Source organism: Nonomuraea sp. NPDC001636 (genome assembly GCF_040298265.1).
Taxonomy (GTDB): domain Bacteria; phylum Actinomycetota; class Actinomycetes; order Streptosporangiales; family Streptosporangiaceae; genus Nonomuraea.
The window spans coordinates 282,978-333,139 of sequence record NZ_JBEOZT010000005.1 but is presented as its reverse complement, the minus strand read 5'-3'; the positions used below and the strand labels follow the sequence as shown (position 1 = coordinate 333,139).

At 71.0% G+C, this 50,162-nt stretch carries 40 protein-coding genes, 1 tRNA gene and 1 pseudogene (1 of these 42 only partly in view); 26 read left to right on the top strand and 16 right to left on the bottom strand.

Annotated elements, in window-relative coordinates:
* A pseudogene (locus ABT158_RS13670) lies at positions 1-504 on the bottom strand (hypothetical protein); the annotation flags it as partial.
* Positions 505-616: 112 nt separating this feature from the next.
* Positions 617-2,248, bottom strand: a complete 1,632-nt coding sequence (locus tag ABT158_RS13665) for a dolichyl-phosphate-mannose--protein mannosyltransferase (RefSeq protein WP_352353056.1) — start codon at positions 2,246-2,248, stop codon at positions 617-619.
* A 79-nt stretch (positions 2,249-2,327) separates the two neighbouring features.
* Here ABT158_RS13665 and rsmI point away from each other — a divergent pair, with 79 nt between their 5' ends.
* Together rsmI and ABT158_RS13655 are read left to right on the top strand one after the other, a co-directional pair.
* Complete coding sequence (gene rsmI, locus ABT158_RS13660) at positions 2,328-3,170, top strand: 16S rRNA (cytidine(1402)-2'-O)-methyltransferase (RefSeq protein WP_352353055.1); 843 nt, start codon at positions 2,328-2,330, stop codon at positions 3,168-3,170.
* A 5-nt stretch (positions 3,171-3,175) separates the two neighbouring features.
* Positions 3,176-4,753 carry a dolichyl-phosphate-mannose--protein mannosyltransferase gene (locus ABT158_RS13655; RefSeq protein WP_352353054.1) on the top strand — a complete coding sequence of 526 codons (1,578 nt, stop codon included), beginning with the start codon at positions 3,176-3,178 and terminating at the stop codon, positions 4,751-4,753.
* Here ABT158_RS13655 and ABT158_RS13650 read toward each other — a convergent pair.
* On the bottom strand, positions 4,689-6,176 hold the full coding sequence (locus tag ABT158_RS13650; protein WP_352353053.1) for a hypothetical protein: 1,488 nt from the start codon (positions 6,174-6,176) through the stop codon (positions 4,689-4,691). The two genes, ABT158_RS13655 and ABT158_RS13650, sit on opposite strands and share 65 nt — an antisense overlap.
* Positions 6,177-6,336: 160 nt before the next feature.
* Between ABT158_RS13650 and ABT158_RS13645 the strand changes: the two genes are divergently transcribed.
* Both ABT158_RS13645 and metG read left to right on the top strand, forming a co-directional pair.
* The gene (locus ABT158_RS13645) at positions 6,337-7,557 is read left to right on the top strand and encodes a glycosyltransferase (RefSeq protein WP_352353052.1); all 1,221 of its coding nucleotides are present in this window, start codon (positions 6,337-6,339) and stop codon (positions 7,555-7,557) included.
* Positions 7,558-7,677: 120 nt separating this feature from the next.
* Positions 7,678-9,459, top strand: a complete 1,782-nt coding sequence (metG, locus tag ABT158_RS13640; protein ID WP_352353051.1) for a methionine--tRNA ligase — start codon at positions 7,678-7,680, stop codon at positions 9,457-9,459.
* On the opposite strand, the gene ABT158_RS13635 is transcribed toward metG, so the two are convergent.
* Both ABT158_RS13635 and ABT158_RS13630 read right to left on the bottom strand, forming a co-directional pair.
* Entirely contained in the window at positions 9,404-10,633 is a 1,230-nt protein-coding gene (locus ABT158_RS13635; RefSeq protein WP_352353050.1) for an FAD-dependent monooxygenase, read from the bottom strand. The two genes, metG and ABT158_RS13635, sit on opposite strands and share 56 nt — an antisense overlap.
* 85 nt (positions 10,634-10,718) lie before the next feature.
* A complete protein-coding gene (locus tag ABT158_RS13630) occupies positions 10,719-13,928 on the bottom strand; it encodes an AfsR/SARP family transcriptional regulator (RefSeq protein WP_352353049.1) in 3,210 nt (1,069 codons plus the stop codon).
* An 18-nt stretch (positions 13,929-13,946) separates the two neighbouring features.
* Between ABT158_RS13630 and ABT158_RS13625 the strand changes: the two genes are divergently transcribed.
* Positions 13,947-14,801, top strand: coding sequence for a TatD family hydrolase (locus ABT158_RS13625; protein WP_352353048.1), 855 nt, complete (start codon positions 13,947-13,949; stop codon positions 14,799-14,801).
* 177 nt (positions 14,802-14,978) lie between these two features.
* Positions 14,979-15,815 carry a resuscitation-promoting factor gene (locus tag ABT158_RS13620; protein WP_352353047.1) on the top strand — a complete coding sequence of 279 codons (837 nt, stop codon included), beginning with the start codon at positions 14,979-14,981 and terminating at the stop codon, positions 15,813-15,815.
* Between the two features lie 40 nt (positions 15,816-15,855).
* Here the strand turns inward: ABT158_RS13620 and ABT158_RS13615 are convergent, their stop codons facing one another.
* The gene (locus tag ABT158_RS13615; protein ID WP_352353046.1) at positions 15,856-17,082 is read right to left on the bottom strand and encodes an FG-GAP-like repeat-containing protein; all 1,227 of its coding nucleotides are present in this window, start codon (positions 17,080-17,082) and stop codon (positions 15,856-15,858) included.
* Positions 17,079-19,406: a serine/threonine-protein kinase gene (locus ABT158_RS13610; protein ID WP_502911526.1), complete on the bottom strand. Its 2,328-nt coding sequence runs from the start codon at positions 19,404-19,406 to the stop codon at positions 17,079-17,081. The genes ABT158_RS13615 and ABT158_RS13610 overlap by 4 nt, the downstream gene beginning before the upstream one ends.
* A gap of 47 nt (positions 19,407-19,453) precedes the next feature.
* Here ABT158_RS13610 and rsmA point away from each other — a divergent pair, with 47 nt between their 5' ends.
* Positions 19,454-20,314: a 16S rRNA (adenine(1518)-N(6)/adenine(1519)-N(6))-dimethyltransferase RsmA gene (gene rsmA, locus ABT158_RS13605; RefSeq protein ID WP_352353045.1), complete on the top strand. Its 861-nt coding sequence runs from the start codon at positions 19,454-19,456 to the stop codon at positions 20,312-20,314.
* A gap of 385 nt (positions 20,315-20,699) precedes the next feature.
* Entirely contained in the window at positions 20,700-21,332 is a 633-nt protein-coding gene (locus ABT158_RS13600) for an NlpC/P60 family protein (RefSeq protein WP_352353044.1), read from the top strand.
* A gap of 662 nt (positions 21,333-21,994) precedes the next feature.
* Here the strand turns inward: ABT158_RS13600 and ABT158_RS13595 are convergent.
* The 4 genes from ABT158_RS13595 to ABT158_RS13580 form a co-directional block, all read right to left on the bottom strand.
* A complete protein-coding gene (locus ABT158_RS13595; RefSeq protein ID WP_352353043.1) occupies positions 21,995-22,222 on the bottom strand; it encodes an arginase family protein in 228 nt (75 codons plus the stop codon).
* Entirely contained in the window at positions 22,197-22,817 is a 621-nt protein-coding gene (locus tag ABT158_RS13590) for an arginase family protein (protein ID WP_352353042.1), read from the bottom strand. The genes ABT158_RS13595 and ABT158_RS13590 overlap by 26 nt, the downstream gene beginning before the upstream one ends.
* A gap of 272 nt (positions 22,818-23,089) precedes the next feature.
* The gene (locus ABT158_RS13585) at positions 23,090-24,283 is read right to left on the bottom strand and encodes a hypothetical protein (RefSeq protein ID WP_352353041.1); all 1,194 of its coding nucleotides are present in this window, start codon (positions 24,281-24,283) and stop codon (positions 23,090-23,092) included.
* A complete protein-coding gene (locus ABT158_RS13580) occupies positions 24,280-24,792 on the bottom strand; it encodes an RNA polymerase sigma factor (RefSeq protein WP_352353040.1) in 513 nt (170 codons plus the stop codon). Before ABT158_RS13580 ends, ABT158_RS13585 begins: the two co-directional genes overlap by 4 nt.
* A gap of 374 nt (positions 24,793-25,166) precedes the next feature.
* Here ABT158_RS13580 and ABT158_RS13575 point away from each other — a divergent pair, with 374 nt between their 5' ends.
* Both ABT158_RS13575 and ABT158_RS13570 read left to right on the top strand, forming a co-directional pair.
* Positions 25,167-26,069 (top strand): 4-(cytidine 5'-diphospho)-2-C-methyl-D-erythritol kinase, encoded by a 903-nt coding sequence (locus ABT158_RS13575; RefSeq protein WP_352321954.1) that lies wholly within the window; start codon positions 25,167-25,169, stop codon positions 26,067-26,069.
* A gap of 738 nt (positions 26,070-26,807) precedes the next feature.
* Complete coding sequence (locus ABT158_RS13570; RefSeq protein ID WP_352353039.1) at positions 26,808-28,625, top strand: ABC-F family ATP-binding cassette domain-containing protein; 1,818 nt, start codon at positions 26,808-26,810, stop codon at positions 28,623-28,625.
* A 579-nt stretch (positions 28,626-29,204) separates the two neighbouring features.
* On the opposite strand, the gene ABT158_RS13565 is transcribed toward ABT158_RS13570, so the two are convergent.
* Positions 29,205-29,708: a MarR family winged helix-turn-helix transcriptional regulator gene (locus tag ABT158_RS13565; protein ID WP_352353038.1), complete on the bottom strand. Its 504-nt coding sequence runs from the start codon at positions 29,706-29,708 to the stop codon at positions 29,205-29,207.
* Between the two features lie 56 nt (positions 29,709-29,764).
* On the opposite strand from ABT158_RS13565, the gene ABT158_RS13560 reads away from it, so the two are divergent.
* The 4 genes from ABT158_RS13560 (at position 29,765) to ABT158_RS13545 (ending at position 33,679) form a co-directional block, all read left to right on the top strand.
* Positions 29,765-30,535 carry a trans-aconitate 2-methyltransferase gene (locus ABT158_RS13560; protein WP_352353037.1) on the top strand — a complete coding sequence of 257 codons (771 nt, stop codon included), beginning with the start codon at positions 29,765-29,767 and terminating at the stop codon, positions 30,533-30,535.
* Between the two features lie 93 nt (positions 30,536-30,628).
* Complete coding sequence (locus ABT158_RS13555; protein ID WP_352353036.1) at positions 30,629-30,979, top strand: VOC family protein; 351 nt, start codon at positions 30,629-30,631, stop codon at positions 30,977-30,979.
* A 52-nt stretch (positions 30,980-31,031) separates the two neighbouring features.
* Positions 31,032-32,507: a CYTH and CHAD domain-containing protein gene (locus ABT158_RS13550; RefSeq protein ID WP_352353035.1), complete on the top strand. Its 1,476-nt coding sequence runs from the start codon at positions 31,032-31,034 to the stop codon at positions 32,505-32,507.
* Complete coding sequence (locus ABT158_RS13545) at positions 32,504-33,679, top strand: cytochrome P450 (RefSeq protein WP_352353034.1); 1,176 nt, start codon at positions 32,504-32,506, stop codon at positions 33,677-33,679. Before ABT158_RS13550 ends, ABT158_RS13545 begins: the two co-directional genes overlap by 4 nt.
* 4 nt (positions 33,680-33,683) lie before the next feature.
* Here ABT158_RS13545 and ABT158_RS13540 read toward each other — a convergent pair whose 3' ends face one another.
* The 4 genes from ABT158_RS13540 to ABT158_RS13525 are packed head-to-tail and all read right to left on the bottom strand — an operon-like array spanning position 33,684 to position 38,522.
* Positions 33,684-34,529: an NUDIX hydrolase gene (locus tag ABT158_RS13540; RefSeq protein WP_352353033.1), complete on the bottom strand. Its 846-nt coding sequence runs from the start codon at positions 34,527-34,529 to the stop codon at positions 33,684-33,686.
* Complete coding sequence (locus ABT158_RS13535; protein WP_352353032.1) at positions 34,519-36,579, bottom strand: RNA degradosome polyphosphate kinase; 2,061 nt, start codon at positions 36,577-36,579, stop codon at positions 34,519-34,521. The genes ABT158_RS13540 and ABT158_RS13535 overlap by 11 nt, the downstream gene beginning before the upstream one ends.
* A gap of 55 nt (positions 36,580-36,634) precedes the next feature.
* On the bottom strand, positions 36,635-37,540 hold the full coding sequence (locus ABT158_RS13530; RefSeq protein WP_502911530.1) for a TetR/AcrR family transcriptional regulator: 906 nt from the start codon (positions 37,538-37,540) through the stop codon (positions 36,635-36,637).
* 43 nt (positions 37,541-37,583) lie between these two features.
* A complete protein-coding gene (locus tag ABT158_RS13525) occupies positions 37,584-38,522 on the bottom strand; it encodes an acyl-CoA desaturase (RefSeq protein ID WP_352353031.1) in 939 nt (312 codons plus the stop codon).
* Between the two features lie 303 nt (positions 38,523-38,825).
* Between ABT158_RS13525 and ABT158_RS13520 the strand changes: the two genes are divergently transcribed.
* The 12 genes from ABT158_RS13520 to ABT158_RS13465 all read left to right on the top strand — a co-directional run.
* Positions 38,826-38,897 (top strand) — tRNA-Gln (locus ABT158_RS13520).
* A gap of 135 nt (positions 38,898-39,032) precedes the next feature.
* The gene (gene glmU, locus ABT158_RS13515; RefSeq protein ID WP_352353030.1) at positions 39,033-40,484 is read left to right on the top strand and encodes a bifunctional UDP-N-acetylglucosamine diphosphorylase/glucosamine-1-phosphate N-acetyltransferase GlmU; all 1,452 of its coding nucleotides are present in this window, start codon (positions 39,033-39,035) and stop codon (positions 40,482-40,484) included.
* The gene (locus ABT158_RS13510) at positions 40,481-41,458 is read left to right on the top strand and encodes a ribose-phosphate diphosphokinase (RefSeq protein WP_352321976.1); all 978 of its coding nucleotides are present in this window, start codon (positions 40,481-40,483) and stop codon (positions 41,456-41,458) included. The genes glmU and ABT158_RS13510 overlap by 4 nt, the downstream gene beginning before the upstream one ends.
* A gap of 97 nt (positions 41,459-41,555) precedes the next feature.
* Positions 41,556-42,185 (top strand): 50S ribosomal protein L25/general stress protein Ctc, encoded by a 630-nt coding sequence (locus ABT158_RS13505; RefSeq protein ID WP_352353029.1) that lies wholly within the window; start codon positions 41,556-41,558, stop codon positions 42,183-42,185.
* 63 nt (positions 42,186-42,248) lie between these two features.
* Positions 42,249-42,833 (top strand): aminoacyl-tRNA hydrolase, encoded by a 585-nt coding sequence (gene pth, locus ABT158_RS13500; RefSeq protein WP_352353028.1) that lies wholly within the window; start codon positions 42,249-42,251, stop codon positions 42,831-42,833.
* Positions 42,834-43,065: 232 nt separating this feature from the next.
* A complete protein-coding gene (locus ABT158_RS13495; RefSeq protein ID WP_352353144.1) occupies positions 43,066-44,442 on the top strand; it encodes a sugar transferase in 1,377 nt (458 codons plus the stop codon).
* On the top strand, positions 44,442-45,206 hold the full coding sequence (locus ABT158_RS13490; RefSeq protein ID WP_352321982.1) for a 3'(2'),5'-bisphosphate nucleotidase CysQ: 765 nt from the start codon (positions 44,442-44,444) through the stop codon (positions 45,204-45,206). Before ABT158_RS13495 ends, ABT158_RS13490 begins: the two co-directional genes overlap by 1 nt.
* Before the next feature lie 18 nt (positions 45,207-45,224).
* Entirely contained in the window at positions 45,225-46,139 is a 915-nt protein-coding gene (cysD, locus tag ABT158_RS13485; protein ID WP_352321984.1) for a sulfate adenylyltransferase subunit CysD, read from the top strand.
* The gene (gene cysN / locus ABT158_RS13480; RefSeq protein ID WP_352353027.1) at positions 46,139-47,401 is read left to right on the top strand and encodes a sulfate adenylyltransferase subunit CysN; all 1,263 of its coding nucleotides are present in this window, start codon (positions 46,139-46,141) and stop codon (positions 47,399-47,401) included. The genes cysD and cysN overlap by 1 nt, the downstream gene beginning before the upstream one ends.
* A gap of 139 nt (positions 47,402-47,540) precedes the next feature.
* The gene (locus ABT158_RS13475; protein ID WP_352353026.1) at positions 47,541-48,440 is read left to right on the top strand and encodes a sulfotransferase; all 900 of its coding nucleotides are present in this window, start codon (positions 47,541-47,543) and stop codon (positions 48,438-48,440) included.
* On the top strand, positions 48,437-49,321 hold the full coding sequence (locus ABT158_RS13470; protein WP_352353025.1) for a glycosyltransferase family 2 protein: 885 nt from the start codon (positions 48,437-48,439) through the stop codon (positions 49,319-49,321). The genes ABT158_RS13475 and ABT158_RS13470 overlap by 4 nt, the downstream gene beginning before the upstream one ends.
* Positions 49,318-50,162 carry the 5' portion of a WecB/TagA/CpsF family glycosyltransferase gene (locus ABT158_RS13465; RefSeq protein WP_352353024.1) on the top strand. Its footprint extends 148 nt past the window's final position, so 845 of the gene's 993 nt are visible here — the first part of the coding sequence; it begins with the start codon at positions 49,318-49,320; its stop codon lies off the right edge, out of view. The genes ABT158_RS13470 and ABT158_RS13465 overlap by 4 nt, the downstream gene beginning before the upstream one ends.

The following is a 50,162-nucleotide window of genomic DNA, read 5'->3' as shown; positions in this document are numbered from 1 at the left end:
GCGGGGGGGCCCCTCCCCCGCCCCCCCGCCCCGCCCCCCCCCCCCCTGACCCCGCGCCGCGGAGCAGGCCACGTGCGCGCCCAGCTCCTCCGGGCCCATGATCATGCTCCACTGCAGCTCGGGCACGTCGGGCGGGAGCACGCCCGTGGCCTCCAGGGCCTTCTGGTAGGCGCTGGTGCCGGCGTCCTCGCCCTCCTGGGCGTAGGTGCGCAGGATCTGCGCGGTGGTGGGGGACACGCACAGGGCGGCGTAACGTTCCATGCCGCCGAGTTGCAGCAGCCGGGCGAGCGAGCGGGACAGGCGTTCGTGGTCGCCTCCGGGCCGGAGCGGGCCCACCTTGATCGGAAGCGTGTACCAGAGGAACTCGCAGACGTCGAGCTGGGTCACCGTCTCCAGCGGTTCCCCACCCGTCAACCATTCGACGGCGGTCCTGGCCTCCTCGGCCAGGTCCGGCTGAGATCGCTCCAACTCGGCGAGAAGGGCGGTGACATCCGGTGCACTCATGCCTCGAAGTTTGCCGTATCGCACCCAGCTATGACGATGACCGAATGCGGTGCGTATTGGGTCTTGCACAGCGACTACCCTACGAAACCGATGTTTACCTACAGTGAGCGGGTCAGATCCATCGTTTGTCGAACAGCATCCGGGCCTTCCACTCGGTGTACGGGATCACCTCGGCGGACAGGATCGGGTGCAACCACCAGAAGTTGATCAGCGCCAGCAGCGCGTACGCGCCGACCACCGCGGCCCCCAGCGTGCGGCGCATCGGCATGGCCCCGCTCTCCGTCGGCGTGGCGGGCCCGATGAGCAGCCCGGCGCACAACGTCAGCGCCAGGATCATGAACGGCACCATGGGGATCGCGTAGAACAGGAACATCGTGCGGTTCTCGGAGATGGCGAAGTAGAACCAGGGCAGCCAGCCCATCGCGTACGCCAGCAGCACCGCCCCCGCCCGCCAGTCGCGCGAGGAGACGTACCAGGCGATCAGGGCCACCAGCGCGGCCAGCGCGCCGAACCAGATCACCGGCGTGCCCACGCCGAGCACCGCCTCCGAGCAGTCCTTGGCCCCGCACACGTTCTGCTTGCCCTCGTAGAAGAAGGCCACCGGACGCAGCAGCAGCGGCCACTGCCACGGCTCCGACATGTACGGATGGGACGTCTCCAGCCCGTTGTGGAAGGAGAAGACCTGCCACTGGTACTGGACCCATGAGCGCATGGAGTCGAACAGGAAGAAGAAGGGGCCGGAGGAGGTGGCCTGGTCCCAGTTGCGGCCATAACCGTTGGCGGAGGCGAACCAGCCGGTCCAGGTGGCCATGTAGGCCACGAAGGGGATGACGGTGAAGGACAGCAGGGCGTGGGGGAGGTCTTTGTTCCAGGCTCCGGCGTAGGGGCGTTTGAGTCCGATGGCTCGGCGGGCGCCGAAGTCCCACATGAGGGACATGATGGCGAAGGCGACGGCGAAGGCGAGCCCGGACCATTTGACGGACATGGCGAAGGCGAGGCAGACGCCGGCGGCCAGGCGCCAGGGCCGGGCGCCGAGCCAGGGGCCGTGGGGTGAGACGGGCGAGTTCTCGTACCAGGCGACGAGTCGTTCGCGGGCGCGGTCGCGGTCGACCACCAGGCAGGCGAACGCCGCCAGCACCCAGAACATCAGGAACACGTCGAGCAGCGCCGTGCGGGACAGCACGTAGTGGAGGCCGTCGAGGGCCAGCAGCAGGCCGGCGAAGCAGCCCAGCAGCGTGGAACGGGTCATCCGGCGGGCCACGCGGGCCAGGACGAGGATCGACAACGTGCCGATCAGCGCCGCGGCGAACCGCCAGCCGAACGGGTTGAGCCCGAACAGCCACTCACCGGCGCCGATCATCCACTTGCCGAGCGGCGGGTGCACCACGTACGAGGCGCACTTGTCGAGCGTCTCCTGCGTGCACGACTGCCAGATGTCGGTCTTGCCGGCCAGGATCGCCTTGTCCGCGTCTTTGATCGTGACGCGCTCGACACCCCAGTTGATCAGGGAGAAGGCGTCCTTCATGTAGTAGGTCTCGTCGAAGACCACGGCCCGCGGGTGGCCCAGGTTGACGAAGCGCAGGATGCCGCCGAAGAGCGTGACCAGCAGCGGGCCGACCCACCCCCACAGGACGCTGCCACGCATGGGGGGGATCACCCGGTCACGCAGGGACCGCGTCTGCGATTGGCTCTCGCCGACCTCCGGGTTGTCGTAGGCCTGGTACGGGGAATCGGTCACCGCCATTCGGACATCGTACGGGCCCCAAGCCGTTAGGTACTGCAAGAATCACGGTCTAATTGGTATGCCCTGCCACAATGGTCGGGTGACTGGAGAAGGCAGGTTGGTGCTGGCCGGAGCCCCCATAGGTCAGGCGGGTGACGTCTCGCCGCGGCTGCGGGAGGTGCTCGCCGGCGCCGACGTGGTGGCCGCCGAGGACACCAGACGGCTGCGCAGGCTCGCCACCGAGCTGGGCGTGGAGATCAGCGGCCGGGTGGTGTCCTACTACGACCAGAACGAGGCGGGCCGCGCCCAGGAGCTGGTCGAGGCGCTGAGACAGGGCCGCACGGTCGTGGTCATCACCGACGCCGGGATGCCCGGGGTGTCCGACCCCGGCTACCGCCTGACCCACCTGGCGGTCGAGGCGGGCATCACGGTGACCGCGCTGCCGGGGCCGAGCGCCGTGACCACGGCCCTCGCCGTGTCGGGGCTGGCCAGCGACAGGTTCTGCTTCGAGGGTTTCCCGCCGCGCAAGACCGGCGACCGGGCGCGGCGGCTGTCCGCGCTGGCGGCCGAGGAGCGGACGATGGTCTTCTTCGAGGCCCCCCACCGGCTGGCCGAGTCGCTGGGCGCGATGGCCGAGGCGTTCGGGCCCGACCGGCCCGCCGCCGTCTGCCGCGAGCTGACCAAGACGTACGAGGAGGTGCGCCGCGGCGGGCTCGGCGAGCTGGCCGAGTGGGCCGCGGGCGGCGTCAAGGGCGAGATCACCGTGGTCGTCGCGGGCCGCGTGCCGGGGGCGGGCGAGCCCGACATGGACGAGCTGGTCGCCGAGGTCGACCGCCGGGTGGCCGAGGGCGAGCAGCGGAAGATCGCCATCGCCGACGTGGCCAAGGGCGCGGGCGTGCCGAGACGCGAACTTTATGACCTGGTGCACAAACGCATAGGGTGATCGACATGGGGGAGACGGCACGACGGCTGGTCCCGCCGTTCCAGGGGCGGCCCCTCTTAGGCTGGGCGGGGCCGCTGCTGGTCGCCCTCTTCGGCGGGCTGCTGCGGTTCGTCCGCCTCGGTGAGCCGAAGGCCGTCGTCTTCGACGAGACCTACTACGCCAAGGACGCCTGGTCCCTGCTTCGGTACGGCGTCGAGCGCGCGATGCTGGGCGACGCCAAGAACCCGATCGCCGACCGGCGGCTCATCGCCGGGAACCTGGACATCTTCCGCCAGTGTCCCCAGTCGTCCGACTGCGCCTCGTTCGTCGCGCATCCGCCGCTGGGCAAGTGGATGATCGCGGTGGGGGAGTGGCTGTTCGGGATGAACCCGTTCGGCTGGCGGTTCGCGGCGGCGCTGGTCGGCACGTTGTCGATCCTCGTGCTGGCGCGGGTGGCGCGCCGGATGACCCGTTCGACGCTGCTGGGCTGTCTGGCCGGGCTGCTCTTGGCGCTCGACGGCCTGCATCTGGTGTTGTCCCGCACGGCGCTGCTCGACGTGTTCCTGATGTTCTGGGTGCTGGCGGCGTTCGCCTGCCTGGTGGTCGACCGCGACCGCGCCCGCGAACGACTGGTCGCCTGGTACGAGAACTCGCCCGTCTCACCTCACGGCCCCTGGCTCGGCGCCCGGCCCTGGCGCCTGGCCGCCGGCGTCTGCCTCGCCTTCGCCATGTCCGTCAAATGGTCCGGACTCGCCTTCGCCGTCGCCTTCGCCATCATGTCCCTCATGTGGGACTTCGGCGCCCGCCGAGCCATCGGACTCAAACGCCCCTACGCCGGAGCCTGGAACAAAGACCTCCCCCACGCCCTGCTGTCCTTCACCGTCATCCCCTTCGTGGCCTACATGGCCACCTGGACCGGCTGGTTCGCCTCCGCCAATGGTTATGGCCGCAACTGGGACCAGGCCACCTCCTCCGGCCCCTTCTTCTTCCTGTTCGACTCCATGCGCTCATGGGTCCAGTACCAGTGGCAGGTCTTCACCTTCCACAGCGGGGTGCACGAGTACCACCAGTACATGTCCGACCCCTGGACGTGGCCGCTGCTCGTCCGCCCGGTGTCGTTCTACTACCCCGCCGACGTGCCGCCGTCGGCGTGCGGGGCCTCCGCGTGTGCGCAGGCGATCCACGGGACCGGCACCCCCGCCCTGTGGTTCGGCGCGCTGCTCGCGCTGGCGGGCACGGCCGTCCTGTACGCCAGGAGACGCGACTGGCGGGCCGGGGCGGTGCTGCTGGCGTACGCGATGGGCTGGCTGCCCTGGTTCTACTACGCCCTGGCCGACGACCGCACGATGTACCTGTTCTACATGCTGCCGGTGGTGCCGTTCATGGTGCTGGCGGTCGTGCTGATGGCCGGGCTCGTGCTCGGCCGGGCCGACGCGCCGCCCACGCGCAGGGCCGTCGGGGCGGCGTTCGTGGGCGCGTTCGCGATGATCGTGCTGATCAACTTCTGGTGGCTGCAGCCGGTGCTCACGGCCGAGACGCTCACGCAGACACAGTGGTGGGCTCGGATGCTGATGCGCTCTTGGGTGACCGCCGCCCCCAAGTGACGCCCTTGCGCAGCGTGATGGCCGCCGCGATGCAGGCCAGCGGGACGGCCGGCAGCACGTAGCGGTAGTCGAACTCGGCCGTCGCCGCCGGGGCCAGCAGCAGCCCGAACGCCCCCAGCCAGGGCAGCGCCACCGGGCCGCCGAACCGGCGCCAGCGGACGACGATGCCGTACAGGCCGATCAGCATGATGCCGCCGAGCATGATGCCGCGCAGGTAGAAGATCTTCTGGTAGCCGCTCATGATGTCCGCCCACGGGTGGACGATCCTGGTCTCGGGCGGGCCCTGCTCGTAGCTGAACGCGTCGGTGTCGGTGTGGCCGCCCCCGTAGGAGGACCACTTCGGCAGGCGCTTGGGCCGGCCGGTGTCGTCCACCTCGTAATAGGGCCTGAACTGGTACATGTTGTACGTCGACTCGTCCGGGAAGCGCGGCCGTCCCCAGTGGAAGGAGCGGAAGAAGTCGCGCGCGACCACCTTCAGGTAGTCGCCCGGCTGGGACAGGATCGCCCGCGTCGCGAACGCGCTGGCCGCGTCGTTGGTGATGCCGCTGAACTTCTTGGCGATGCCCCACCGATGGAGCACCTCGCCGGTGCCCGTGCCGTCGCCGTTGCCCTGGCCCCACAGATACCACTGTGCGTAGTCTTTGCGCTGGTTGACCGGGTCGTTGATGCACAACAGGAGGAGCTGGACCTCCTTGTACTTGTCGATCTTCATCTCGTTGCAGTCGGCGAAGATCGCGGTACGCATGTAGAGGATGAGCCCGTCGCTGTTGGTCATAGCGAATTTGCCGTAATTTGTAGAAAACCAACCCATATAGCTAAGAACGGGAACCGCGCACGCCGCGATGACCGCCACGATGGGCCGCCACCCCGTGCGCTGGACGATCAGGTAGAGCACCACGAGCCCGAGGATCGGCATGCCGATCGACCGGGTCAGCCAGGTCAGCGCGAGCAGCAGCCCGACCACGATCCCGGACCGCCACGACAGCCGCCGCTTCCACAGCACCAGCGTCACCACGCCCACGACCAGCAGCGTGAACAGCGTGTCGGACATGACCATCTGCTCGAGCTGGATCTGGTACGCGTCGAACAGCACCGGCGCCGCCGCCAGCGTCGCCCCCCACTTGGGCAGCGCGAACTTGCAGCGCAGCAGGGCGTAGATGAGCGCGGCCGCGGCCAGGCCCATCAGGTGTTGCGTGAACATGGCGAGCGTGAAGCTGTGGAACGGCTTGAGCAACATCAGCCAGAAGCTGTAGCCGTCGGGCCTGATCGGGTGGGGCCTGGGGTGCAGCGCCACGTTGACGTACTCGTAGGAGTCGTTGAACCACATCGCCGGGCCGTAACCGAGCATGGTGATCAGCCGCAGCACGGCGCCGACGCCGAAGGCCACGGCGAACACGCGATGACGGCGCACGAGGGACAGCACGCGAGCTGCCCGGCCAGGAGCGGAGTGGTCCACAGGGGTAATCTCCGCGACGCTCACCATGCTGTAAAGAATGCCAGTCGTTTTTAGGTCTTGACCCGAGCACGCCGGGCACAGGGCATGATGGTTCACTGGAAGAGCCTTATTACTGAAGGGTTGAGACGTGGAACTGACGGTGGTCATGCCCTGCCTCAACGAGGCGGAGACCGTGGAAGTCTGTGTGCGCAAGGCATTGGCGTGCATGGAGGAGCACGGAATCGAAGGGGAAGTCCTGATCGCCGACAACGGCAGCACGGACGGCTCGCAGCAGCTCGCGCGTGATGCCGGGGCCCGTGTCGTCCACGTCGACGAGAAGGGCTACGGCAACGCCCTCATGGGCGGCATCCGCGCCGCCCGCGGCAAGTACGTGATCATGGGCGACGCCGACGACTCCTACGACTTCACCTCGTTGCTCCCGTTCGTCGAGCAGCTCCGCGACGGCGCCGACCTCGTGATGGGCAACCGGTTCAAGGGCGGCATCGCCCCTGGGGCCATGCCCCCGCTCCACCGCTACCTGGGCAACCCGGTGCTGTCGTTCATCGGCCGGCTGTTCTTCCCGTCGGCCATCGGCGACTTCCACTGCGGCCTGCGCGGCTTCCGGCGCGACTCGATCCTGCGCCTCCACCTCCAGACCGGGGGCATGGAGTTCGCCTCGGAGATGGTCGTGCGCTCCACGCTGTCCGGCCTCGACGTGCGCGAGGTGCCCACCACGCTCTCGCCCGACGGCCGTTCGCGCCCGCCGCACCTGCGCTCGTGGCGCGACGGCTGGCGCCACCTGCGTTTCCTGCTGCTCTACAGCCCCAAGTGGCTGTTCTTCTACCCCGGCGTGTTCCTGATGGTCCTCGGCCTGATCGCGGGCACGGCGCTGACCTTCGGGCCGGTGGAGATCGGCGAGCTGGCCTTCGACGTCGACACCCTGGTCGGGTCGTCGGCGCTGGTCGTGATCGGCTTCCAGGCGGCGCTGTTCGCGGTGTTCACGAAGGTCTACGCGGCTGAGGAGGGCTTCCTGCCCGAGTCGCGGCGGATCCGGAAGATCATCGACATCGTGACGCTGGAGAAGGGCCTCGTGGTCGGCGGCCTGCTGGCGCTGGCCGGTCTGGTCGGCCTGGTGATGTCGCTGGTCCACTGGCAGGTGCGCAGCTTCGGCGCGCTCGACCCGCGCGAGTCGCTGCGCATGGTCGTCCCGGCCGCCACGGCGCTCGTCATGAGCTTCCAGACGATCTTCGCCTCGCTGTTCATCAGCATCCTCGGCATCCGCCGTACCAAGGAGAGCTCGATCGACGTGGCCGCCAAGGCGGCCGAGGAGGCCGCTGAGGCGGTCTCCCTGGAGAAGTCCAAGCACTAGGGTCCTCCGCGTCCCGGTGGGAGCCGGCGCCGGCCACGTGCCGGCGCCGGCTTCCGTCTTTCCGCGCGGGGGGTTGGGGGTTTGGACGAGGAGCGGGGCCGCGCCCCGTAGGCTTAGGTCATGTCCCAGCACATCTTGACCGCCGTCGCGTGGCCGTACGCTAACGGCCCCCGCCACATCGGGCACGTCTCGGGTTTCGGCGTGCCGTCCGACGTCTTCAGCCGCTACCAGCGGATGGCGGGCAACAAGGTGCTGATGGTGTCCGGCACCGACGAGCACGGCACTCCGATCCAGGTGCAGGCCGACAAGGAGGGCGTCAGCGCCCGCGAGCTGGCCGACAGGTACAACAGGGTGATCGCCGAAGACCTGACCGGTCTCGGGCTCTCCTACGACCTGTTCACCCGGACCACGACGAAGAACCACTACGCCGTCACGCAGCAGATCTTCAAGGGCCTCTACGACAACGGCTACATCTTCCCCAAGACCACGATGGGCGCGATCTCGCCCTCGACCGGCCGTACCCTGCCCGACCGCTACATCGAGGGCACCTGCCCCATCTGCGGCTACGACGGCGCGCGCGGCGACCAGTGCGACAACTGCGGCAACCAGCTCGACCCGATCCAGCTCATCAACCCCAAGAGCCGCATCAACGGCGAGACCCCCGTCTTCGTCGAGACCGAGCACTTCATGCTCGACCTGCCCGCCTTCGCCGAGGTCCTGGGCTCCTACCTGCAGTCCAAGCAGGGCGAGTGGCGGCCCAACGTGCTGAAGTTCGCCCTCAACCTGCTCGGCGACCTCCAGCCCCGCGCGATCAGCCGCGACCTCGACTGGGGTGTGCCGATCCCGCTGGAGGGGTGGCGCGACCAGCCCAACAAGCGCCTCTACGTGTGGTTCGACGCGGTCATCGGCTACCTGTCGGCCTCCATCGAGTGGGCCAGGCGCTCCGGCGACCCCGACGCCTGGCGCCAGTGGTGGCAGAACCCCGACGCCCGCGGCTACTACTTCATGGGCAAGGACAACATCGTCTTCCACGCCGAGATCTGGCCGGCGATGTTGTTCGGCTACAGCGGCATCGGCGCGCGCGGCGGCTCGCCCGGCGCCCTCGGCGCGCTCGACGTGCCGTCCGAGGTGGTCTCCAGCGAGTTCCTGACGATGGAGGGCAAGAAGTTCTCCTCCTCCAGGCAAGTAGTAATTTACGTGCGCGACTTCCTGGCGCGTTACGACGCCGACGCCCTGCGCTACTACATCGCGGTGGCCGGCCCCGAGAACCAGGACACCGACTTCACCTGGCAGGAGTTCGTCAACCGCAACAACGGCGAGCTCGTCGCCGCCTGGGGCAACCTGGTCAACCGGTCGATCTCGATGGCGTCCAAGAACTTCGGCGTCGTGCCCGAGGCCGGCGACCTGACCGACGCCGACCGGGCCATGCTGGAGCGCTCGCGCAACGCGTTCGCCCCGGTGGGCGCCGAGCTGGGCAGGTCGCGGTTCAAGAACGCGATCACCGAGGCGTTCGACGTCGTCCGCGAGGCCAACAAATACCTGGCCGAGCAGGAGCCCTGGAAGCTCAAGGACGACACCGAGCGGCAGAAGTCGATCCTCCACGTCGCCCTCCAGGTCGTCGACGACGCCAAGACGATGCTCACGCCGTTCCTGCCGGGCTCGTCCAACAAGGTCTTCTCGATGCTCGGCGGCCAGGGCGTCTGGTCCGGCATGCCGGAGATCCGCGAGGTCGACGAAGACGGCGGCACCCCCTACCCCGTCATCACCGGCGAGTACGACGGCGCCGCCCGCTGGGAGCACCGGCCGATCAAGCCGGGCACCCCGCTCGCGCCGCCCGTGCCGCTGTTCAAGAAGCTCGACCAGAAGGTCGTCGAAGAGGAGCTGGGCCGGCTGGCCGACTGAGGCCGTAGTCCTTGAGCGTGATGGCGGAGGCCGTCTTCCTGACGGACTTCGCCATCATGCCCTTCCACGGCAGATACGGCATGATCCGGTAGTTCTGGTTCATGAACCAGGCCATCAGCCGGCTCTCCGGCACCATGAACTTGCTGACGCCCACGGCCGACTTCTGGCAGCCGGTGGCGTAGGCGCGCACCTCCTGCTCGTAGCGGGCGAACGCGGTCCGGTGGTCGCCGCCGGCCGCGGCCAGCTCGCCCGCCAGCACGTGCGCGCCGACCAGCGCGAGGCCCGTGCCCATGCCCGACAGCGGCGACGGGCAGCAGGCGGCGTCGCCGATCAGCACCACCCGGCCGCGCGACCACGAGTCCAGGTGCACCTGGCTGGTGGAGTCGAAGTAGAAGTCGTCGGCGTCCCACATCCTGCGCAGCAGCTTCGGCGTCTCCCAGCCGACCCCCCGGTACGCCTCGGCCAGCAGCTCCTTCTGCCGGGTGACGTCCCGGCGGTCGTGCTCCAGCGGCGGCGAGCCGAAGTAGAACATGGCCTTGGCCTCGGTGTTGTTCCTGGCGCTGTAGAGGCCGACCGTCTTGCCGGGCGTGCTGTGGAGCAGGCCCGTGTGGTCGAGGCCCAGGTAGTTGTCGAGGGTGAACACCGCGCAGTAGAGCCCGAGGTGGCTGGTGACGGCCGCCTCCGGCGCGTCGAAGGCCAGCGAGCGCACGTTGGAGTGCAGGCCGTCCGCGCCCACCACGAGGTCGAACCTGCGCGTCGCGCCCCGCTCGAACGTCACCGTCACCCCGTCCGCGTCCTGGGCGAGGGAGGTGATGGAGTCGCCGAAGACGTACTCGGCGCGGTCCTTGGTGGCGTCGTAGAGGATGCGGGCCAGGTCGCCGCGGAGGATCTCGACGTCGCCGGAGAACAGGTCGCCGGGCACGGAGGCGAGTTTCCTGCCGGACTCGTTGACGTACGACATGTCGCCCATGTGGGTCTGGAGGCGTTCGACGTCGGCGAGGATGCCGAGCGCGCGCAGCGCGGTCATGTGCGCCTCGCCGCGGAAGTCGACGGAGTAGCCGCCCTCACGCAGAGCGGGGGCGCGTTCGACGACGGTGACGCGGTGGCCGGAGCGGATGAGGTGGAGGGCCAGGGCGGGGCCGGCGACGCTCGCGCCGGAGATCAGGATGTCCATGCCCGAGAGCCTGCCGGGCCCCGCTCACCGCCCCCTCACCTCACGCTCACCGCCCTCTGTGCCCTTGCTCGGGGTATCCCGCGTCTCAGGCCGGGTCGTGGAGCGGGAAGTCGTCGAGGGAGTGCAGGGGGGAGGCGTCGATGACCTCCGCCGGGACGCCGGCCAGCATCAGCGCCTCCCGGTGGGAGAGCCGCACGCCCGCGCGCCGCGCCTCCGCGTACGCCTGCTCGCCCAGCGCCGCGCGCAGCCGCCGCGACAGCCCGGCGACGTGCTCGTCCTCGGGCACGTCGATGCCGCGGATCGCGACGGCGGCGCCGAGCAGCGTGGCCGCCGCCGCCGGATCGTCGTCGAAGGCCAGCACCGCCAGCGCCTCGATCGCCCTGACGCTCTCCGACAGCGCGCCCGACATGACCGTGCTCTCCATCGCCCGCAGGTAGGAGGCCCGCGCGCCGGCCGTGTCGCCCTCGGCCGCGGCCAGCCGTCCGAGCCCGACGAGCAGCCTGGCCATGTTCCCGGACGTCTTCACCCAGACCGGGTCGGACCGGCGCAACGCATCCTCGTAGAGCTCCCGGGCCCGGACCAGGTCGCCCTCGCGTATCGCCACGTCGCCCAGGCCGCGCAGGGCCGCCGGCAGGATCGCGCCGCCCGTGCGCCCGGCCAGCTCCGCCGCGCGCTCGTAGTCGGCCCGCGCGCCGGCCAGGTCGTGCCGGATGCGGTAGTCGCCCCGGTTGCAGTAGTGGTCGGCCAGGTCCTCCTCCGCGCCGAGCTGCTCGGCCAGCGTGATGGCCTCCTCGGTGCGGGCCAGCGCGGTGGCCTCGTCGCCGCACGTGCTGGCCAGCCAGGCCAGGGCGTCGAGCGTCATCGCCGCGCCCCAGCGCTCGCCGAGGCCGCGGAAACCCCGGAGGGCCGCCTTCAGGTCCGCCTCGGCGGCGGCGAACTCGCCCGCCGCCATCCGCGGGTAGGCCCAGATCAGCCGGGTGGCGGCCGTCTCCCACGCGTCGGGGCCGCGCTCGCCGCGCCGGATCAGCGCGATCGTGACGGCGGGATCGACCGACGCCGAGGCGACCATCGCCCACAGGCAGGTGACGACCGGGTTCCGCAGGCCGCCCGCCGCGATCATCGTCTCGGCGCTGTCCTTGTGGCGCTCCCACAGCTCGCGCCGCCCGCTCGCCGCGGTGAGCAGGGTCAGCAGGTACGCGTCCCCCAGCGCGGGATCGGGCCGTGGACCGGCCGCCTCCAGCAGGGCCGCCGCCTCCTTGGCGGGAACCGTGCGCATGCCGCGCATCCACAGTGAGAACGTCTGCGCGGCCAGCAGCCGCATCCCGAGCGCCACCTCGCCCTGCTCCACCGTCCAGCGCAGCGCCGCCTGGAGGTTGTCGTGGTCGGCCGCGAACCGGGCCAGCCACGGCAACTGCTCCGCGCCCCGCAGCCGGGGATCGCCCTCCTCGGCCAGGGCGAGGAAGTACGCGGCGTGCGCCCGCCGGAAGGTCGCGGCCGCCGCGCCGAGCCGGTCGGCGCAGAACGCCCGGATCGTCTCCAGCATGCGGTAGCGGCCGCCCGACACCTCCAGGAGCGACTTGTCGGCCAGCGAGTCGAGCAGGTGCTCGGGCAGGCCGCAGACGGCCGCGGCGGCGGCCGCGGTGGCTCCGCCGGAGAAGACGGTCAGGCGCATGGCCATGGCCTGTTCGGGCTCGGTGAGCAGCTCCCAGCTCCAGGCGACGACCGCGCGCAACGTCTGGTGCCGGGCGTCGGCCGTACGGCTGCCGCGCAGGCTGAACCGGCCCTGACCGGCCAGGCGTTCGGCCAGCTCGCCGGCCTCGTGCGTACGCATGCGGGCGGCCGCCAGCTCGATGGCCAGCGGGAGGCCGTCGAGCGCGGCGCAGATGCGTTCGACCGGCTCACCAGGGGTGAAACCAGGACGTACGGCCTTGGCCCGGTCGGTGAAGAGCGTGCGGGCGTCGGAGGGGGTGAGGGGGCGTACCGGCCACAGGTGTTCGGGGGTGATCGCGAGCGGCTCGCGGCTCGTGGCCAGCACGCGCAGGGCCGGGCACGCCGACAGCAGCCGCTCGGCCAGCGCCGCCGCCTCGCCGACGACGTGCTCGCAGTTGTCCAGGACCAGCAGGGCCGGCCGATCGGCGAGCACCGCGACCAGGCGGGCCAGCGGATCGGGTGCACCGGACGCGCCCAGCGCCGCGGCCCCCAGCAGCGCGCCGTCGCGCACGCCCAGCGCGGCGAGGACCGCTCGCGCGAGATCGGCCCCCGGGCCGAGCGGGGCCAGCTCGACCAGGACGGCGTCGCGGTGGTATCGGGCGAGCTCGACGGCCAGCCGGCTCTTGCCCGCGCCGCCGGGCCCGAGCAGCGTGACCAGACGGGCGGCGGCCAGCAGCGCCCGGACCTCGGCGAGGTCGCCGTCGCGGCCGACGAAGCTGGTGAGCCTGCCGGGCAACGGCACCGCCGTGCCCGCCTCGGCCCTGGGCGCCGGGGCCGGGGCCTGGGGCGGGGCCTGGGGCGGGTCGGTCTCGCCGCGCAGGAGGGATCGGTGCAGGGCGGCGAGCTCGGGGGAGGGGTCGGCGCCGAGTTCGTCGGCCAGCAGCCGCCGGGTCTCCTCGTAGAGCACCAGCGCCTCGGCCGGCCTGCCGTCGGCGCGCAGCGCCCGCATGAGCTGGCCGCGCAGCCGTTCGCGCAGGGGGTGGCGCCGGACCAGCTCGCCCAGCTCGGGGATGACGCCCTGGTGGCCGCCGCAGCGCAGGTCGGCCTCGATGCGGTCCTCCAGCGCGGCCAGCCGGCGCTCCTCCAGTGGCGCGCCGTGCACGGGGTCGAGGTCGGCGAACGCGGGCCCGCGCCAGAGGGCCAGCGCCTCCCGCAACAACGTCGCGGCCAGGGCGGCGTCGGCCCGGCCTGCGTCCGCCCTGTCGGTGTCGGCTCTGGCGGCGTTCGCCCGGTCGGTTTCGGCGGGGTGGTGGCCGAGGAGGGCGGCGCGGCCGGTGTCGGCGAGGTGGAGGAAACGGCCGGCGTCGATGTCGCCGGGGGCTGCCGGCAGCCGGTAGCCGGCGGGGGTCAGCTCGACCGGGATCCCGTCGCCCCGCAGGCGGGAGACCTGGGAGTGCAGGGCGTGCTGGGCGTTCTTCGGCGAGCGGTCGCCGTACAGGAGGTCGATCAGGCGGTCCTGGCTGACGATCTCGCCCGGACGGACGAGCAGCAACGCCAGCAGCGCGCGCCTGGCCGGACCACCCAGAGGGACGTCGACGCCGGCCGCGTCCCATGCCCGGGTGCTGCCGAGAATGCCGAAGCGCATGGAGGCTACTTTAGATGCGTGAGCAAGATTCCCGCCGCGCCCGAGCCGCTTTCCGCACCGGTGTTCGACAGCCACTGCCACCTGGACATCATGGTCGGCAACCGGCAGGCGTCCTCGGGCGACCCGGTGGCCCAGGCGGCCCAGGCGGCGTCGGCCACCGTACGGTCCATCCTGCGGGACGCCCGCGAGGTCGGCGTGACCAGGCTGGTCACCATCGGGTACGACCTGCCCTCCTCGCGCTGGAACGCCGAGGTGGCGGCCGAGCAGGAAGGCGTGTACGCCGGGGTCGCCATCCACCCCAACGAGGCCCACGAGGCGACCCCCGAGGTGCTGGCCGAGATCGAGAGGCTGGCCGGGCAGGCCGACGTCCGCGCGGTGGGGGAGACCGGCCTCGACTACTTCCGCGACTGGGCGAGCAAGGACGACCAGCACGCGAGCTTCCGCGCGCACATCGAGATCGCCAAGCGCACCGGCAAGGCGCTGGTCATCCACGACCGGGACGCGCACGACGACGTCCTGAAGGTGCTGGCCGAGCAGGGCGCGCCGGACAAGGTGGTGTTCCACAGCTACTCAGGCGACGCCGAAATGGCGAAAAAGTGCGCGGAAGCCGGATATTTCATGTCCTTCTCCGGGCCCGTCACCTACAAGAACGCCGGCTACCTGCGCGAGGCCGCCGCCGTCGCCCCCATGGAGCTCATGCTCGTCGAGACCGACGCCCCCTACCTGCCGCCGGTCCCGTACCGGGGCAAGCCCAACGCCCCCTACCTCATCCCGCTCACCCTGCGCTGCCTCGCCGAGGTCAAGGGTGTCCATCCGGACGAGTTGTGCGCGGCGATCAGCACCAACGGAGTCACGGTCTTCGGCGAGTGGTGACCATCTTTCCGTTCGGCTTTTCGCTGCTTTTCGTGAAGCGGTGGAGGCGGGCGCGCCGCCGCCGCTAGCGTTCGGGCGGTCCCTGGCCGTTTCCGGAGGTGGTTCGTGCGAGGCAGGAGGCGTGCGCCGCGTCCGCGGATCCCCTGGCGTTCTCCGTGGACGCCGGTGGTGTGCGTCGTGGGTACGCTGGCCGCCGGCCTGCTGGTCGCGGCCTCGTACCTGGTCAAGGACGTCGTCGTGGTCGTCGACGGCACGCCGGTGGCGATCCGCGGCTTCGCCGCGCGGGTGTCCGACGCGCTCGCCGAGGCGGACGTGTCCGTGGGGCAGGGCGACGTCGTGCGTCCCGCCCTGAGCGAGGGCATCGCCGACGGCTCCACCATCGAGGTGCGCCACGCCCGCCTGATCACGCTGACCCTCGACGGCCACACCACGACCCACCTGGTCACCGCCACCAACGTCCGGGACGCCCTGGCCGAGCTCGACGTCGAGGCGGCGGCCGGCAGCCTGTCCGCGCCGCCCGGCCGCCCGGTGCCGCTGTCGGGAATGTCGCTCACGGCGTACACCGAGCGCAGGGTCTACGTGGTCGCGGGCGCCACCCGGCTCGCCGCGCGCACCACGGCGCGTACCGTCCGACAGGTGCTCAGGCAGGAGCGCGTCGTCGTCCGGCGCGGGTCCATGGTGCGCCCGCCGCTCGGCAGCTTCCCCGAGGACGGGACGGTCATCACGGTCATGCCGCCGCGAGCCGTACAGATCCCGTGGGAGGTGACCCGGCTCGACTGGCAGGCGCTGGCCGACTGCGTGGCGCGCGGCGACCCCCAGGCGTACAACGCCGACGGGCCCTACTACGGGATGTACCAGTTCAGCCTGCCCATGTGGCAGGCGGTCGGCGGCGTCGGCCTGCCGAGCGCCTGGCCCGAGGAGGAGCAGACTTACCGGGCGCAACTGCTCTACCAGCGGGTCGGCGGCCGGTGGCAGACCCAGTGGCCCAACTGCGGCGACCGCCTGTTCACCTGACGCCCGCCTGTCCGGGCCCCTGCCTGTTCGCCCGGCCTGTTCACCCCAGTGAGGTGCCGAAGTCGGTGCCCTTGGGGGGTTGCACCGACTGCACGTCGTCGGCGTTGCGCGGCGCCACCGCGACCTTCCCGTACGGCGGCCCGTCCGGCTGGCCCACGAAGAGCTTGTTCCCGCTGAAGGCCACCGACCAGCCGAACAGCCCCTCGGCCGTCGCGAGCTTCCGGTCGTCGGCCGGGTTCTTCCACGAGAACACCTGGACGCCGCCGCCGTAGGGCGCGCCGACGGCCAGCCTGCCGTCCGAGGAGGCGGCCATCGAGAAGCCGAACGCCTGCCCGCCGCCCTGCTTCAGCAACCTCGTCTGCTTCCTGCCCAGGTCGAGGAGCTGCACGTAGCCGGGGCCGGGCGCGCTGACCGCGTAACCGTTGCCCTCGGCGTAGGCGACCGCGTAGCCGTACCGGTCGCCGGAGGTCTTGGTGGGGGAGTCGAGCTTGAGGCTCACGATCCGGGAAGCCAGCACGTCGTCGATGAAGACCACCGACCCCGAGTCGATCTTGCCGCTCTGGACCTGCCGTCCCGCGCCGTCGTCGTTCTCGTACGGGACGCCCACGACCAGGCCGTTCCGCGGCCCGATCGCCAGCGACCAGCCGAACTGGTCGCCGACCTCGCTGTTGCCGCGCACATCCACGGTCTCCTGGCTGATCCGGCGCAGCGGGCCCGAGCCCTTTCGGACGTAGACCGCGCCGGCGTCCTCGATCTGGCCGTCGTCCTCGTAGGGCGCGCCGATCACCGTCAGGTCGCCCCTGGCCGCCAGCGACCAGCCGAAGTGCGCGAACCGCTGCGGCTGCGGGGCGGTCAGGCGTTGCGGGGGCGCGGCCTTGCCGCCGTAGACGACGTAGACGCTGCCCGCGTCCTGCTCGCCGTCCACGTCCGCGAAGGGGGCGCCGATCAGCAGGTCGGCGCAGGAGTCGCCGTTGACGTCGGCCAGCCGTACGGACCAGCCCAGCCCGTCCCCCTTGACCGGCCCCGGCACGGCGACCGGGGTCACCTTGGCGCCCGACAGCAGGTGGACCGCCCCCTTCTGCCCGTCGCCGAACGGGTCGCCCACGGCCACGTCGTCCGCGCCGTCACCGTCGAAGTCGGCGGCTCCGGCGCAGGCCGCCGCCGACGCGGCGGCGGGCGCCGGTGCCAGGACGCCGCCCGCGGCGAGCAGGACGGCCATCGCCACCGCCTGGTAAGCGCCGGCGGGGAACGTTCGGACGGGGCTCACAGGGCGACCTCGATCTGTCGGCCGTTCTCCAGCATGGTCGCGGACATCTTCACCGGCCTGCGATAAGGCGCCAGGTCGAACACGAAGGCGCCGTCCACCCGCCCGCCCGGCTGGAGGGCCGGGGGCAGGGTGACCGGGGCGGGGTCGTGCTCGCCGCCCTTGTCGTCGACCATGGTGACGACCGGCCGGACGAGCCGGCGGAGTTCACCGCCTGGATTGATCACGGTCCAGTGGACCACGCAGAGCTGCCCTTTCGTGGCGGTTTGCCCCTCGAACTCCTTCAACCCGCACTCCGGCGCCTCCGGCACGACCACGACCGGGTCGTCGAAGTTCCCGCCCAGCGCGAACCTGCGGCCCACGTCGCCCGGACGCGGGTTCGTCACGGCCCTGGAGGGGCTGTTGGAGGTGGCGACGGAGGAGGAGTTGCGGCCGGAGTTCACGATCAGGACGGTGACGGTGACCACGATCGCCAGGACGGCGGCCGCGGCGGCGATCAGCCAGCGGGTGCCCTTCGTACGGGTGCCGCCCAGGGTGTCCGGTTCGTCGGGGGCGTACGTCAGGTCGCCCGGGTCCGTGCCCTCGCCGCTCCGGGACCCGGCGGCGGATCGATGCTCAGCGGCGGATCGACGCTCGGCTGTGGATCGGCGGTCGGCTGTGGATCGGCGGTCGGCTGTGGATCGGGGGCCGGTGAAGGGGTGGGACTCGGTGGCGGGGCGTGTGTCGGTGGCGGGCCGGTGCTCGGTGGTCGGCCGTGACTCGGTAGTTGGCCGGTACTCGGTGGGGGGCCGCGACTCGGTGGGGGGCCGCGACTCGTAGGGAGGCCTCGGCTCGGTGGTCGGCCGGGGCCGTGCCGGTTGCCCGCCCGCGGCGGTCTGCCTGCGTGCCAGTTGGCGGGCCTGCTCAAGCTGGCGCTCCTGCTCCTGGCGGCGGGCCTGCGCCTCGGCCTCCCAGCGGGCCAGTTCGTCGCGGGCGGCCTGCTCCTCGCGCCGCGCCAGCTCGTCCGGGGACGCCTTTCCCGCCCCCGCCTGCCCGCCCGCCAAGTCGGCGGCCCCTCCGGCAGCGTTCCGAACATCGGGCCCGGCGTCGGCCCCGAACGCCCCCGGCACCTTGGGCCGCCCCGCCCCCGCTCCTGGCCGCGCCCCCGCTCCAGAGCCCGGGCCAGCTCCAGACCCCGCCCCGGCTCTTGGCCCCGCTCCGGGCCCCGAGCCGCCTCCGGGCCCCGAGCCGCCTCCGGGCCCCGAGCCGCCTCCGGGCCCCGAGCCGCCTCCGGGCCCCGAGCCGCCTCCGGGCCCTGATCCTCTTGCCGGGCCCGCGGCGCCCCCGGGGCCGGGGTTGCGCGTGCCCGTCGCGTCGCTCGGCGGCGGGGTGGTGAACGTGGCCGTGACGTCCGGCTCGTCCACGACGTTCTGCGGCGGCTCCCAGTCGGTCAGCATCTCCGTGGCGACCAACGTGGGCGGATTGTCGGAGATGGCCGGCGTGCTCCCGCCCACCAAGGCGATCAGAAGCTCCTGGGCCGTGGGCCGATGGGCGGGATCCATGGCGGTGGCACGGCGTACCAGCTCGTTGAGCGGCGCGGGAAGCGCGCCCAGCTCGGGCGGCGTGTTCAGCACGCGGGTCGCCATCGTGATGGGATCGCCCCGCCCGAACGGATGCCGCCCGTTGCCCGCATACGCCACCAGGCACCCCCAGGCGAAGATGTCCGCCGCCGGGGACACCAGCTCACCCCGCACCTGCTCGGGAGCCCACCAGCCTGGGCTGCCCAGCAGTTCCCCGGAGAGCGTGAACCCGGTCTCCCGGTCCAGCGCCCTGGCGATCCCGAAGTCGATCACTCGCGGCCCGGACAGCGACAGGATGACGTTCGCCGGCTTCAGGTCCCGATGCACCAGCCCGGCCACGTGGATCGCCGCCAGCGCCGCGGCGACCCCCAGCGCCACGCCGTGCAGCGGCCCCGGATCGAGCGCCCCGAAAGTCACGATCTGGTCGGAAAGGGGAGTGCCCGCGATGTACTCGGTCACCATGTAAGGACGTCCGTCCCCGGTGTTGCCGTTGTCCAGCACCTGAGCCGTGCAGAACGACGCCACCCGGCGTGCGTTGTCCACCTCGGCGTGGAAGCGGGCGGCGAACCCCTCCTGGTTGGCGAACTCCGCCTTCACCACCTTGAGCGCGACGAACCGCCCCGTCGGGGCCCTGGCGAGGAAGACGGTCCCCATGCCGCCTTCGCCGAGTCGTCCGAGCAGGCGGTAGGGCCCGATCTCCCGCAGATCGGTCGGACGGAGCGGCGCGGCGCCCGTTGGCTCCATCAGGGACGTCCCTTCCTGTTCCACGCCATCCTCTCCTTAGGTCTCCCCCATCCGCCATCGCAGGTTCTTCGATGCGGGAGACTGGTTGGATGATGAGGCTGTTGGGCCCTGCAGAAATACGTATTTTGGCGAACAAGCTAGATCTTCGCCCCACGAAAAAGCTAGGCCAGAACTTCGTGATCGACGCGGGCACCGTCCGGCGCATCGTCCGCGTGGCCGACCTGTCGGCCGACGACGTGGTCATCGAGGTCGGGCCCGGCCTCGGCTCGCTCACCCTGGCGCTCCTGCCCGAGGCCGCGCACGTGGTGGCCGTCGAGATCGACCCGGTCCTGGCCACCCAACTGCCTCTCACCGTCGCCGAGCGCGGCCCGTCCGACCGGCTCACGGTCGTCAACGCCGACGCCATGAGGATCAGCCTGGACGACCTCGCCGGTCACGACCCCACGGCCCTGGTGGCCAACCTCCCGTACAACGTGGCCGTCCCTGTGGTGCTCCACCTCCTGGAGACGCTGCCCTCGCTGCGCAAGGGCCTGGTCATGGTGCAACTGGAGGTGGCCGATCGCCTCGCTGCCGGTCCCGGCTCCAAGGTGTACGGCGTGCCGTCGGTCAAGGCCGCCTGGTACGCCGACGTACGCCGGGCGGGCCCGGTCGGCCGTACGGTGTTCTGGCCCATCCCGAACGTCGACTCCGGCCTGGTCTCCCTGACCCGCCGCGAACCCCCCGCCACCACGGCCACCAGGGAAGAGGTCTTCGCCGTCGTGGACGCCGCCTTCGCCCAGCGCCGCAAGACCCTGAGGGCCGCCCTGGCGTCCTGGGCCGGCAGCCCGTCCCAGGCGGAAACGGCACTGAGAGCCGCCGGCGTGGACCCGTCGGCCAGAGGCGAACAACTCACCATCGACTCCTTCGCCCGAATAGCCGAACAAAAGCCCTGACCCATCCCCCTCAGAGAACCCAAGCCCCACCCCAGAGCCCCACCTGAGCACCCCGCACCCCCCAGGGCTTTGGCGTCCCGTGACGCCCCGCACACCCCCAGGCGCTTCGCCTCACACAGCTGCCTCGCCTCACGTCACATGCTGCCTCGGGGCGTCCGCCTCGCGTCGGCGCGGCTAACCTGCACAGCCCCCACACGCCCCCTTCCGTGCAGGCGCGCGCCCGGCCCACATCCCCCCGTGCTCGCACGAGCCCCGACACCGGCGGCTGTCCACAACCCGAAGGCGCTCAACACCACCCATCCACAGAACCCTGTTCGGCCCCTCCGCCCCCGGTTCACCCACGTGATCCTGGCTCCCGTCCCTCATCACGACGAAGGAGCCACCAATGAACACCCGGCACCCCATCACCCAACTGTCGATCATCCTCAGCAGCGGCCTCCTGACCGCCACAGGAGCCCACCCCACCCTGGCCAGAGCCACCCCCACGCCATGCCTCAGGGCCACCATCACCATCCCCGCCGCCGGCGCCAAGGCAACCGCCACCACCCGCTGCCCGGCCCCCCACCACCCCAAGAAACCGAAGCCGAAGAAACCCAGAAAGCGCCCGAAGCACAAGGGCGAAATCGCAGCCGCCGCCGCCCTCACCCAGCTGGGCGTCTCGTTCTCCTGGGGCGGCGGCTCCTCAAGAGGTCCCACCATCGGAGTCGGCACCGGCGCGAACACAAGAGGCTTCGACTGCAGCGGCCTCACCCTCTACGCCTGGTCCAAGGCCGGGGTAAGGCTCGCCCACTACACCGGCACCCAGTTCCGCCAGGGCCGCAGAGTCCCCCTCGCCTCCAGACGCAAGGGCGACCTCCTCTTCTTCGGCGGCCCCGGCGACCCGACCCACGTAGCGCTCTACCTGGGCGACAACATCATGATCCACGCCCCCCGAACCGGCGACGTAGTACGAAGAACCAACTTCCTGAGCTCCGCCTACTATCGAACCGCCTACCGAGGAACCATTCGCCCCGCCTGACACCACCGCACCGTCGGCGCACGGAACACCCCAGCCCCCGAAGGCCACCACCCGTCAACGCCCATATACCCGGACGTCCACCAACTCCGGACGTTCACAACCATGGGCGCCAGCCAACTCCGGCCGCCCGTCAACCAGGGCGCCCGCCGCCCCGGGCGTCCACCCACTGCTGACGACGCACCCTCCGGCAGGCGGCCATCCACCCTGAACGCCTACTCGTCACCCGAGAACAGCCACCACGAACCAGCCCTACGACCGGCCACAACGCTGAGCAGCGCCACGGGCCGCGAACCAGCACTGCGACCAGCCACTCACCCCGAGCAGTGCCACTGGCCTCTGCCATCCACCCTGCCCAGCACCCCAGGCGCCGCCTTCTACCCCCGAGCCGAGAGCCGCTCACCCCGTTCAGCGCCACGGGCGCCGACCGTCCACCCGATCGGCACTACAGGCAACTGCCGCTCACCCGGACCGGCACCGCGCACGTCCACCGCTCATCCTGATCGGCACCACAAGGGACTGCCGTTCACCCTGACCGGCACCGCGCGCGCCCACCGCTCACCCTGATCAACACCACAAGGGACTCCCCGCTCACCCCGACCGGCACCGCAGGCGAGCGCCCGCCCGACCAGCACCCGGGAGGAGCACTCCACCGCAAACGCCACCTACCGCCCGGCGCAGGCCGCCACCAACTCCTTCACCACCGACGTGAGCAACGCCTGATCCTCAGCCCCCGCCGGCTCATACTCCATGAGTCCCAACCCCACCACCTCGAACCGCTCCGCGATGGCCCTCACCAGCTCCAGAAGCTCCTCAGGCCGGAACCCCTCAGGCGTAGGAGACCCCACGCTCCCGAAGATCTGCGGATCAAGCACATCGAAGTCGACATGCACATAAACAGCCGTCCGCTCCGCGCCCCCCCGCCGCAGCCGCGGCACCGACGGCCTCGACCAGAGCCTCCGCATCCGCCGCCCGCACCCACCGCACACCCCGAGCCTCGACGAATCCGGCCTCGCCCGGATCCAGCTCACGCACCCCCGCCAGCACCACCTGCCCGGCCCCGACCGGCTGCCCGGCCACCAGCCCGTCAGGCCCTTCACCGGTCAACGCCCTCAGGACCATGCCATGAAAGGCCCCCGACGGCGACGACTCCGGCGTGTTCAGATCCCCATGCGCATCGAACCAGACGACGACCAGCCCATCCCCGAACCTCCGCCGCGCGGCCGCCACCGGCTCCAGTTCGACACCGCAGTCCCCACCCGCGGTGACCAGAAGCCCGTCCCACCCAGCCTCGGCGACCGCCGCCCGAACCCTGGAGGCAGTGACCACCAGATCATCGTCATCGACCCCGACCTGAATCCGACGATCGGCGTCCACCATCTCCGCAACCAGCCGAGCCCCCTCCCGCAGCCGCTCAGCCGTACGAGCCCCGGACCCCCGCCACTGCGGCACCTCGACAACCGTCACCTCGGACACGAGCACCTCCACATCAAGTAGTCCTCTCAGCATCCCAAGGACGAACCAATGCCGACCACCACAAACTCTGCTGAACCAGATCGACGAGTGCCGCATAAAGGCCCCCGCAGGCCGTCGTCCCGGACGGGGCACACCGTGCCCGCCGCCACCCAGGTCCGCCTCCGCCAAATCCCGCATGTTCAGCTCTCAGAAGCGGGTGGTGGTGCGCCATGACCACCCCTGACCCCGAAGGTCGTCGGCATCAGACGAAGGAGGCCGACGCGGCACCACCACTCCAGGCCCGGTCATCTGTCCCGCTTGCACCCCCTGGTTGCCGGAGCCGGCGGGCCGGTCCAACCGGATTCGGGGCCGCGTGCCCGATAGCTCACGACCTCGCCTTCCCTCGCCCCCGCAGCCGTACGAGCCGCGTAGGAGACCGATGCGAGCAACTGACCCGTCACGGGATCGAGGATGTGCCTGTCGCGGACGGTCACCGCCCTGCCCGGCGACAGCAGTTGGCTCCCGGTGCCGCCGAGGTCCACCGAAAGCCCGGCTCTGCCCATCGGATCCCCGACCGTGCCGACCACCTTGGTGGACGGCAACCCGGCCAGCACCCGGATGACCGCCGCACGTTGGGCAGGGCCGAGCGGCATGGCCAGAAGGTTCACGGTGACGGGCAGAAACTCCTGGAAGGACTGGGCGAACCCGCGCGCCGTCGAGAGCTCGTGGTAGACGTGCAGCCGCCTCATCAGTTCGTCAGGGCGAGCAGGGAACATGGACAGGTCCGCCATGGTGAACTCGGCGACCGTCATATCTGGATAAACCCCGTTAGGTTCCAGCCCCGCGCTGTACACGCAACCCTGAGAACCGTCCACACCGGTGATCGACTTGGCCTCACCACCGCGAGCCGACGGCAGCCCGCCCACGACACCCCCATCGCTCATTGGTACCGGACGGCACGACGTTCTGCCGCCGCCAAAGCAAGGGCCCGCCACCTGTCCCGGTGCGCCCGAAGCGCGCCAGGCACGTTCGTCCGCGGCCGTGGCCGGGCGGGCGATGGCGGGCGACCATTGCCTGATCATCACGTCGGTGGGATCGCGCGGCTGCCAGGTCTCCCGGCGCTCGGCCACCATGATCGTGTACCTGCCGCCGGCCGACCAGGCGTTGCCCTCGATCCGAACATCGCGCCAGTACGCGCCGCTGCTCGCAGGCAGCTTCTCGATCCTGTCAGCGAGGTCGTACAACTCCTGGTTGGGCCTCGACGGCGTGAGCACGGGCGGAGCAGCGGTCAAGCTCGTGACCAGCGTGACGACCAAGGCGACGACCACGGCCGTCGCCACCGGCGCCCAGAGAACCCGCAGACGGGGGAGCGGCAGGCGGAGTGCCCGTCGCGGCTCGGCCGCCATGATCGCGTCGCGCAGCTCGCGCGCGCCGGATCCCTGAGGAAGCGCCTGCGGAGCGGGATCGATGGCCTTCACCAGATCGTCTATGTCGTTCATGCCTTCCTCATCACCATCGTCCGGGACGGCTGCCGCTCAAGCAGCGCCGCCAGCCGTCTGCGCGCACGATGCAACCGGGTACGAGCGGCGATCGCCGTACATCCCATGACCTGGGCGATCTGCTCGCCGCGCAGCCCCTCCCAGCACGCCAGCGCCAGCACCTCGCGGTCCCGTTCGGCTAGTTCGTCGAACGCCCTGCGCACGTGGTCGAGCTCAACTGGCGTCACCGTCCGGGCGGCGGCCAGTTCGTCGCGGAGGCGTTCGGCCAGCACAGCCCGCCGCGAGGCGCCGCGCTGCTGGTTGGCCAGCACCCGCCGGGCCACGCCGTACAACCACAGCAACGCCTTATCCCCTTGGGGGACGTCGCCGATCCGCCGCCACGCGATGAGGAACGTCTCGGCGAGCACGTCTGCCGTGTCCTCGGGCGAGCTGGTACGGCGGGCGGCGTACTGCTGTATCGCCGGGTAGTACGTGTCGTAGACCGCCTCGAAGCGATCTCGCTGTGTCACAAGTTCTCCTAGCGAAAGGTGCCGGACACAGTGGTAAATGTCCGGCACCAGCCCGCCTGTTGCACCACCGCCCACAACGGCCGCGACGCGGCCGAAGCAGCTTCCCCGGTGCGGTCGGGGCCATCGGCGACGCCCGGAGGGGGCAGGGCGCCGTTCCGGAGAGAAGGTCGGCCCGAAGAGAAGGCGGTGGCAGAAAGACGGCAATGTCGGCGTATGGCCACCTGATCGGCCGAAAGGAGGACGAACCTCACTCTGCGTGGCCCGCAGTCGGTCATCTCACACGTCTAATTCCGAGAACCGCATGTCAGCGCACCCCACCCCGATAACATCGAGTGTCCTTGACCCCGGCAAGCGATGAAAGTGGCAGAAGATCGATGAGTTCGGTGACCGTACGTGTGCCCGCGAAGGTCAACGTGCAGCTTTCAGTCGGCCCGCTCCGGGAAGATGGCTACCACGACCTGGTCAATGTCTTCCACGCAGTGTCGATCTTCGATGAGGTGGTCGCGAAGGAGGCCGAGTCGATCACCGTCACGGTCAACGGCAGATGGTCCGACCAGGTGCCCGTCGACGACGACAACCTCGCCATCCGCGCCGCCCGCGCCCTCGCCAAGCACGCGGGCCGCTCGTACGGCGCCGACCTGATCATCGAGAAGGCCATCCCGGTCGCCGGCGGCATGGCGGGCGGCAGCGCCGACGCGGCGGGGGCCCTCGTGGCCTGCAACGAGCTCTGGGGGCTCGGCCTGCCCTTCGAGGACCTCATGGAGATCGCCGGAGACCTGGGGAGCGACGTACCGTTCTCGCTGCTCGGCGGCACTGCGGTCGGCACCGGCCGCGGCGAGCAGCTCAGCGAGCTGCCCACGGGCGGCACGTTCCACTGGGTGTTCGCGCTGGCCGACGGCGGCCTCTCGACCGCCAAGGTCTACGCGGAGTGCGACCGCCAGCGCGAGGCTTCGAACGCCCGCGTGCCCTGGCCCGAGCTCGACGCCCCGCTCATCGAGGCCCTCGGCACCGGCGACGCGTACGCCCTGGGCGCCCACCTGAGCAACGACCTTCAGGCCGCCGCCCTGGCCCTGCGTCCCGAGCTCGCCACGACCCTCGACAGCGGGCGCCAGCACGGCGCGCTGGGCGCGATCGTCTCCGGCTCCGGCCCCACGTGCGCCTTCCTGGCCATCGACGCCACCCACGCCCGCGACCTCGCCAACAGCCTCACCGCCACAGGCGCCGCCACCACCACGGTCGCCGCCCACGGCCCCGTAACCGGCGCCACCCTGCTCTAACCCCCTGGCGCCACCCCCAGCGCCCCCAACAACCCCCAACAACCCCCGCCACGCCAGCCTCGCACGGGGCCACCTCGCACGGGGCCACCCCGCTGGGGTCGTCCCCGCTGGGCAGGGCGCGACGGATCTGCCACGGCCGGTGCGGCACGACAAAAGCCGTCACGCGCGGCAAGTCACGCGCGGCCCCAGCACGCGAGCCTGTCGCGCTGAGCCCGTCACCTTCGGCGCGCAAGGCGGGCTGGCACGGTGGTCCGACGTTGCGGCCTACGGCAATGGCTGCCGGGTGTGGCCCGCTCGCCCCAGGCCCAGGTGGTGCCGTCGGTGCCTGACGCAACGGTCTGAGGCGCTGGTTTGCGGTGCTTGGTGAGGCGGCGGTCGGTGGGGGTTGGGCGGAAGGCTGGTGGTCGTTCTTGTGGTTGGGGGCCGTCATTCATCCGCGCCCCAGCCGCCAACACCTGGATCTGAACAACGGGGGGCACGGACATCGGGTTCGGGGTCGGCTCGTACGGACCTGCTGATCACGGACGGGCGGTGTGAGAGGGCGCCGGGCATCGCGTGCGCCTGCCCACCGTGGGAGGGGGCCAACGTTTCGCCGCGCGGGGGCGACGCCTCCAGGGGACGGACGTGAGGCTGGCGCTCAAGGTGGGCATTCGGTCCGGCAATCCCTGGCCCGTAGACGATCAAGGGACGTCGTGGGCGTCGGGAAGCGGTTGAGGGGACCGATACCCTGGACACGTCATGAATCTGGTCAACCTTGAGTCGGTCTCCCACGCCTACGGGCCCAAGCCGCTCCTCAGCGACGTCTCCCTGGGCATCGAGGCCGGGGAGCGCATCGGCGTCGTCGGCCGCAACGGGGGCGGTAAGACGACCCTGATGTCGGTCATCGCCGGTGACGTGCGTCCCGACAGCGGCCGGGTCACCCACACGCGCGGGCTGCGGGTCGGGTTCCTGTCCCAGCAGGACACCCTCGACCCCGAGGCCACCGTGAGCCAGCTCGTCCTTGGGGACCGGGCTGAGCACGAATGGGCAGGTGACCAGCAGGTCCGCGAGATCCTGACGAACCTGATCGGCGACCTCGACCTCAGCGCCAAGGCCGCCGCGCTGTCCGGTGGCGAGCGCAGGCGTACGGCGCTGGCCCGTCTGCTCATCGACGACCACGACCTGGTCATGCTCGACGAGCCCACCAACCACCTCGACATCGAGGCCATCGCCTGGCTCGCCGCCCACCTGGCGGCCAGGAAGAGCGCCCTGCTGGTCGTGACCCACGACCGCTGGTTCCTCGACGCCGTCTCCACCCGCACGTGGGAGGTCGTCGACGGCCGGGTCGAGCGCTACGAGGGCGGCTACGCCGCGTACGTGCTGGCCAAGGCCGAGCGGGCGCGCATCGCCCAGGCGGCCGAGGAACGCCGCCAGAACCTCATGCGCAAGGAGATCGCCTGGCTGCGGCGCGGTCCGCCCGCCCGCACGTCCAAGCCGAAGTTCCGGATCGACGCGGCGCAGGCCCTGATCGCGAACGAGCCGCCGGCGCGGGAGACCGTCGAGCTGATGCGGTTCGCCGCAGCCAGGCTCGGCAAGACCGTCTACGACCTGGAAGACGTCACCCTGCACGCGGGCGGCCCCGGCGACGGGCCGCTGGTGCTCGATCACTGCACCTGGCAGTTCGGGCCTGGCGACCGGATCGGTCTGATCGGCGTCAACGGGTCGGGCAAGTCGTCGGTGCTGCGGTTGCTCGCCGACAGCGTCCAGCCGGACTCGGGCCGGGTGATCCGGGGCAAGACCGTACGTCTGGCGCATCTGTCCCAGGAGCTGACCGAGCTCGACCCGTCGCGGCGGGTGCTGGAGTCGGTGGAGGAGATCCGCAAGTACCTCCAGCTGGGCAAGCGGGAGTGGACGGCGTCCCAGTTGCTGGAGCGTCTGGGCTTCAAGGGTGACGCGCAGTGGAAGGTCATCGGCGACCTGTCCGGCGGCGAGCGGCGGCGGCTGCAGTTGCTGCGCCTGCTGATGGACGACCCCAACGTGCTGCTCCTCGACGAGCCCACCAACGACCTCGACATCGAGACCCTCAACGAGCTCGAAGACCTGCTGGACGGCTGGCCGGGCACGCTGATCCTGGTGAGTCACGACCGCTACTTCCTGGAGCGGGTGACCGACCGGTGCGTGGCGCTGCTGGGTGACGGCAAGCTCGTGCTGCTGCCGGGCGGGGTGGACGAATACCTCGAACGCCGCAGCGCCGGCACGGCGGTGACCGCCCGTGTCGGCAGCGCGCCTGCCCCGGCGTCCGGCGCTCCGGCCCCGGTTGCGGCGTCGTCCGGCGCGCAGCCGGAGACCGGGCTGTCGGCCAAGGAGGAACGCGAGCTCCGCAAGGAACTCAACCGCCTGGAACGCCAGCTCGACAAGCTCGGCGACCAGGAGGCCCGCCTCCACGCCGCCATGGCCGAAGCCGCCAGCGACTACGCCAAGCTGGGCTCCCTCGACGCCCAGCTACGCGACGTCCTGGCCCAGAAGGACACCGTCGAGGCGGAATGGCTCGAAGTGGCCGACCGCCTCGGCGACTGACCCCGCCACGCTCTCGCACGCGAGGATTCGCGCCGGTTCGACGGCCTCCGGAGAGGCGGCGTCGGCGGCCCGGCCTGGAGCCGTCGCCGGTGCGGGTCACAAGGCGATGGCCGACGTGGCGGCCTCCGCCGCAGGCCGGCGAGGCCTCTAGGTCAGTCTCCTGACCCGCCCCGGACGGACGCCCGCCGACGTCGGCGGGCCAAGAGCCCCCGCGCAACGACGGAACCGCATAGGAGCCCCGCATAGGGGCCCTGCGGAAGAGCAGGACCGCGGAAGAGCAAAAGCGCATAAAGAGACCCCTGCAGAAGCGCGGAACGCAGTACCCCAGCAGAACAGCCGCAGCAGAACAGAGCCGCAGCAGGACAGAGCCGCAGCAGGACAGAGCCGCAGCGGGGAAGAGCCGCGGCGGGACAGAGCCGCAGCGGGATAGAACCGCAGCGGAACAGGGCCGCACACAACCGGCCATCGCCGCCACTGCTGGAGCCGTCGCCGGGCGGCCGTGGCCCTGCGGCCCCCGAACTGGGGGCCGTCCGCGGCCAACGCTCGCCGGAAGAGCGTGCGTGAAAGCTCGTAGAGGGGTTATTGGGGGGAGTCGAAGGGGGTGAGGAGCAGGCGGAGGAGGGCGGCGAGGGAACGCTGGTCGGCGGGTTGGAGGCCGGAGAGCAGGTCGCGCTCACGCCGGAGCAGGTCGGCGAACGCCGCGTCCACCCGCGCCACCCCCGTGTCCGTCAGCGACACCAGCACGCCGCGCCGGTCCTCGGGGTCGGGCCGCCGCCGCACCAGACCCGCCTGCGCGAGCCGGTCGATGCGGTTGGTCATCGTCCCGGACGTCACCAGTGTGGCCCGCAGCAGGGCCCCGGGGCTCAGCTCGTACGGCTTACCGGCCCGCCGCAACGCGGTGAGCACGTCGAACTCCCAAGGTTCCAGATCGTGTTCGGCGAACGCCGCCCGCCTGGCGCGGTCGAGATGTTTGGCCAGCCGTGACACCCTGGAGAGGACCTGGAGGGGCTCGACGTCGAGATCGGGCCGCTCGATCCGCCATGCCGCGACCAGCCGGTCGACCTCGTCATCCTGTGGCGTCATGACACAGAGTCTACTGTCTTGACATCGAGATATCTCTCTCGATATCAATTATCTCTATGTCAAGAGATATCTGGGACCCGGTGACCTACGCCGTCTACGCCGACGAGCGGTCGCGGCCGTTCATCGAGCTGATGTCCAGAGTCGGTGCGGTGGCTCCCGATTATGTCGTGGACGCGGGCTGCGGCAGCGGCGAACTCACCGTCATGCTGGCCGAACGCTGGCCGGACGCCACCGTCGAGGGCTTCGACGCCTCGCCCGCGATGATCGCCAAGGCCCGCAAGCTCACCAGCTCGGTGCATTTCGCCGTGGCCGACGTTGACACCTGGCACCCCGACCGCCCCATGGACGTGATCGTCTCCAACGCCGTCCTGCAGTGGGTGCCCTCCCACCACGACGTGCTCGAACACTGGCTGGAGGAGCTGGCCCCCGGCGGCTGGCTGGCCTTCCAGGTGCCGGGCAACTTCGACGCCCCGAGCCACGTCGCCATCCGCGAGCTGTGCGCCTCCCGCACCTGGTCCGACCGGCTCAGCGACCTCAACCGCACCAACCCGGTGGACGACCCGGTCCAGTATCTCGACTTCCTCAACGACGGCGGCTGCCAGGTGGACGCCTGGGAGACCACCTACGTGCACCTGCTCCAGGGCGAGAACCCGGTCCTCGACTGGGTCTCCGGCACGGCCCTGCGCCCGATCTTCGACCGGCTCGACCCGGCGGAGCAGCGGCAGTTCAAGGCCGACCTGGCCGGGCTGCTCGCCGAGGCCTACCCGGCCAGAAGCTACGGCACCCCCTTCCCCTTCCGCCGAATCTTCGTAGTGGCCCAGAAATGACCCGTGGAGACCCAGAAATGACCGTGGCCCAGAAGTGACCGTGGCCCAGAGATGCCCCGTGAAGACACGGAAATGACCCGTGGAGACCCAGAGATGACGATCAAAGCCCTGCACCACGTCCAACTCGCCGCGCCCAAGGGCAGTGAGCCCGAGCTGCGCGCCTTCTACGGCGACGTGCTCGGCCTGCACGAGGTCCCCAAGCCCGCGGAGCTGGCCAAACGCGGCGGCGCCTGGTTCCGCGGCGACGGCGTGGAGATCCACCTCGGCATCGAGGACGACTTCAGGCCCGCGCGCAAGGCCCACCCGGCGTTCCTGGTCGAAGACCTTGACGCCTACGCGGCCAGGATCCCGGGCGCGGTGCCCGACGACCTCTTTCCGGGCTACCGCCGGATCTACGTCACGGACCCCGTGGGCAACCGGATCGAGCTCCTGCAGGCCGTGTGATGTTCACCTGCAGGTGGCATCATGGTCCGATATCGGACACTTGTGAGGTGCAGTGGGCATCGAGATCGAGGACAAGTTCGACGTTCCGACCGACTACACGATCCCGGACCTGAGCGGCCTGGCCCAGGTCACGGGCCCGCGCAGTCATCAGCTCGTGGCGCTCTACTACGACACGGCCGATCTGCGGCTGGCCGCGCGCGGCGTCACGCTCAGACGCAGGCGCGGCGGCGACGACGCGGGCTGGCACCTGAAGCTGCCCAAGGCCAGGGGGGTGCGCCAGGAGATCACGTGTCCACTCACCCGCAGCACCAAGGTCGTGCCGCCGGAGCTGGCCGAACTCGTCCGGGCCTACGCCAGGGGCGCGGAACTCCAGGTGGTGGCCGAGCTCGACACGCGACGCAGCGTCACCCTGCTGCACGACGGCGGCACCCGGCTGGTCGAGATCGCCGACGACCGGGTGAAGGGCACCGTCCACCGGGACGGCAAGGTGCTGCGGTGGCGCGAGGTGGAGGCCGAGCTGCTGGCCGAGGACCGGCGCGACCTGCTGGCCAAGGTCGGCAAACGGCTGCGCAAGGCCGGGGCGACCCCGGCGGGCAGCGCCAGCAAGCTCGCCCGGCTCCTCGAACCCGCCCCGCCCGCCAGGGCCGCCACCGAGCCCGGCACGGCGGGCGAGACCGTCATCGACTACCTGTCGAGCCAGGTCGCCGCCCTCCTCAGCCAGGATCCGCGGGTGCGCAGGGCCGAGGAGGACGCCGTCCACCAGATGCGGGTGGCCTCGCGCAGGTTGCGCAGCGCGCTCAAGGCGTTCAAGTCGGTGGTGACCGGCACGGAGCAGGTCCAGGAGGAGCTGCGCTGGCTCGGCACGGTGCTCGGCGAGGCCCGCGACCTGGAGGTGATCAGGGCCAGGTTCGCCGGGGAGCTGTCCGGCCTCGCCCCCGAGCTGGTCACCGGCCCCATCCGGACCCGTCTCGGCGCGGACCTGCGCGTCCGCGAGCAGGAGGCGTACGAGCGCATCAAGGACGCGCTCAGCGGCGACCGCTACTACACCCTCCTGGACGCCCTCGACGCCCTGATCGCCACCCCCGAGCTGGGCAAGGCCGCCGCCAAGCCGGCGAAGGACAAGCTCACCGCCCTCGCCGCCGCCGGCTGGGACCGCGTGACCAGGGCGTACGAGGTAGCCCAAACCACCGAGGACGCCGGACGCCGCGAGATCGCCCTGCACGACGTCCGCAAGGCGGCCAAACGCGCTCGATACACCGCCGAAGCCCTCGAACCCACCCTCGGCAAGGGCATGGCCAGGCTGGCCGAGCTGGCCGAGAACGTCCAGGAGGTGCTGGGGGCGCACCGGGACGGCGTGGTCGCCCAGGAGACGCTGGCCAAGGAGGCCGAGGGCGCCCGGCAGGCGGGCGAGGACACCTTCACGTACGGGTTGCTGATCGGGATCGAACGCAACACCGCCGAACGTGCCGAGGCCAATTTCCCCAGAGTCTGGGCGGAAACCGTGAAGGCGGTTAAGAAGGTTCTATGACGAACCTTCCGGCAATACCCTTCGCGCGCAGCGACCCCCTCGACGTTCCGTCGGCCTACCGGGAACTGCGGGCGAAGGAGGGCATCGCGCGGGTGCGCACCTCGGTGGGCGACGAGGTCTGGCTGGTCACCGGCTACGAACAGGCACGCAGGCTGTTCAGCGACAGCCGGCTGGGACGTTCCCACCCCGAGCCCGAGCGGGCGCCGCGCGTGTCGAACTCCGCCATCCTCGGCGGGCCGCAGGGCGAGACCGCCACGGAGAAGGCCGACCACGAGCGCCTGCGCAGGCTGTTCGCGCCGTCCTTCTCGGCCCGGCGGATGAGGCGGCTGGCCGGCGAGGTCGGCGCCCTGGTCGAGGAGCGGCTGGACCGCCTGGCCGGGCTGACGCCGCCGGCCGACCTGCACGCCGAGCTCTCCTTCCCGCTGCCCGTGCTGGTCATCTGCCGGCTGCTCGGCGTCCCGTACGAGGACAGGGAGTACTTCAGCGGCGTGTCCGCACGCATGGCCGACCTTCAGGACGAGGCGGCCGGGGTCGCGGCACGGGCGGAGCTGAGCGCCTACATGGCCGGGCTGATCGCCCGCAAACGGCACGAACCGGCCGAGGACGTCCTGTCGGACCTGGCGGGCGAGCTGGACGACGACGGCAAGATCGCCGAGCTGGCCGCCGGCCTGCTGTTCGCCGGGCACGAGACCACGGTCAACCGCATCGACCACGGCGTGCTCCTGCTGCTGGCCAACCCCGGCCAGCTCGACCGGCTGCGGTCGGACCCCGGGCTCGCGCCCGCCGCGGTCGAGGAGATCCTGCGCATGGCCGCGCCGAGCCTGCACGGCCTGCCCAGGTACGCCCACGAGGACATCGAGATCGACGGCCGCACGATCCGCCGCGGCGAGGCCGTCGTCCTCAACACCGGCGTGGCGAACCGGGACGAACAGGTCTATCCCGATCCCGACACCTTCGTCATCGGCCGTCCTCCGACCGACCCGCATCTCGCCTTCGGGTACGGCCCGCGGTTCTGCATCGGCGCGAGCCTGGCCAGGGTGGAGCTGGAGGCGGTGTTCAGCCGGCTGTTCCAGCGTCTCCCCGGACTGCGCCTGGCCGTCCCGGTCGCGGAGCTGCCGCGCAACGAGGGCAGGATCACCCAGGGCTTCGCCCGTCTGCCGGTCACCTGGTGAGCCGTCAGGTCGCGTAGCGCTCCACGCCGACGACGTGCCCGCCGGCCCGGTGCAGCACCGCGAACGCGCCCTTGCGCAGGTGCACGTCCTTGCCGCTCAGCGCGTGGATCAGGTGCGGCAGGACCTTGCCGTGGCTGCACACGGCCGCGGGCACGGCGAGGTCGCCGACCAGTTCCGGCGTCTTGCGCGGGTCCTGGCCCTCCTCGCTGAGCAGCGGCTCGGTCCTGATCTCGGCCCCGACCTCGGCCCCGTACGGCTCCAGCGTCTGGACGCACCGCCGGCTGGGCGAGCTGACCAGCAGCTCGGGCCGGTAGGCGGGCAGCGCGGTGGCCAGGGCGGCGGCCTGGGAGCCGCCGTGGTCGTCCAGCGGGCGCAGCGCGTCGTCGCCGTCCCACCGGCTCCTGGACCCGGCCGTGGCGTGCCGGACGAGCACCAGCGGCACGGTCGCGAGCGGCGCGGCGGTCAGGGCGCGCAGCAGCCCGGCGTCCCACTCGTAGGTCAGCAGCTCGCGAGCCCGGTCGACGGGCAGCCAGCGCAGCCCGTCGACCTCGTCGCCCGGCTCGAAGCCGGCGTCGGAGGCGACCCGCGCCGTCCAGTAGTCGACGCGCTTGAGCCGGCCGCCGCTGAGGTAGTGGATCGGCGGCAGGGCCCGGCCCAGGACGGCCGTCAGGCCGGTCTCCTCGGTGACCTCGCGCAGGGCGGCGGCGATGACGTGCTCGCCGCTCTCCAGCTTGCCCTTGGGGAAGGTCCAGTCGTCGTAGCGCGGTCGGTGGATCACCGCCACCTCGGGGCTGGTCTCCGCGCCCCTCCAGACCACGGCTCCGGCGGCCCGGAGCAGGTCAGTCGTCAACGGTCCTCCATCGCCTGGTGCCGACGAGATGGCTCTGCAGGTCCTCGCCCTGGTGGCGGATCCAGGTGCCGTCGGAGCTGAGCCACCACGCGTTCGTGGTGTCGGCCATGGCCAGGTCCATCAGCTCGATCAGGTACGCCTTGTGCTGCTGGGAGGTCACCTTGACCAGGGCCTCGACCCGGCGGTCGAGGTTCCTGCGCATCAGGTCGGCGCTGCCGATCCACACCTCGGGACGCCTGCCCAGGCCGAACTCGTACACGCGGGAGTGCTCCAAAAAGCGCCCCAAAACCGACCTTACGCGGATATTTTCTGACAAATTGGGGATTCCTGGGCGAAGGATGCAGATACCGCGCACCCACAGGTCCACCGGCACCCCCGCCCTGGACGCCCGGTAGAGCGCGTCGATGATCGGCTCGTCCACCAGCGAGTTCGTCTTGATCCTGATCCGCGCCGGGCGGCCCGCCTGCTGGTGGGCGATCTCCCGGTCGATCCTGGCCAGCAGGCCGCTGCGCATCGAGTGCGGCGCGACCAGCAGCCTGCGGTAGGCCGAGTGGTTGGAGTAGCCGGTCAGGTGGATGAACAGGTCGGTGACGTCCTCGCCCACCAGCGGGTCGGCGGTGAGCAGGCCGAAGTCCTCGTACTGGCGGGCCGTCTTGGGGTTGTAGTTGCCGGTGCCGATGTGGCAGTAGCGGCGCAGCTCGCCCGAGGGCTCCTGCCGTACGACGAGGGCCAGCTTGCAGTGGGTCTTCAGGCCGACCACGCCGTAGACCACGTGGCAGCCGGCCCGCTCCAGCTTCCTGGCCCAGGAGATGTTGGCGTGCTCGTCGAACCGGGCCTTGATCTCCACGACCACGACGACCTGCTTGCCCGCCTCGGCCGCGTCGATCAGCGCGTCGACGATGGGCGACTCGCCGCTGGTCCGGTAGAGGGTCTGCTTGATCGCCAGCACCCGCGGGTCGGCCGCGGCCACCTCGATGAACCGCTGCACGCTGGTCGCGAACGAGTCGTACGGGTGGTGCAGCAGCACGTCGCGCTCGCGCAGGGTGGAGAAGAGGTCGTCCTCGGCGTTGATCACCTCGGCCGGCACGAACGGGCGGAAGCTCAGCTCGCCGCGGTCGAGGTCGGCGATGGCGTGCAGGCCGGTCAGGTCGAGCGGGCCGGGCAGCCGGTAGATCTCGTGCGGGGCCAGCTCCAGCTCCTCGATGAGCGGGGCCAGCACCTCCGGCGTGATCGTCTCCTCGACCTCCAGCCGCACGGGCGACCCGAACCGCCGCTTGAGCAGCTCCTTCTCCAGCGCCTGCATGAGGTTCTCGGTGACGTCCTCGTCGACGTCGAGGTCTTCGTTCCTGGTGACGCGGAAGACGTGGTGCTGGAGGATCTCCATGCCCTTGAACAGCTGGCCGAGGTGGGCCGCGATGACGTCCTCCAGCGGCACGAACCGGTCCTTCGAGGCCGGCACGAACCGGGGGAGCTGCGAGGGCACCTTCACCCGCGCGAAGACGGTGTGGTCGGTGATCGGGTTGCGCACCAGCACGGCCAGGTTGAGGCTGAGCCCGGAGATGTAGGGGAACGGGTGCGCCGGGTCGACCGCGAGCGGCGTCAGCACCGGCCTGATCCGCTCCCTGAACAGCTTGCGCAGCTCCGTGCGCTCCTCGCGGCCCAGGTCGTCCCACCGGACGATCTCGATGCCCTCGGTCGCGAGCTGGGGGCAGACGCGGTCGTGGAAGGCGGCGGCGTGCCGCTTGGCCAGGGAGTCGGCGATCGTGGCGATCCGGGCCAGCTCCTCGCGCGGCTTCAGCCCGCTCTTGGTGCGCAGCAGCAGCCCGGTGGCCATGCGCCGCTTGAGGCCGGCCACCCGTACGCGGAAGAACTCGTCCAGGTTGCTGGCGAAGATGGCCAGGAAGCGCACCCGTTCGAGCAGCGGGACCGACGGGTCCTCGGCCAGTTCGAGGACGCGCTCGTTGAACTGGAGCCAGCTTTCCTCGCGGTTGAGGAACCGCTCCTGTGGCAGGGGCAGGTCGTTTCCCGATTGCAGCGGTTCCGCGGACATATGGCCTATATTGCCCCGATTGGTTGAACGGAACGTTAACGTAGCCGCAACGAACTCACTCTGGCTGTTCGGCCTGCTCAAGGCGTGCGGCGCGCTCGGCGAGCCGGGCCTCGCGCTGACGGATCTTCTCCTCGCGCTCGCGGGCCTTCTCCGCCTCCTTCAGCAGCCGCTCGCGCTCCTTCAACTCTCGTACCCGGGCTTTCTCCGCGTCACGCAACTCTCGCTGGCGAAGCTTCTCGGCTTCCTTGAGCTCCTTCTCGCGGGCCTTCTCGAATTCCCGCAGATCCTTGTCGCTGACGCGCGGTTTGGCGGCGGCGGCGGCCTGGTTGCGGGTGGCCACCGAGATCGCCGGGCTCGGGTTCAGCCCGGTCAGGCCGTTCCAGGCCAGGTTCACCAGGTGCGCGGCGACCTCCTCGCGGCCCGGCTTGCGCACGTCCAGCCACCACTGGCCGGTCAGCGCGACCATGCCGACCAGCATCTGGGCGTACATCGGGGCGAGCTTGGGGTCGTAGCCCCGGCCGGCGAACTCATCGGCCAGGACGTCCTCGACCTGGCTGGCGATCTCGCTGATCAGGCTGGCGAACGTGCCCGTGCCCGAGGCCGCGTGCGAGTCGCGCACCAGGATGCGGAAGCCCTCGCTGCTCTCCTCGATGTACTGGAGCAGGGCCAGGGCGGCCCGCTCCAGCTTGATGAGGGAGTGGGAGGCGGCGAGGGCCGAGGTGATCATGCCGAGCAGCTTCTGCATCTCGCGGTCGACGACGACCGCGTAGACGCCTTCCTTGCCGCCGAAATGCTCGTACACCACAGGCTTCGACACCTGCGCGGTGGCGGCGATCTCCTCTATAGAGGTCCCGTCGAACCCCTTCTCGGCGAACAGCGTGCGGCTGATCAGGATCAGCTGCTCTCTGCGCTCTCTACCGGACATGCGCCTGCGCGATCGGGGTTCGGTCACGGGTTCCATAATGACGGCCACGGACGAATGGCCGTTCATCGGCTGATTCTCGTCAGGCAATGCGCTTCGCCGCCAGGCGTTCTGGCGTCGGCCAGCGCACGTCGTACACCCAGCCCGCCCGTTCGAACAGGCGGATCAGGCCGGCGCTGAGGTCGATCTGGCCCTTGAGCGCGCCGTGCCGGGCGCAGGTGGGGTCGGAGTGGTGCAGGTTGTGCCAGGACTCGCCGAACGACGGGATGGCCAGCCACCAGACGTTGCGCGACTTGTCACGCACCTGGAAGGACTCCTCGCCGAAGACGTGGCAGATCGAGTTGATCGACCAGGTCACGTGGTGCAGCAGGCCGATGCGGATCAGCGAGCCCCAGAACAGCGCGGTCAGGCCGCCCTGCCAGGACCAGGTCAGCAGCAGGCCGAGCACGCCGGGCAGCAGGACCGAGACGAGGGCCAGCGTGGGGAACCACTTGTGCAGCTTCTGGATGTCCTCGTCCTTGCACAGGTCGGGGGCGTACTTCTCGCGGTTGGTGCGCTCGCTCTCGAACAGCCAGCCCATGTGGGCGTACAGCAGGCCCTTGGACATCGACTTGAAGCCGGGGCCGAAGCGCCACGGCGAGTGCGGGTCGCCCTCCTTGTCGGAGAACTTGTGGTGCTTGCGGTGCGTGGCCACCCAGTCCAGCACGGACATCTCCAGCGACAGGCTGCCCGCGATGCCCATCGCGATCTTCAGCGGCCGCTTGGCCTTGAACGAGCCGTGCGTGAAGTAGCGGTGGAGCCCGACGGTGACGCCGAGCCCGGAGACGACGTAGAAGACGAAGGCGATGACGATGTCCGTCCAGCCGAGTCCCCATCCCCAGGCCAGGGGCACTGCCGCCGCGAGCGCGACCAGGGGCAGTCCGACCACGAGGGCGAACGTGACGATTTCTGCCCTGGACTTCGGTTCTTCTTCGAAGTCGGGCTTCGGGGCGGGGGAGGAACGCTCGGCGAGAACGGTCATGGGCTACCTCCAACGACATGTATGAGGATGAATGTCCAGGCTACGCCACCGTAACCTACGCCATCGTAAGTAAGGAAGCCCTAAGTGTGGATGTCACTTAGCTGACGGCCGGCGCGCCCAGGTGAGTGGGTTTCGTGCCTTGCGGCTTTTGGGGTGGTCTGTTATGCGACCAGCGCGCCGACTACCCCCGCGTGTCCCCGGTATTCGCGGCACTGGAGATGTGCGAGAGAATTGGGGGCGCATACGCCCGTGCGGGCTCGGTATCGTAGGGGCTGTGTGCCGGACGCCACGGCGTCCGGTCCGTCCCGGATCGTCTAATCGGCAGGACAAGTGGTTTTGGTCCACTTTGTAGGGGTTCGAGTCCTCTTCCGGGAGCCTTGACAGCCATCCCGCGACTCCCCGCGCGAAAGAGTTCCGAACCGGGCAGGTATCCTCACGGTGTCGGGAGGGTTGCGGTGCGGTAGCCGCGCCGACGACCCTGATCCGTCCAGTCACAGGGAGTCTCAGTCCGTGAGTGTGCCGCGCCCGGCAGCCGTCATCGTCCTCGCCGCGGGCGAGGGCACCCGGATGAAGAGCCAGACCCCGAAAGTCCTCCACGAGCTGTGCGGCCGCGCGCTGGTCGACCACATGCTCGCCGCCGCCCGAGACCTCGATCCCGAGCGGCTCATCGTGGTCATCGGGCACGCGCTCGAACAGGTCGGCGGCCATCTGGCCGCCACCAGCCCCGACGCGCGCGCCGTCGTCCAGCGTGAGCAGCGCGGCACCGGCCACGCCGTCCGCACCGTGCTCGAAGAGGTCGGCACGATCGCCGGCACGATCCTGGTCACCTACGGCGACGTGCCGCTCATGCAGGCCCGCACGCTCGCCACGCTGCTCGCCAAGCACGCCGCCGACGGCAACGCGGTCACCGTGCTGACGGCCGAGGTGCCCGACCCGACCGGTTACGGCCGGATCGTCCGCGACCCCTCCGGCGCCGTGCTGGAGATCGTCGAGGAGAAGGACGCCGACGACGAGCAGCGCGCGATCAAGGAGATGAACTCCGGCATCTACGCCTTCGACGGCCTGCTGCTCGCCGACGCCGTCAAGCGCGTGTCCACCGACAACGCCCAGGGCGAGGAGTACCTCACCGACGTCCTCGGCATCCTGCGCGGCGACGGCCACCGGGTCGGCGCCTGCGTGGCCGCCGACTACGTCGAGGTCGAGGGCGTCAACGACCGCGTCCAGCTCGCCTTCGCCCGCAAGGTGCTCAACCAGCGGCTGCTGGAGCAGCACATGCGCGCCGGCGTCACCGTCGTCGACCCGGCCACCACGTGGGTCGACGTGGGCGTCGAGATCGGGCCCGACGCCGTCGTCCACCCCGGCACCCAGCTCCACGGCCGCACGGTCATCGGCGCCGGAGCCGAGGTCGGCCCGGCCACCACGCTGACCGACACCCGCGTCGGCGAGCGCGCCGTCGTGCGCAACGCGGTCTGCGACGGCGCCGAGATCGGCCCCGAGGCCAACGTCGGCCCCTACGCCTACCTGCGCCCCGGCACCGTGCTCAGCCGCAGGTCGAAGGCGGGCACGTTCGTCGAGATGAAGAACACCAAGGTCGGCGAGCGCTCCAAGGTGCCCCACCTCACCTACGCCGGCGACGCCACCATCGGGGAGGACGTCAACATCGGCGCCTCCACCGTCTTCGTCAACTACGACGGGGTCGACAAGCACCACACCACCGTGGGCGACGGCGCGTTCGTCGGCTGCGACACCATGCTCATCGCCCCCGTGACGATCGGCGAAGGCGCCAACACCGCCGCCGGGTCCGTGATCGTCAGCGACGTACCCCCAGGGGCGATGGGCGTGGCCAGGGCGCGACAGCGCAACATCGAGAAATGGGTCCTGCGCAAGCGCGCGGGCACCAAGTCGGCCGCCGCCGCCGAACGGGCGCTGGCCGAGCGAGCACAGCAGGAGAACGAACAGTGACCAGCATCAAACAGCCGGGCGAGAAGAACCTCATGCTCTTCTCCGGCCGGGCCTATCCAGAGCTGGCCGAAGAGGTTGCCGAGCACGTCGGCGTCTCACTCACCCCCACCAAACTGATCGACTTCGCCAACGGCGAGATCTACGCCCGCTACCTGGAGTCCGTCCGCGGCTGCGACGCGTTCGTGATCCAGAGCCACACCGGTCCCATCAACAAGTGGATCATGGAACAGCTCATCATGGTCGACGCGCTCAAGCGGGCCTCGGCCAAGCGCATCACCGTGGTCATGCCGTTCTTCGGCTACGCCCGTCAGGACAAGAAGGGCCGCGGCCGCGAGCCCATCACCGCCCGGCTGATGGCCGACCTGTTCAAGACCGCCGGCGCCGACCGGCTCATGTCGATCGACCTGCACACCTCGCAGATCCAGGGCTTCTTCGACGGTCCCGTCGACCACCTGTTCGCGATGCCGGTCCTGGAGAGCTACCTGAAGAACAAGCTCGACCTGGAGAACACGACCGTCGTCTCGCCCGACACCGGCCGCGTCCGCCTGTCCGAGCGCTGGGCCGACACCCTCGGCACGCCCCTGGCCTTCATCCACAAGCGCCGCGACCTCGACGTGGCCAACTCCGTGAAGGTCAGCGAGGTCGTCGGCAAGGTCAGCGGCCGCACCTGCGTGCTGATCGACGACATGATCGACACCGCCGGCACGATCTGCAAGGCCGCCGACGCCCTCTACGAGCAGGGCGCCACCAACGTCATCGTGGCCGCCACCCACGCGGTCTTCTCCGACCCCGCCGTCGACCGGCTGAAGAACTCGCGCATCTCCGAGGTCATCGTGACCAACACGCTGCCGCTGTCGGAGGCCAAGCGGTTCGACAAGCTGACGGTGCTCTCGATCGCGCCGCTCATCGCCCGCGCCGTCACCGAGGTCTTCACCGACGGCTCCGTCACGAGCCTGTTCGAGGGCGACACCTGAGCGAGTAAGCTGTACGGGTTGCGCTCGTAACGCCTTCCGCTAGGGCGGGTGAGGGGGAGCGCGCCACCATCCGATCTCTGCATCCCTAGGAGATGTCGTGTCTGAAGTACGTATCGCCGCCGAGCCGCGCACGGTGTTCGGCAAGGGCGCCGCCCGCAAGATCCGCCGCGCCGACAAGGTGCCCGCCGTCCTCTACGGGCACGGCATCGACCCCAAGCACCTGACCCTGCCCGGTCACGAGGTGCTGCTCGCCCTCCGCACGCCCAACGTGCTGATCCGCCTCCAGGGTGAGGGCGTCGACGAGCTGGCCTTGCCCAAGGGCGTGCAGCGCGACCCGATCAAGGGCTTCGTCGAGCACGTCGACCTGCTCCTGGTCAAGCGCGGCGAGAAGGTCACCGTCGAGATCCCGGTCACCACCACCGGCGACGTCAACTCCGAGGGCCTGCTCGACCAGCAGCTCGTCTCGGTGGCCGTCGAGGCCGAGGCCACCCACATCCCGACCGGCGTCGAGGTCGACGTCGAGGGCATGGAGGTCGGCACCGTGATCACCGCCGCGCAGCTCGACCTGCCGTCGGGCGCCACGCTGGCCGCCGACCCCGAGGCCGTGGTCCTCCACGTCATCGCCAAGCCGACCGAGGAGCCCGCCGCGGAGGCCGCCGAGGCCGCCGAGGGCGAGACCGCCGAGGCCGAGGGCGAGGGCGAGAGCGCCGAGGCTGCCGCCGAGTAAGCACGTACCGCGACGACGGGGGTGGCGCGAGGCCGCCCCCGTTCCGCTGTAAGGGGAGCGCACATGGACCGCTGGCTGATCGTCGGACTGGGCAATCCGGGGCCCGAATACGCGGGTAACAGGCACAACGCGGGCTTCATGGTGCTCGACGAGCTGGCCGCGCGGGCCGGCGGGCGCTTCAAGGCGCACAAGAGCAGGTCCGAGGTGCTGGAGACGCGGGCGGCCGTGCTGGCCAAGCCGCTGACGTACATGAACCTGTCGGGCGGTCCGGTCAAGGCGCTCGCCGACTTCTACAAGATCGGCCCCGACCGGCTGATCGTCGTCCACGACGAGCTCGACGTCCCCTACGGCGCGCTGCGCGCCAAGCTCGGCGGCGGCGACAACGGCCACAACGGGCTCAAGTCCATCACCAAGGTCCTCGCCACCCGCGACTATCTGAGGGTGCGCTTCGGCATCGGCCGGCCGCCCGGCCGCATGGACCCGGCCACCTTCGTGCTGCGCGACTTCGCCACCGTCGAGCGCAAGGATCTGCCCTTCCTCGTCGACCGGGGCGCCGACGTCGTCGAGTCGCTCATGGCCCGTGGCCTGGAAGCCACCCAGAACGACTTCCACCGGGCTGATCTCCACATTTCCGGCCCTCCGCGCTGATCGCCGCATAGAACCGTTCGCCGCCTGTCGCGCCGCACGCGCGGCTAGCATCGGTGACTGTCCGTTCGGGAACGGGCACACAGAGGCGTGCCACCGCCCGGAGCGACGGCGGGAGCGGAGCGGGGGAAGACGGCATTTGGCGACCGAGGCCGCCTCACGGAGTGAGGCAGGAGAGCCCGTGAAGTCCGGCGAGGCCCTCTCGTGGCGGGTCAGCCCGGTGACTCCGGCGTGGATGCGTTCCTACCGGTTCCGTGCCGTGGTGGGCGATCTGTGCGGGGCGGGCATCGGGTCCGCCGCCGCCTTCTGCGGCAGGTTCGGCGGGTTCACCCCATACGTGCTGCCGTACCTGCTGGTCAGTGTGGCGCTGCCGTGGGTGTGGATCTGCGCCGTCGCGCTCAACCGGGCCTACGAGCCCCGCATGATCGGCGTCGGCTCCGAGGAGTTCCGCCGCGTCGTGCACGCCGGCGTGGCGCTGACCGCGGCCACCGCGATCGGCTCGTACGTCACCAAGACCGACGTCGCCCGCGGCTACGTCGTGCTCGCGCTGCCCCTGGTCACGCTGCTCACGCTGGTCGCCCGCTACCTGCTGCGGCGCTCGCTCAACCGGCGCAGGGCGGCCGGGGCCTGCATGCGCCGGGTGGTCGCGGTCGGCCATCCGGCCTCGATCGCCGAGCTGGTCCACCTCTTCCGCAGGGAACGCCACCACGGCATGGACGTCGTGGCCGCCTGCCTGCCCTACGGCGAGCCGCCCGGGGTGCTGACCGAGGTGCCCGTCGCGGGCGACTTCGGCGACGTGCCGCTGGTCGTCGACCAGGTGCGCGCCGACACCGTGGCGGTGCTGGCCTGCCCCGAGATGGACGGCGACGCGCTGCGCCGGCTGGCCTGGCGGCTGGAGCGCACCCACACCGAGCTGGTGGTCGCCCCCGCCCTGATGGACGTCGCCGGCCCGCGCACGATGATCCGGCCGGCCGCCGGGCTGCCGCTGCTGCACGTCGAGCACCCCGAGCTGACCGGCGCCCGGCAACTGGTCAAGAACGTCTTCGACCGCGTGGTCGCCGCCGCGCTGCTGGTGCTGCTGTCGCCGCTGATGGCGACCCTGGCCGTGGCCGTGCGCGGCACGAGCCCGGGGCCCGCGCTGTTCCGCCAGACCCGCATCGGCAAAGACGGCAGGCCGTTCACGATCCTGAAGTTCCGTACCATGCGGCGCGGCTCGGAGCAGCAGAAGATCACCCTCGTCAGCGACCACGACGGCGTGCTGTTCAAGATCCGCAACGATCCGCGCGTGACGCCGCTCGGCACGCTGATGCGCCGCCACTCCCTCGACGAGCTGCCCCAGCTCATCAACGTGCTCCTCGGACACATGTCGCTCGTCGGCCCCCGCCCGCCGCTGCCGGAGGAGGTGGCGCGCTACGGTGACGACGTGCGCAGACGGCTTCTGGTGCGTCCGGGGCTGACCGGGCTGTGGCAAGTGAGCGGACGATCTGACCTATCGTGGGAGGAATCCGTCCGTCTCGACCTGCGTTACGTGGAGAACTGGTCCCTCACGCTGGACCTGCAGATCCTGTGGAAGACTTGGTCGGCCGTCGCCCGCGGGCAAGGAGCATATTGATGACGATTCGCGACGACCACGCCGTGGCCGGCGACCTGGCGACGGAGGCGGGCGAGAGGCTGCTGCAGGTCCGCGAGCGCACCGGGTTCGGCGACTCCGCCGCGCTGCGCGCGGAGGGCGACCGGGCCGCGCACGTGTTCCTCATGGAGGCGCTGGCCCGGTTGCGTCCCAGTGACAGTGTCCTGTCCGAGGAGGCTACCCGCGAGGAGCGGCTCGACCCGCGCCGGCTGGGCGCCGAGCGCGTGTGGATCGTCGATCCCCTCGACGGCACGCGCGAGTTCGCCGAGGAGGGCCGGGCCGACTGGGCCGTGCACGTCGCGCTGTGGGAGCGCGGCAAGCTGACCGCGGGCGCCGTTGCGCTGCCCGCGCAGGGCCGTACGCTGACCACCGCCGAGCCGCCCGCCCTGCCCGCCTTCGAGAAAGGCCGCTTCCGCATCGCGGTGAGCCGCACCCGTCCGCCGGAGTTCGTCCAGAAGCTGGCCTATCTGCTGGGGGCCGACCTGGTGCCGATCGGCTCGGCGGGGGCGAAGATCTCCGCGGTGCTCACCGGCGAGGTCGAGGCGTACGTGCACGCCGGCGGCCAGTACGAGTGGGACTCCGCGGCCCCCGTCGCCGTCGCGCAGGCGGCCGGGGCGTTCGCCAGCCGCGTCGACGGCTCGGAGCTGACCTACAACCAAGCCGACCCGTCACTACCGGATATCCTGGTTTCCCTACCGGAGCTGGCGACATCCCTGCTCGCCGGAATTCGGGACCTGCATCGCTAACCGCCGGAGGAAGCGCCCATGCTCCAGCGCGACTACACGACGTCGCAGCTCGACGTACTCGAAGCCGAGGCCATTCACATCATGCGCGAGGTGGCGGCGGAGTTCGAGCGGCCGTGTCTGCTCTTCTCCGGCGGCAAGGACTCGATCGTCATGCTCCGCATCGCGGAGAAGGCGTTCTGGCCCGCGGCCATCCCGTTCCCGCTGATGCACGTCGACACCGGGCACAACTTCGACGAGGTCATCGAGTTCCGCGACCGCCGTTCCGAGGAGCTGGGCGCGCGCCTGATCGTGGCCAGCGTGCAGGAGTCGATCGACAGCGGCCGGGTGGTCGAGGAGACCGGCCGGCGCGCCTCGCGCAACCGCCTGCAGACCACCACGCTGCTCGACGCGATCGAGGAGCACGAGTTCGACGCGGTCTTCGGCGGCGCCAGGCGCGACGAGGAGAAGGCCCGCGCCAAGGAGCGCGTGTTCTCCTTCCGCGACGACTTCGGCCAGTGGGACCCGAAGAACCAGCGCCCCGAGCTGTGGAACCTCTACAACTCCCGCATCCGCAAGGGCGAGCACATCCGGGTCTTCCCGCTGTCCAACTGGACCGAGCTCGACATCTGGGACTACATCCGGCGTGAGGGCATCGAGATCCCCTCGATCTACTTCTCGCACACCCGCAAGGTGTTCGAGCGCGACGGCATGCTGCTGCCCGACTCCGACGTCGTGTCCCGCGGCGACGACGAGCCGCTGTTCGAGGCCGTCGTGCGCTACCGCACGGTCGGTGACATGACCTGCACCGGCGCCGTGCAGTCCACGGCCGCCACGGTCGAGGAGATCATCGAGGAGATCGCGGCCACCCGGATCACCGAGCGGGGGGCCACCAGGGCCGACGACCGCTCGTCCGAGGCCGCCATGGAGGACCGCAAGCGAGAGGGCTACTTCTGATGGACATTCTTCGCTTTGCCACCGCGGGAAGCGTCGACGACGGCAAGTCCACCCTCATCGGACGGTTGCTCTTCGACTCCAAGGCCATCTTCGAGGACCAGCTCGAAGCGGTCGAGCGCACCTCCCGCGACCGCGGCACCGAGTACACCGACCTGTCGCTGCTGACCGACGGCCTGCGGGCCGAGCGCGAGCAGGGCATCACGATCGACGTGGCCTACCGCTACTTCGCCACGCCCAAGCGCAAGTTCATCATCGCCGACACACCCGGGCACATCCAGTACACCAGGAACATGGTCACCGGCGCCTCCACGGCCGACCTGGCGATCATCCTCATCGACGCGCGCAAGGGCGTGCTGGAGCAGTCGCGCCGGCACGCGTTCCTCACCTCCCTGCTGCGCGTGCCGCACCTGGTGCTGGCCGTGAACAAGATGGACCTGGTCGACTATTCGCAGGAGCGGTTCGAGGAGATCCGGGAGGAGTTCACCTCCTTCGCCTCCAAGCTCAACGTGAGCGACCTGACGTTCATCCCGATCTCCGCGCTCAACGGCGACAACGTCGTCTCGCGGTCGGAGAACATGCCCTGGTACCTCGGCACGTCCCTGCTCCACCACCTGGAGAACGTGCACATCGCCTCCGACCGCAACCTGGTCGACGTGCGCTTCCCCGTCCAGTACGTGATCCGTCCGCAGAAGGCCACCGACCACGCCTTCCACGACTACCGCGGCTACGCGGGCCAGGTCGCGGGCGGGGTGCTCAAGCCGGGCGACGAGGTGACCCACCTGCCGTCCGGGCTGAACACGCGGATCGCCTCGATCGACACGTTCGACGGGCCGGTGGAGGAGGCGTTCCCGCCCATGTCGGTCACGCTGCGCTTCGAGGACGACCTCGACATCTCGCGCGGCGACATGATCGCCAGGCCCAACAACCAGCCGCACGCGGCCCAGGAGCTGGAGGCCATGGTCTGCTGGATGGCCGACGGCCTCAAGCTGGCCCCGCGCACCAAGCTGACGATCAAGCACACCACCCGTACGGCGCGGGCGCTGGTGCGCGACCTGCACTACCGGCTCGACGTCAACACGTTGCACCGGGACGAGGAGGCCACCGCCCTCGGCCTGAACGAGATCGGCCGGGTCTCGCTGCGGGTCACCCAGCCGCTGTTCGTCGACGACTACGCCCGCAACCGGCTGACCGGCGGCTTCATCCTCGTGGACGAGGCCACCAACGGCACGGTCGGCGCAGGCATGATCATCGACGCCAGCTGAGCGTCCGCGAACGGCCCGGCGACACTCCGCCGGGCCGTTCGCCGTTTCGGTAGATCTTTGCGAGGTTTCCTGACCATCTGATTACCCTCCGCGCTAGGGTCGTCGCGTTCCGTGTTGGCGACGTGAAGGCCCTCCCCCTGTGACCGACCACGCATCCGCCACCCGAGTGATCTTCCTCGGTGGCCTCGGCCGTAGTGGCACCACTCTGCTGGAGCGGCTGCTCGCCGAGCTGCCCGGCGTCGTGGCGCTCGGCGAAGTGGTCCACCTGTGGTCGAGGGGCGTGCTGGCCGGAGAGCCGTGCGGCTGCGGCGCCGCCTTCGCCGCCTGCGACTTCTGGCGGCAGGTCGGCCGGGCGGCGTTCGGCGGATGGCGGCCGTCGGTGGCCGAACGGGTGCTCACGTTGCGGCAGCGGGTCGATCGCACCCACCGGATGGGGCGCATCGCGCATCCCGACCTGGCCGAGTACGCGCGGGCCTACCGGAGGGTCTACGAGGCGACCGGCGCGCCCGTCGTGATCGACTCCAGCAAGCACGCCTCCCTCGCCCACTGCCTGGTCGCGGCCGGCATGGACGTACGCGTCGTGCACGTCGTCCGGGATCCGCGGGCGGTGGCCCACTCCTGGCGCAGGACCGTCGAGCGGCCCGAGGACGGGCGTCCCATGACCCGCTGGGGGCCGCTGCGCACCTCCCTCCACTGGACGGCCCAGAACGCCGGTCTTGAGCTCCTCGCCCGCCAGGGGGCCCTCGTGACCCGGGTGCGCTACGAAGACCTGGTCGCCGACCCGGAGCCCACGCTGACCGCGCTGGCCGGCTTCCTCGGGCTCGACGTTCCCGGCCTGCCGTTCCTGGAGGGCACGACCGCGCGGCTGGGGCCCGCGCACACCGCGTCCGGCAATCCGATGCGGTTCCAGGTCGGGGGGGTCCGGCTGCGGTGCGACGACTCGTGGCGCTCGGGGCTGCCCGTCCGCGACCGGCGGCTGGTCGCCGCGCTCACCTGGCCTCTCCGCGTCCGGTACGGCTACCGGGAGGTCGCCGCGTGAGCGCGCCGCCGTCCGTGGGGGTGGTGATCCCGACCTGCGGCGACCGGCCCGAGCTGCTGCGCGAGGCCGTGGCGGCGGTGCTGGCCCAGGACTACCCGGGGCGGCTGGCCGTGGTCGTGGTCGACGACGGCGGGCGCGGCTGCCCGGGGCCGGAGCTGGGCGTGCCGGTCCTGGCCAACCGGCGTGCCCCTGGGCTGCCGGGGGCGCGCAACACCGGCATCGCGGCCCTCGACACCGACCTCGTCGCCTTCTGCGACGACGACGACCTGTGGCTGCCGGGCAAGCTCGCCGCCCAGGCGCGGGCGCTGGCCGTGACCGGGGGCGAGTTCGCGAGCTGCGCCATCGAGGTCGAGCACGGGCGGCGCCGCGTGGCCAGGCTCGCGGGCGCCAACACGGTGACCGCGGCCGATCTCCTGCGGTCGCGCATGGTGATGGTGCACTCCTCGACGTTCCTGTTCCGGCGCGGGGCCCTGTGGGCCGACGAGAGCGCCCCCGGGGGCCAGAACGAGGACTGGGACCTGGCCCTGCGCGCGGCCCGGCGGCGGCCGATCACGCACGTCGACCGGCCGCTCGTCCGCGTGCGGTGGGGTTCGTCCTACTACGCGGCCCGCTGGGCGGACCGGATCGCCGGGCTCGACTGGATGCTCGACCGCCATCCCGAGCTGGCCGCCGACCGGCGCGGCGCGGCGCGGGTCTACGGCCAGCTCGCCTTCGCGTACGCGACGCTCGGGCGGCGGCGCGCGGCGGTCCGGTGGGCGGTGCGCGCGTTCGGGGCGCGGCCGGGCGAGCCGCGGGCGCCGATCGCGCTGGCCGTCGCGGCGGGGATCGTCCCGGCCGCGACCGTGCTGGGGCTGCTGCACGGACGGGGGCACGGCATATGACCCCGCCCAGGACCCGCATCCCCGCCGTCCCCGGCCAGCGCCCGTCCGCCCCGAACCCCGCCTCGGACTTCCCGCCCGCCCGCGGCCATGCCGCCGAGGCCGCGCGGGCCCGCGCAGCCGCGCCCGTGGCCGGGCGCATTCGTGGCGCCGAGCCCGCGGTTGCCCGCACCCTCCCCTCCGAGCGCCCGGCGGGTCGCGGGTCCGCCGAGGCCGGGCGTCGAGGACGGGCGGGGGAGCGCGTCCGGGTGGGCGGCGTCGGGCTGGACGTCGTCACCGAGGCCGACGTGGTGCGCTGGGTGGCGGCCGAGGCCGCGGCCGGGCGGGGCGGCCGCATCGTGACGCCCAACGTCGACATCTGCCGGGCCGTCGCCCGCGACCCCGCCCTCCAGGAGCTCGTGGGCTCGGCCGAGATCGTGGTGGCCGACGGCATGCCGCTGGTGTGGGCGGCCAGGCTGCTCGGCACCCCGCTGCCCGAACGGGTCACCGGGGCCGACCTGATCTGGTCGCTCAGCGAGCTGGCCGCGGCCCGCAACTGGCCGGTGTACCTGCTCGGCGGGCCGCCCGGCGTGGCCGAGCTGGCCGCCGACGAGCTCAGGAGCTGCCGTCCCGGGCTGAAGGTGGCGGGGGTGCACGCGCCGCCGTACCACTTCGACGACACGGCGGAGGGCAGGGAGCGGGTGCGGCGCCGGGTGGTCGCGGCGCGGCCCCGCCTGGTGTTCGTCGGGCTGGGCTTCCCCCGGCAGGATCTGCTCATCGCCGAGCTGCGCGAGGAGCTGCCGCAGGCGTGGTTCGTGGGCTGCGGGGCGGCCATCGCCTTCGCCGCCGGCACGGTCCAGCGGGC

What these genes read in the sequence shown, in the direction of transcription:
- ABT158_RS13655 (WP_352353054.1), top strand. Translation starts at nt 3,176, where the DNA reads ATGGGGGAGACGGCACGACGGCTGGTCCCGCCGTTCCAGGGGCGGCCC.
- metG (WP_352353051.1), top strand. Translation starts at nt 7,678, where the DNA reads ATGTCCCAGCACATCTTGACCGCCGTCGCGTGGCCGTACGCTAACGGC.
- ABT158_RS13490 (WP_352321982.1), top strand. Translation starts at nt 44,442, where the DNA reads ATGACGATTCGCGACGACCACGCCGTGGCCGGCGACCTGGCGACGGAG.
- ABT158_RS13585 (WP_352353041.1), bottom strand. Translation starts at nt 24,283, where the DNA reads ATGAACGACATAGACGATCTGGTGAAGGCCATCGATCCCGCTCCGCAG.
- ABT158_RS13525 (WP_352353031.1), bottom strand. Translation starts at nt 38,522, where the DNA reads ATGACCGTTCTCGCCGAGCGTTCCTCCCCCGCCCCGAAGCCCGACTTC.
- cysD (WP_352321984.1), top strand. Translation starts at nt 45,225, where the DNA reads ATGCTCCAGCGCGACTACACGACGTCGCAGCTCGACGTACTCGAAGCC.
- cysN (WP_352353027.1), top strand. Translation starts at nt 46,139, where the DNA reads ATGGACATTCTTCGCTTTGCCACCGCGGGAAGCGTCGACGACGGCAAG.
- ABT158_RS13630 (WP_352353049.1), bottom strand. Translation starts at nt 13,928, where the DNA reads ATGCGCTTCGGCATTCTCGGCAGCACCCGGGCATGGGACGCGGCCGGC.
- ABT158_RS13575 (WP_352321954.1), top strand. Translation starts at nt 25,167, where the DNA reads ATGAGTTCGGTGACCGTACGTGTGCCCGCGAAGGTCAACGTGCAGCTT.
- ABT158_RS13600 (WP_352353044.1), top strand. Translation starts at nt 20,700, where the DNA reads ATGAACACCCGGCACCCCATCACCCAACTGTCGATCATCCTCAGCAGC.
- ABT158_RS13570 (WP_352353039.1), top strand. Translation starts at nt 26,808, where the DNA reads ATGAATCTGGTCAACCTTGAGTCGGTCTCCCACGCCTACGGGCCCAAG.
- ABT158_RS13565 (WP_352353038.1), bottom strand. Translation starts at nt 29,708, where the DNA reads ATGACGCCACAGGATGACGAGGTCGACCGGCTGGTCGCGGCATGGCGG.
- ABT158_RS13555 (WP_352353036.1), top strand. Translation starts at nt 30,629, where the DNA reads ATGACGATCAAAGCCCTGCACCACGTCCAACTCGCCGCGCCCAAGGGC.
- ABT158_RS13665 (WP_352353056.1), bottom strand. Translation starts at nt 2,248, where the DNA reads ATGGCGGTGACCGATTCCCCGTACCAGGCCTACGACAACCCGGAGGTC.
- ABT158_RS13545 (WP_352353034.1), top strand. Translation starts at nt 32,504, where the DNA reads ATGACGAACCTTCCGGCAATACCCTTCGCGCGCAGCGACCCCCTCGAC.
- ABT158_RS13530 (WP_502911530.1), bottom strand. Translation starts at nt 37,540, where the DNA reads ATGGAACCCGTGACCGAACCCCGATCGCGCAGGCGCATGTCCGGTAGA.
- pth (WP_352353028.1), top strand. Translation starts at nt 42,249, where the DNA reads ATGGACCGCTGGCTGATCGTCGGACTGGGCAATCCGGGGCCCGAATAC.
- ABT158_RS13535 (WP_352353032.1), bottom strand. Translation starts at nt 36,579, where the DNA reads ATGTCCGCGGAACCGCTGCAATCGGGAAACGACCTGCCCCTGCCACAG.
- rsmA (WP_352353045.1), top strand. Translation starts at nt 19,454, where the DNA reads ATGCGGGAGACTGGTTGGATGATGAGGCTGTTGGGCCCTGCAGAAATA.
- ABT158_RS13635 (WP_352353050.1), bottom strand. Translation starts at nt 10,633, where the DNA reads ATGGACATCCTGATCTCCGGCGCGAGCGTCGCCGGCCCCGCCCTGGCC.
- ABT158_RS13560 (WP_352353037.1), top strand. Translation starts at nt 29,765, where the DNA reads ATGTCAAGAGATATCTGGGACCCGGTGACCTACGCCGTCTACGCCGAC.
- ABT158_RS13495 (WP_352353144.1), top strand. Translation starts at nt 43,066, where the DNA reads ATGCGTTCCTACCGGTTCCGTGCCGTGGTGGGCGATCTGTGCGGGGCG.